General features: G+C 62.0%; 49 protein-coding genes and 2 tRNA genes (2 of these 51 cut by a window edge). 30 read left to right on the forward strand and 21 right to left on the reverse strand.

Annotated features, from left to right (window positions below):
- The 8 genes from HS122_11775 to HS122_11810 all read left to right on the forward strand — a co-directional run.
- Positions 1-683 carry the 3' portion of an amidohydrolase family protein gene (locus tag HS122_11775; GenBank protein MBE7539080.1) on the forward strand. It extends 553 nt beyond the left edge of the window, so the window shows 683 of its 1,236 coding nt (coding positions 554-1,236); the start codon falls outside the window, past its left edge; it ends in the stop codon at positions 681-683.
- Between the two features lie 25 nt (positions 684-708).
- Positions 709-1,941 (forward strand): SAM-dependent methyltransferase, encoded by a 1,233-nt coding sequence (locus HS122_11780; GenBank protein MBE7539081.1) that lies wholly within the window; start codon positions 709-711, stop codon positions 1,939-1,941.
- On the forward strand, positions 1,938-2,930 hold the full coding sequence (locus tag HS122_11785; GenBank protein ID MBE7539082.1) for a hypothetical protein: 993 nt from the start codon (positions 1,938-1,940) through the stop codon (positions 2,928-2,930). Before HS122_11780 ends, HS122_11785 begins: the two co-directional genes overlap by 4 nt.
- A gap of 151 nt (positions 2,931-3,081) precedes the next feature.
- Positions 3,082-3,312, forward strand: coding sequence for a hypothetical protein (locus tag HS122_11790; protein MBE7539083.1), 231 nt, complete (start codon positions 3,082-3,084; stop codon positions 3,310-3,312).
- 323 nt (positions 3,313-3,635) lie between these two features.
- Positions 3,636-4,484 (forward strand): amidohydrolase, encoded by an 849-nt coding sequence (locus tag HS122_11795; GenBank protein MBE7539084.1) that lies wholly within the window; start codon positions 3,636-3,638, stop codon positions 4,482-4,484.
- A gap of 152 nt (positions 4,485-4,636) precedes the next feature.
- Complete coding sequence (gene pyrR / locus HS122_11800) at positions 4,637-5,173, forward strand: bifunctional pyr operon transcriptional regulator/uracil phosphoribosyltransferase PyrR (GenBank protein MBE7539085.1); 537 nt, start codon at positions 4,637-4,639, stop codon at positions 5,171-5,173.
- Between the two features lie 12 nt (positions 5,174-5,185).
- On the forward strand, positions 5,186-6,130 hold the full coding sequence (locus HS122_11805; protein MBE7539086.1) for an aspartate carbamoyltransferase catalytic subunit: 945 nt from the start codon (positions 5,186-5,188) through the stop codon (positions 6,128-6,130).
- Between the two features lie 14 nt (positions 6,131-6,144).
- A complete protein-coding gene (locus HS122_11810; GenBank protein MBE7539087.1) occupies positions 6,145-7,422 on the forward strand; it encodes a dihydroorotase in 1,278 nt (425 codons plus the stop codon).
- Here the strand turns inward: HS122_11810 and HS122_11815 are convergent, their stop codons facing one another.
- Both HS122_11815 and HS122_11820 read right to left on the reverse strand, forming a co-directional pair.
- Positions 7,423-7,977: a gluconate 2-dehydrogenase subunit 3 family protein gene (locus HS122_11815; protein MBE7539088.1), complete on the reverse strand. Its 555-nt coding sequence runs from the start codon at positions 7,975-7,977 to the stop codon at positions 7,423-7,425. It abuts the gene before it with no gap.
- Complete coding sequence (locus HS122_11820) at positions 7,974-9,689, reverse strand: GMC family oxidoreductase (protein MBE7539089.1); 1,716 nt, start codon at positions 9,687-9,689, stop codon at positions 7,974-7,976. The genes HS122_11815 and HS122_11820 overlap by 4 nt, the downstream gene beginning before the upstream one ends.
- 163 nt (positions 9,690-9,852) lie before the next feature.
- Here HS122_11820 and HS122_11825 point away from each other — a divergent pair, with 163 nt between their 5' ends.
- Together HS122_11825 and HS122_11830 are read left to right on the forward strand one after the other, a co-directional pair.
- Positions 9,853-11,139 carry a glutamate-5-semialdehyde dehydrogenase gene (locus HS122_11825; GenBank protein MBE7539090.1) on the forward strand — a complete coding sequence of 429 codons (1,287 nt, stop codon included), beginning with the start codon at positions 9,853-9,855 and terminating at the stop codon, positions 11,137-11,139.
- Between the two features lie 81 nt (positions 11,140-11,220).
- Positions 11,221-11,829, forward strand: a complete 609-nt coding sequence (locus HS122_11830) for a hypothetical protein (protein MBE7539091.1) — start codon at positions 11,221-11,223, stop codon at positions 11,827-11,829.
- Positions 11,830-11,865: 36 nt separating this feature from the next.
- On the opposite strand, the gene HS122_11835 is transcribed toward HS122_11830, so the two are convergent.
- Complete coding sequence (locus HS122_11835; protein ID MBE7539092.1) at positions 11,866-13,452, reverse strand: 2,3-bisphosphoglycerate-independent phosphoglycerate mutase; 1,587 nt, start codon at positions 13,450-13,452, stop codon at positions 11,866-11,868.
- Positions 13,449-13,616 (reverse strand): hypothetical protein, encoded by a 168-nt coding sequence (locus HS122_11840; GenBank protein MBE7539093.1) that lies wholly within the window; start codon positions 13,614-13,616, stop codon positions 13,449-13,451. Before HS122_11840 ends, HS122_11835 begins: the two co-directional genes overlap by 4 nt.
- Between HS122_11840 and HS122_11845 the strand changes: the two genes are divergently transcribed.
- The 4 genes from HS122_11845 (at position 13,603) to HS122_11860 (ending at position 17,919) form a co-directional block, all read left to right on the forward strand.
- Positions 13,603-13,914 (forward strand): hypothetical protein, encoded by a 312-nt coding sequence (locus HS122_11845; protein MBE7539094.1) that lies wholly within the window; start codon positions 13,603-13,605, stop codon positions 13,912-13,914. The genes HS122_11840 and HS122_11845 overlap by 14 nt on opposite strands.
- Before the next feature lie 96 nt (positions 13,915-14,010).
- Positions 14,011-15,087: a ferrochelatase gene (hemH, locus tag HS122_11850; GenBank protein MBE7539095.1), complete on the forward strand. Its 1,077-nt coding sequence runs from the start codon at positions 14,011-14,013 to the stop codon at positions 15,085-15,087.
- A 60-nt stretch (positions 15,088-15,147) separates the two neighbouring features.
- Positions 15,148-15,972 carry a PAS domain-containing protein gene (locus tag HS122_11855; GenBank protein ID MBE7539096.1) on the forward strand — a complete coding sequence of 275 codons (825 nt, stop codon included), beginning with the start codon at positions 15,148-15,150 and terminating at the stop codon, positions 15,970-15,972.
- 27 nt (positions 15,973-15,999) lie between these two features.
- Entirely contained in the window at positions 16,000-17,919 is a 1,920-nt protein-coding gene (locus HS122_11860) for a response regulator (GenBank protein MBE7539097.1), read from the forward strand.
- A gap of 115 nt (positions 17,920-18,034) precedes the next feature.
- On the opposite strand, the gene HS122_11865 is transcribed toward HS122_11860, so the two are convergent.
- The 6 genes from HS122_11865 to HS122_11890 all read right to left on the reverse strand — a co-directional run bounded on the left by HS122_11865 (position 18,035) and on the right by HS122_11890 (position 23,739).
- Complete coding sequence (locus HS122_11865) at positions 18,035-18,829, reverse strand: tRNA threonylcarbamoyladenosine dehydratase (GenBank protein ID MBE7539098.1); 795 nt, start codon at positions 18,827-18,829, stop codon at positions 18,035-18,037.
- Positions 18,830-18,831: 2 nt separating this feature from the next.
- Positions 18,832-19,377, reverse strand: a complete 546-nt coding sequence (locus tag HS122_11870; protein MBE7539099.1) for an AAA family ATPase — start codon at positions 19,375-19,377, stop codon at positions 18,832-18,834.
- Positions 19,374-19,964 (reverse strand): nicotinamide mononucleotide transporter, encoded by a 591-nt coding sequence (locus HS122_11875; protein ID MBE7539100.1) that lies wholly within the window; start codon positions 19,962-19,964, stop codon positions 19,374-19,376. The genes HS122_11870 and HS122_11875 overlap by 4 nt, the downstream gene beginning before the upstream one ends.
- 66 nt (positions 19,965-20,030) lie before the next feature.
- Positions 20,031-20,837: an Hsp33 family molecular chaperone HslO gene (locus HS122_11880; protein MBE7539101.1), complete on the reverse strand. Its 807-nt coding sequence runs from the start codon at positions 20,835-20,837 to the stop codon at positions 20,031-20,033.
- A gap of 81 nt (positions 20,838-20,918) precedes the next feature.
- Positions 20,919-22,769 carry a mechanosensitive ion channel gene (locus tag HS122_11885; protein MBE7539102.1) on the reverse strand — a complete coding sequence of 617 codons (1,851 nt, stop codon included), beginning with the start codon at positions 22,767-22,769 and terminating at the stop codon, positions 20,919-20,921.
- An 82-nt stretch (positions 22,770-22,851) separates the two neighbouring features.
- Complete coding sequence (locus tag HS122_11890) at positions 22,852-23,739, reverse strand: polyprenyl synthetase family protein (protein MBE7539103.1); 888 nt, start codon at positions 23,737-23,739, stop codon at positions 22,852-22,854.
- Positions 23,740-23,777: 38 nt separating this feature from the next.
- On the opposite strand from HS122_11890, the gene HS122_11895 reads away from it, so the two are divergent.
- Together HS122_11895 and HS122_11900 are read left to right on the forward strand one after the other, a co-directional pair.
- A complete protein-coding gene (locus HS122_11895; GenBank protein ID MBE7539104.1) occupies positions 23,778-24,386 on the forward strand; it encodes a DUF4013 domain-containing protein in 609 nt (202 codons plus the stop codon).
- Between the two features lie 18 nt (positions 24,387-24,404).
- Positions 24,405-25,061, forward strand: coding sequence for a hypothetical protein (locus tag HS122_11900; protein ID MBE7539105.1), 657 nt, complete (start codon positions 24,405-24,407; stop codon positions 25,059-25,061).
- Between the two features lie 40 nt (positions 25,062-25,101).
- Here HS122_11900 and HS122_11905 read toward each other — a convergent pair whose 3' ends face one another.
- On the reverse strand, positions 25,102-26,331 hold the full coding sequence (locus HS122_11905; GenBank protein ID MBE7539106.1) for an AAA family ATPase: 1,230 nt from the start codon (positions 26,329-26,331) through the stop codon (positions 25,102-25,104).
- Positions 26,318-27,349: a phosphate acetyltransferase gene (locus HS122_11910; protein MBE7539107.1), complete on the reverse strand. Its 1,032-nt coding sequence runs from the start codon at positions 27,347-27,349 to the stop codon at positions 26,318-26,320. Before HS122_11910 ends, HS122_11905 begins: the two co-directional genes overlap by 14 nt.
- Positions 27,350-27,388: 39 nt before the next feature.
- Between HS122_11910 and murJ the strand changes: the two genes are divergently transcribed.
- The 3 genes from murJ (at position 27,389) to HS122_11925 (ending at position 31,214) form a co-directional block, all read left to right on the forward strand.
- Entirely contained in the window at positions 27,389-29,062 is a 1,674-nt protein-coding gene (gene murJ / locus HS122_11915; GenBank protein MBE7539108.1) for a murein biosynthesis integral membrane protein MurJ, read from the forward strand.
- A gap of 23 nt (positions 29,063-29,085) precedes the next feature.
- Entirely contained in the window at positions 29,086-30,063 is a 978-nt protein-coding gene (locus HS122_11920; protein MBE7539109.1) for a bile acid:sodium symporter, read from the forward strand.
- Positions 30,064-30,149: 86 nt separating this feature from the next.
- Positions 30,150-31,214, forward strand: a complete 1,065-nt coding sequence (locus HS122_11925; GenBank protein ID MBE7539110.1) for an alkene reductase — start codon at positions 30,150-30,152, stop codon at positions 31,212-31,214.
- 69 nt (positions 31,215-31,283) lie between these two features.
- Here HS122_11925 and HS122_11930 read toward each other — a convergent pair whose 3' ends face one another.
- Together HS122_11930 and HS122_11935 are read right to left on the reverse strand one after the other, a co-directional pair.
- On the reverse strand, positions 31,284-31,865 hold the full coding sequence (locus HS122_11930) for a pseudouridine synthase (GenBank protein ID MBE7539111.1): 582 nt from the start codon (positions 31,863-31,865) through the stop codon (positions 31,284-31,286).
- 69 nt (positions 31,866-31,934) lie between these two features.
- Positions 31,935-34,127, reverse strand: a complete 2,193-nt coding sequence (locus HS122_11935; protein ID MBE7539112.1) for a TonB-dependent receptor — start codon at positions 34,125-34,127, stop codon at positions 31,935-31,937.
- Between the two features lie 161 nt (positions 34,128-34,288).
- Between HS122_11935 and HS122_11940 the strand changes: the two genes are divergently transcribed.
- From HS122_11940 to HS122_11950, 3 genes are all read left to right on the forward strand, one after another.
- A tRNA-Phe gene (locus tag HS122_11940) sits at positions 34,289-34,364 on the forward strand.
- A 234-nt stretch (positions 34,365-34,598) separates the two neighbouring features.
- Positions 34,599-37,286 carry a response regulator gene (locus tag HS122_11945; protein MBE7539113.1) on the forward strand — a complete coding sequence of 896 codons (2,688 nt, stop codon included), beginning with the start codon at positions 34,599-34,601 and terminating at the stop codon, positions 37,284-37,286.
- 72 nt (positions 37,287-37,358) lie between these two features.
- Positions 37,359-37,445 (forward strand) — tRNA-Tyr (locus HS122_11950).
- 138 nt (positions 37,446-37,583) lie between these two features.
- Here HS122_11950 and HS122_11955 read toward each other — a convergent pair.
- The 5 genes from HS122_11955 to HS122_11975 form a co-directional block, all read right to left on the reverse strand.
- A complete protein-coding gene (locus tag HS122_11955; GenBank protein ID MBE7539114.1) occupies positions 37,584-38,186 on the reverse strand; it encodes an RES family NAD+ phosphorylase in 603 nt (200 codons plus the stop codon).
- Positions 38,176-38,772 (reverse strand): hypothetical protein, encoded by a 597-nt coding sequence (locus HS122_11960; protein MBE7539115.1) that lies wholly within the window; start codon positions 38,770-38,772, stop codon positions 38,176-38,178. The genes HS122_11955 and HS122_11960 overlap by 11 nt, the downstream gene beginning before the upstream one ends.
- Positions 38,773-38,860: 88 nt before the next feature.
- Positions 38,861-39,784: a cation transporter gene (locus HS122_11965; GenBank protein MBE7539116.1), complete on the reverse strand. Its 924-nt coding sequence runs from the start codon at positions 39,782-39,784 to the stop codon at positions 38,861-38,863.
- A 91-nt stretch (positions 39,785-39,875) separates the two neighbouring features.
- On the reverse strand, positions 39,876-41,177 hold the full coding sequence (gene eno, locus HS122_11970; GenBank protein ID MBE7539117.1) for a phosphopyruvate hydratase: 1,302 nt from the start codon (positions 41,175-41,177) through the stop codon (positions 39,876-39,878).
- The gene (locus HS122_11975; GenBank protein ID MBE7539118.1) at positions 41,174-42,172 is read right to left on the reverse strand and encodes a phosphotransferase; all 999 of its coding nucleotides are present in this window, start codon (positions 42,170-42,172) and stop codon (positions 41,174-41,176) included. Before HS122_11975 ends, eno begins: the two co-directional genes overlap by 4 nt.
- A 261-nt stretch (positions 42,173-42,433) precedes the next feature.
- Here HS122_11975 and HS122_11980 point away from each other — a divergent pair, with 261 nt between their 5' ends.
- The 4 genes from HS122_11980 (at position 42,434) to HS122_11995 (ending at position 47,929) form a co-directional block, all read left to right on the forward strand.
- Positions 42,434-44,680, forward strand: coding sequence for an acetylxylan esterase (locus tag HS122_11980; protein MBE7539119.1), 2,247 nt, complete (start codon positions 42,434-42,436; stop codon positions 44,678-44,680).
- A 10-nt stretch (positions 44,681-44,690) separates the two neighbouring features.
- Positions 44,691-46,100: a sulfatase gene (locus HS122_11985; GenBank protein ID MBE7539120.1), complete on the forward strand. Its 1,410-nt coding sequence runs from the start codon at positions 44,691-44,693 to the stop codon at positions 46,098-46,100.
- A gap of 369 nt (positions 46,101-46,469) precedes the next feature.
- Positions 46,470-46,676 (forward strand): hypothetical protein, encoded by a 207-nt coding sequence (locus tag HS122_11990; protein MBE7539121.1) that lies wholly within the window; start codon positions 46,470-46,472, stop codon positions 46,674-46,676.
- Positions 46,673-47,929 carry a PLP-dependent aminotransferase family protein gene (locus HS122_11995; protein ID MBE7539122.1) on the forward strand — a complete coding sequence of 419 codons (1,257 nt, stop codon included), beginning with the start codon at positions 46,673-46,675 and terminating at the stop codon, positions 47,927-47,929. The genes HS122_11990 and HS122_11995 overlap by 4 nt, the downstream gene beginning before the upstream one ends.
- Before the next feature lie 82 nt (positions 47,930-48,011).
- On the opposite strand, the gene HS122_12000 is transcribed toward HS122_11995, so the two are convergent.
- Entirely contained in the window at positions 48,012-49,220 is a 1,209-nt protein-coding gene (locus tag HS122_12000; GenBank protein ID MBE7539123.1) for a TIM barrel protein, read from the reverse strand.
- 384 nt (positions 49,221-49,604) lie between these two features.
- Between HS122_12000 and HS122_12005 the strand changes: the two genes are divergently transcribed.
- The 3 genes from HS122_12005 to HS122_12015 are packed head-to-tail and all read left to right on the forward strand — an operon-like array spanning position 49,605 to position 56,336.
- Entirely contained in the window at positions 49,605-52,214 is a 2,610-nt protein-coding gene (locus HS122_12005) for a c-type cytochrome (protein MBE7539124.1), read from the forward strand.
- 43 nt (positions 52,215-52,257) lie between these two features.
- Positions 52,258-54,567: a prolyl oligopeptidase family serine peptidase gene (locus HS122_12010; GenBank protein MBE7539125.1), complete on the forward strand. Its 2,310-nt coding sequence runs from the start codon at positions 52,258-52,260 to the stop codon at positions 54,565-54,567.
- A complete protein-coding gene (locus tag HS122_12015) occupies positions 54,564-56,336 on the forward strand; it encodes a hypothetical protein (protein ID MBE7539126.1) in 1,773 nt (590 codons plus the stop codon). Before HS122_12010 ends, HS122_12015 begins: the two co-directional genes overlap by 4 nt.
- Here HS122_12015 and HS122_12020 read toward each other — a convergent pair.
- Entirely contained in the window at positions 56,324-57,217 is an 894-nt protein-coding gene (locus tag HS122_12020) for an RluA family pseudouridine synthase (protein ID MBE7539127.1), read from the reverse strand. The two genes, HS122_12015 and HS122_12020, sit on opposite strands and share 13 nt — an antisense overlap.
- A gap of 337 nt (positions 57,218-57,554) precedes the next feature.
- On the opposite strand from HS122_12020, the gene raiA reads away from it, so the two are divergent.
- Positions 57,555-57,671, forward strand: partial view of a ribosome-associated translation inhibitor RaiA gene (gene raiA, locus HS122_12025; GenBank protein MBE7539128.1) — the 5' end (the start) only. It continues 252 nt past the right edge of the window; the window shows 117 of its 369 coding nt (coding positions 1-117); its start codon is at positions 57,555-57,557; its stop codon lies beyond the right edge, outside the window.

Genomic DNA, 57,671 nt, shown 5'->3' on the forward strand with positions numbered 1-57,671 from the left:
TCAGCGAAAGCACGATGAACGATCTCACTGACAGCGCCTGGACGGAGATCCGACGCGCGACGTCGGCGAAGGGAAAGTTGAGGGCGATTCATTGCCTGGAAAACGCGGGCTACCGGGAAAGGTCCATCGCCACCACGGGTCGCGGCGATCTCGTCCGTGCAATCGAAATCTTCGATCCCCACGTCATCGTCCATCTCACTGTTGCCAACGCGGAAGAGATCGCACTCCTGGTTCGTTCACGAAAAACCGCGGTGCTCAATCCTCGCGCAAATGCCAGCCTCGGGCTGCCTCTCCCGCCGGTCGCCGCGCTTCTAAAGGCCGGGGCGAATCTCCTGCTGGGCACTGACAATGGCATGCTCAACTCTCCGTCCCTGCTCGCCGAACTCGACTTCACCTGCAGGCTGGCCAAATCGCAATACGCCGACGCCATCCATCCGGATCCGGCTTCCATTCTGAAGATGGTCACCTCCAACATCCGTGCCGTTCTTGGTGGAGACCACTTCGGGTGCCTGGACAAGGGTCTCCCCGCCTCCTTTGCCGTTCTCGATTTCCGACAACCGCATCTTCGCGCAAGCCGGCACCTGCTCGCGAGCATTCTGACCCGGGTTACGCCGGAAGATGTGATTGCAACCTACCGCCACGGCCGTGCCCTGTGGAAATCCCCTGGATTTTCCCTTTCATAGGAAATTTGGAACTTTCCTCTCCCCCATGGCCCGCGAATCTCCACTGCTCCGATTTCAATCGCTCCTTTCGTCGGCGTTTGGCGACGGCACCTTGATCAAATTGACACTGGGCAAGCCCGCGCCGGGCCGCCGGGATCCTGGCTTGAGAAATCTCTATGTGCGGCCGGTGATCCTGAAATCCGGTCCACACTGCACCCTGGTCTATCGCTACGCGACGAAGGACATCACAAAAAATCTTTCGCCCGCTGCGGCTCTGGAACAGGTGCGCGCGATGCTGGGTGTTGACTTCCTCGATGCCCATCTCTTCACGCCACTGCAGTCGGCGCAGATCGAAATCGCGGCCTCCGGGGAGGCTCGGCTCCGGGAGAAGGTCGTAGCTCAGGCACCCGCATCGAGCAGCGAAAGCCACGACCGCGAAAAACGGCACACTGTTCCCTCGAACGCACGCTGGCTCCATGCACTCGGAGTGACCAATGCGGCGGGGCGGCCGCGAGAAGGCATGTCTGCAAAACTGCGCCAGATCCAGAAGTTCACGGAAATCCTGGAGGCTCTTCTGATCGAGGCCGGGCTGGTCGCTCCGCCAATGGACGGGGCGCCCGGCACCCCTCCGCCCCCGTTTACCATTGCTGACATGGGATGCGGGAAGGGTTATCTTACTTTTGCCGCAGCGAGCGTTCTGGGCTCGCGAGCGCGGGTCGTGGGCGTGGAAACGAGGGAGAATTTGGTGAAACTTTGTTCAGAAGTCGCCCGCCAGACCGGGATGGAATCGTTGAGTTTTGTACAGGGAGACATCGCCTCGGTGGAACTGCCTGGAAACACCGGCTGCGAAGTTCTGATCGCGCTCCATGCCTGTGACACCGCGACGGACGATGCGCTGGCCCGCGGCATTGCCGCCGGCGCGCGACTCCTGGTTGTCTCCCCATGCTGCCAGAAGGAGCTGCGCCCACAGATGCAGTCTCCCGCCATTCTGGCGGATGCCCTGCGGTACGGCATATTCCTCGAACGCCAGGCCGAGTTTGTGACCGACGCCCTGCGGGCCCAGCTTCTGGAGTGGGCCGGCTACCGCACCAAAGTGTTTGAATTCGTGAGCACGGAGCACACCGCGCGAAACATCATGATTGCGGCAATCAAGGATCACCCGCGAGGACAGCAGGGGCGATTGCATCGCCTGAGAAACTTCGCAGGATTCTACGGCGTGCGGTCTCAAGCGCTGGCAAGGCATCTTGGCGTGGACCTGGCAGCAGAGGAAGTGTCGTGACCTGGGATTCCCTCGACTGGAGCATTCTGGATCGCCTGCGGACACAGTTCCTGGACCGCACAGTTGCGTCAGGAGCCTACTGGCGGACGTCCGACGATCTCGCGGCCTATGACCTGACCTACGGCGAGCGCATAGGATGGAAATGGGATGCGGTTTTCGCCGAATTGCGCCTGCGCCAATGGCGTCCAGCGGGAAGGAGCGCGCTGCGAGTGATGGACTGGGGGTGCGGCTCGGGCATCGCCGGGAGGCGAGTCATTGAGTGGCTCGGACCAGCGGCGATTGCATCCCTCTCCGTATGGGACCATTCTGCCATTGCGCGCCGTTTCGCCGTCGAAAGAGCACGGGAACAATTTCATGGCATCGCTGTTCACGAATCGACTCAGCCCGGGGAATCTTGCGACATCCTTGTTGTCAGCCACGTCTTGAATGAGTTGGCGCCCGAGGCAGAGGCATCCCTGCTTCGGTGCATGGCGGAAGCCTCTGCGATTCTCTGGGTGGAGCCGGGAACCCATGCCGTCGCGCGCGCACTGCAGCGACACCGCGACAAGCTGCTGGCCGATTTTCACGTCGTGGCTCCCTGCACGCATCAGGCGGCCTGCGACCTCAACTCGACGGAGAACGAGCGGCATTGGTGCCACCACTTCGCGACACCCCCTGTCGGCATCTATTCCGACGGCAACTGGGTGCGATTCGGTCAGCGCGCGGGAATCGATCTTCGCAGCCTGCCCTATTCCTTCCTCGTCCTTGACAGAACACCGTCGGAGACACCGCCCAAAACGCCCGCCGCCCGCGTGATCGGCCGACCGGAGGCCTTCAAGCCCCATGTGCGACTGCTTGGCTGCGAGCAGGATGGCGTGCGTGAACTCAGCGTGCACAAACGCGACTGCCCCGACCTGTTCAGGCAACTGCAGAAGAACAAGGGGCCGCTGCTCTACACCTGGCGCCGCCAGGAGGACAGAATCGTTTCGGGCACGAGCTTCATCCCGTAGGGTTGTTTCCTGGGAGGAACCATCGGGCGGATGAAAACCCGCTATTGTGTTTGCGCCGCAATTGTCCAGGCTCCGCTGCAAAAGCCGGCCACAATTGCATACTGCGGTGAGAATCCAGACGCCATCCCTTCGACCGCCTTCGCCAGGACGCATGAAGGTCGTCGCCTGTCTGCTTGTTGCGATGACAACGATGGCTGCCTTTGCGACCGACACCGGCGCGGCAAGGGACGCGTCCGGGCGCACGGAACGAAAGCGCCGCGAAGAAGCCTCTGCGAAGAGCGCCGCGAAGCCCGAGACCGCGGAGAACGCACCGCGCGGTCAGTCAAAGGATCGATCAGGAGCGGACACCTCATCCTCCCGCGCCCGCGTCTGGCTCACCTGACCGGCAGACTGTCATCTCCGAATCAAACCCCAAAATCCGCCTTCCAAGGCAAAAGGGGTCAAACCTCACTTTTCGCATATTTCAGGATCAATCGATCAATGCCGGATCACAATCGCGCTCCCAAAAAGCACTGGCGCTTCCCTCCTGTCGGACAGCGAGAACTGGAAGTCAGTCTTGATGCATTCGAATTGGCTGGATGATCACTTCCTGGGGGACCTGGGCAGAGGCTCCGAACAGCGCGGGCAAGCTCGTCTCCAGCCACTCGAAATGCTGTCGCCAACTCCCTTTGGAAACCCATAGAACACCATGGACGTCCCCCCGGCATGAACATTCCCATCGTCGACACACATCAGCATCTCTGGGATCCGAATCGCTTCAGCTATTCCTGGATGCAGGCTTTGCCATCGATCCGAAAGCGCAGTATGATCCCCGAATACCGGGAAGCAACCCACGGCTTCGACATCGTGCGCACAGTCTATGTCGATACGGATGTCGACGAGCCGGATCTCGCCACTGAGGCGACCGCGATCTTTTCCCTCGCCGGAGATCCTGCGAACCGGCTCGACGGTCTTGTCATGGGCGCGCGGTTGGAGAAACCGAATCCCCTGGACCACCTTGCGCCCTGGCTGACGCACCCGAAACTCAAGGGAATTCGCCGCGTGCTGCACACGCAACCGGACGAGCTTTCGCAACAGCCCCAATTTCTCGCCAACGTGCGATCGCTCGCGGACCTGCATCTCTCCTTCGACCTGTGCGTGCTCGCCCGCCAGCTGCCCCTCGCGCTTGAGTTGGCGCGTCAATGTCCCGCCGTGAGCTTCATCCTCGACCATTGCGGTGTTCCCGACATCAGGGGCGGAGGACTCGACCCCTGGCGCACTCACCTGAATGATCTCGCGCGTGAACCCAACGTGAGCTGCAAGATAAGCGGACTCGTCGCCTATGCGGATCCGCAGTCATGGACCATCGAGGATCTTCGCCCGTACTTTGAACATGCAATCACCGCTTTCGGCTGGGATCGCGTCCTGTGGGGAGGGGACTGGCCGGTCTGCACTCTGACCTGCCCCATGGGCGACTGGATAGGCGCCGCCTTCAAGCTGACAAGCTCAGCCAGCCCCGATCAGCGCGACCGACTGTTTCGGCGCAATGCTGAACGGATATACCGTCTGAACTGAGTAGCTTGCACGGGAGCGTCTATGTCCTCCGGCCCCCAATTGTGTTTTGCATTCATCTTGATATCAATCATTTGCCGCTAAAAACTGCGAATGGGGATTTCGACCGATTTTCACCTTGTCCGTCATCGGAGTGACCGGCACAAGAAAGCCCCGTGTGCGCCGCGCAATCACTCACCGCAGCAGAAGTCCACGCCGCCGTCGACAGGCTGGTAAGGGCCATTTCCGAAAAGCACCGCGGCGAGACAGGGATCATCCTGCTCGGCATCGCCAATGGCGGCATCACCCTCGCCCGCCGACTCGGTGCCCGCCTCAACTTGAAACACGTCGGTACGCTGGACATCTCTTTCCATCGCGACGACATCGGGCGCAACCCCATACCGAAGGAATTTGCGCCGACGGTCATTCCCGCCGACGTCAATGGCGCGGTCGTCATTCTGGTCGACGACGTGCTCTTCTCCGGGCGCACCGCAAAGGCGGCGCTCGATGAACTCTTTGATCACGGGCGTCCCGCCAGGGTTGAGCTCGCAGTACTGATCGATCGCGGCTGTCACAAGCTTCCCATCACGGCGGATTTCACCGGCATGAGTCTCGAGGCCGGTGAGGACGAGAAAATCAACGTTCTGCTTGACCCCGCACGACCGGCCAGTGACACGGTTCAAATCGTCGCCGCAAAACGCAACGCCCGCTAGCCCCTCCCCTTCATGCCCTGGACCCGCCGCCACCTGATCACGCTAGAGGAGCTAAGCCTCGCCGAAATCGAGCAAATTCACAGGACCGCAACGGCGTTCAAGAAGATCCTCCTGCGCAGCGTGAAGAAAGTCCCCGCGCTGCGCGGAAAAACGATCGTCAACCTCTTCCTCGAACCCAGCACGCGCACGCGCATGGCGTTCGACATGGCCGCCAAACGGCTCAGCGCCGACGTGATCTCGCTCGACGGCGCCAGCTCCTCGACGACCAAGGGCGAAACGCTGCGCGACACCGCTCAGAACATCCAGGCGCTGAACGCCGACATGATCGTCCTGCGTCACGCCGCTTCGGGCTCCCCGCTCTACCTCTCCCGCATCCTCGACATTCCGGTCATCAATGCCGGTGACGGCGCCCACGAGCATCCCACGCAGGGACTTCTCGACACCTTCACCATGAAGGAGCACCTCGGCAGCCTGAAGGGCCGCAAGGTCGCCATCCTGGGCGACATCCTTTTCAGCCGCGTTGCGCGTTCCAACATTCACGCCCTCGCCAAAATGGGCGCGGCCGTCACGCTCTGCGGTCCCTCCACCCTCGTGCCCCACTGGTTCTCCGACCTCGGCGTGCAGGTCTCCCACGACCTCAAGTCGGCCCTCGCCGACGCCGAGGTTGTCATGCTTCTGCGGATACAGCACGAGCGCCAGTCGTCCGGCCACTTTCCCTCCATCGGCGAATACACCAGCAGCTTCGGACTCAACAAGACGCGCGCCTCCTGGCTGCACCCCAAGGCCATCATCATGCACCCGGGCCCGATCAACCGCGGCGTGGAGATCGACAGCGACCTCGCCGACGGCGAGCGCAGCGTCATTCTCCAGCAGGTGACCAACGGCATCGCGGTGCGCATGGCCGTCCTCTACCTGTGCGCCGGCGGCCAGCCCGAATCCGTGGAAACCAGCGACTAGCCATCACCCATCCCATGCCAGCCCTCTGGATCCAAAACGCCCGGGTCATTGATCCCGCCTCCAGGCGCGATGCACCCGGCGACTTGTTTGCCGAAAACGGCGTGATCGTCGAATCGCTCTCAGCCACTGCGCGCAAACGCGCCCGCAGGATCGACGCCAAAGGTCTCGTCGCCTGCCCGGGTCTCGTCGACATCCACGTTCACTTCCGCGAACCCGGCCAGACGCACAAGGAGACCATTGCGACAGGCTCGCGCGCGGCCGCCGCCGGCGGCTTCACCACCGTGGTGTGCATGCCCAACACCTCGCCGCCCGCCGACAACGCCGGCACCATCCAGTTCATCAAGGATGCGGTCGCGCGCGACGCCGTCATCAAGGTCCACCCGACCGGCTGCATCACCGCCGGCATGAAGGGCCAGGCCCTCGCCCCGATCGGTTCCCTCAAGCGCGCCGGCGTCGTCGCCATCACCGACGATGGCGACTGCGTGCAGTCCAACGAACTCATGCGCCGCGCGCTCGAGTACGCGAAGATGTTCGGCCTCCCCATCATGGACCACTGCCAGGACGCCTCCATGACGCAGGGTGCGGTCATGAACGAAGGCGTCGTCTCCACGCGGCTGGGCCTGCGCGGCTGGCCCAACGCCGCCGAGGATCTCATCGTCGCACGCAATGCCATCCTCTCGGAATACACCGGCGCCCATGTGCACATGCAGCACATCTCCTCGCGCTTCTCCGTCGACATCCTGCGCCGCGCCAAGTCCCGCGGCGTCAGGGTCACCGCGGAGGCGACGCCGCACCACTTCGCGCTCACCGACGAGGCGCTCGCCACCTACGACACCCATTTCAAGATGAACCCTCCGCTGCGCACGGAGGAGGACCGCCGTGCGCTCATCGCCGGGCTCAAGGACGGCACGCTCGACTGCATCGCCACCGACCATGCGCCGCACACCGACTACGAGAAGGACAAGGAGTTCGACTACGCGCCCAACGGCATCCTGGGGCTTGAGACCGCCCTGCCCGTCTCGCTGGAGATTCTGGTTCGCCAGAATAGATTCAAGCTGCCCTTCCTCATCGACCTGCTGACGCGCAAGCCGGCCGATATCCTCAACCTGACGGCCGGCAGTTTGAGCGAAGGAGCTCCTGCCGACATCTGCATCTTCGATCCGGAGGAGAACTGGCGCTACGACGCCAAGGCTGGCTTCAGCAAATCGAGCAACTCACCCTGGAGCGGGCAAACCCTCCGGGGCCGCGTTCGCTGGACGATTGTCAACGGCAGCGTCGTGCACGAATTGTAGTCAGATCGCCCACGCCTTTGTGGTCGGCCCTGCCGGAACACTGCCGCGATAGGAACCCGGAACTGGGTCGTAATGCAGCGCCTGCGTCGCTCCGGGTTCGGATGTGAAATATCCCAACAGGGTCAACCGCTTCACAAGCCGCCATCCGTCCGCCCAGGGCTCCGCCGAACCCGCGTCAATGATGCGAGCCTCCAGTTCATTCAGCAGCTTCTCCTGATCCGCCGGGCTGCGCTGAACAAAAGGCGGTTCATGCCCGTTTCCATCGCGCGAATCCAGCCTGTCCAGGAACGCACGCACTTGTTCCGCCGCCGCGGGCGGATGGCACTCCTCAAGCATCATCACAACAAATCGCCCGATGTGAATCGCTCCCGCTCCAGCGGAGTCCGCCGTGGAAGGAATGATTGTGTCGCCCACAATCGTGAGCAGATCCACCTCGCGTGAACTCCATCCTGCACTGCCGCCCAGCGCCGCCCAGGATGCGACCGGCAGGCTGCGCCAGATCGCGAGCGCACCGGCGGCCTGGCCGAGTTGGCGAAGGGCTTCGCGTCGATTCACAGGTTTCCCTTCTTCATTTCATCGACGGCGTGACTGGCCGCGCGCGCGGTCAGCGCCATGTAGGTCAGCGACGGATTCTGCGATCCGGTCGAAGGCATGCAGGCGCCGTCAGTCACAAAGACGTTGGGGCACGCATGAAGTTGGTTGGTTGAATTGAGCATCGACTTCCTGACATCGCGTCCCATCCGCACGCCACCCATCTCATGGATGTCGAGTCCAGGCGCCTGATGGGAGTCGCGCCTGACAATCCCCTTCACGCCCGCGGAAGCCAGCATTGCCTCGCCTTGTTCAAGGAAATCGGCGGTGAGCCGGTCGTCATTCTCCGTGTAGGCGATCGACGTCACCAACTGGGGGATTCCCCAGGCATCCCGGGCATCCGGCGAAAGTCTGACATGATTCTCAAAACGCGGCACCGTCTCCCCCTGCATCATCATGCCGATGGTCCATGGGCCGGGGCGAGTCAGCGACTGCTTGTACGCCGCGCCGACACCCGGCAGCGCCTCTCCGCGCGACCACCCCGCACGAGCCGCGTGGAAGAATGTCATGTATCCACGCTGGAATGACATCTCCTGGCGGCGCACATTCCGGAAATTCGGCATCATCACCTGCGTGGGCCGCCGCCCGGAATAGTACGAGTTCTCAAATCCCTCGATGTGTCCGCTGAGTGATCCGCGGTAGTTGTGAAAGGCCACGTGGCGCCCCAGCAGGCCATGGTCATTGCCCAGGCCCTTCGGAAAACGCTCCGACCGGGAGTTCAGCAGGATGAGATTGGTGTTCAGGCAGCCCGCATTCACGAAAACGATGCGGGCGAAAAACTCCGTCGACTGCATGGTGAGTGCGTCAATCACGCGAACCCCGCTGGCCCGCTGCGAGCGCGAATCGAACAGGATCGATTCGACCACCGAGTGCGGGCGAACCGTCAGATTCCCCGTCCGCTGCGCCCAGGGCAGCGTCGAGGAATTGGAACTGAAATAGCCGCCAAACGGACAGCCTCGCGCGCACTGGTTGCGAGCCTGGCATCGCGTGCGATTCTGCGCAATGTGCTGCGGCTCCATCGCCGTGAGGTGCGCGCACCGGCCTTGGATGACGTGGCGGTCGGAGAAGGCGGAAAGTATTCCTGAGCGCACGTGAGCCTCCACGTCATTCATCTCCCAAGCCGGGAGAAATTCGCCGTCCGGCAGCACATCGAGCCCGTCCCGGTTGCCGCTGACCCCGGCAAACCGCTCCACATGCGAATACCAGGAGGCCAGGTCTACGTAGCCGATCGGCCACTCGGCGAATCCGTCGCGCGCCGGCCCCTCGAAATCGAACCGACTCCAGCGCTGGACCTGACGGGCCCAGATCAACGACCGTCCCCCCACCTGGTAGCCGCGAATCCAGTCAAACGGCTTCTCCTGCACGTAGGGATGCTCGCCATCCTTCACGAAAAAGTGCCTTGTCGATTCCGAAAACGCGTAGCAGCGCGAAGCAATCGGATTGGCTTTCACGACCGAAAGAGGCAGCCTTCCCCGGTGCGGCAGATCCCAGGGATCCGCCAGCGCCGTCGGATAGTCCGTGATGTGCTCGACCGGCCGCCCGCGCTCGAGAACGAGCGTTTTCAGACCCTTGTCGCAAAGTTCCTTGGCCGCCCAGCCCCCGCTGATGCCGGATCCAATGACAATCGCATCATACGTCTGCGTCTGTGCGCCGAGTGTGGTTGGGTGACTGGCCATGAATTCAATCGCGCATCAGCCGCACCGCGATCCATGCAGCGAATCCCCGGCCTGCGCAACATCGGACTCGAAGCGTGTGGCCGTAGCGCATGATAGCCGGTCGCCGGAGCGCCTGGGGAAATCAGGTTGAGCTTTCGTTCGCGTTGGTTGATTGTTGGCCTTCATGTCCGCGGATCTCGTCCAGCTCGTCACTTCCATCGCCCAACGCGCCCGCACGGCGTCGCTGGTCCTTGCGACCGCCTCCACCGAGCGAAAGAACCGGGCGCTGAGCCTTCTTGCCGATCTGCTGCCCGCCGCACAGGCGGAGCTGCTTGAGGGCAACGCACGCGATCTCGCGGCTGCTGTCGAGAATGGTCTGTCAAAGCCGCAGATCGACCGGCTCACGCTCACGCCCGCGCGCCTGGCCTCGCTCGCGGAATCCGTGCGCCAGGTCGCCTCCCTGCCAGACCCGGTCGGCGAGATCCTTGAATCCTGGACTCAGCCCAACGGCCTCAGGATCCGGAAGGTGCGCGTGCCCATCGGTGTCATCGGCATCATCTACGAGGCGCGCCCGAACGTGACCATCGATTGCGCGGTCCTTTGTCTGAAATCCGGCAACGCAGCGATCCTTCGCGGTGGCAGGGAAATCTTCCACACCAACACGGCCTTCGCCGCCGTGCTCGCAAGGGCGCTCGCCGGGGCGGACCTCCCAGCCGATGCGGTCCAGCTCATTCCCACGACGGACCGCGCCGCGTTAAACACGCTGCTGAAGCTCGACGCCCACATTCACTGCATCATCCCGAGGGGCGGCGAAAGCCTCATCCGCTTTGTCGTGGAAAACAGCTCCATTCCCGTGATCAAGCACTACACGGGCGTGTGTTTCATCTACCTCGACAAGGACGCCGACCCGGCCCTTTCCGAATCCATCGTCGTCAACGCAAAGGCGTCACGCCCCGGCGTCTGCAACGCCGTTGAGCAGCTGCTTGTCCACCGTGAAGCGGCGGAGCGCCTCCTGCCGGACCTGGCGCGCGCACTCGAGAGGAAGAAGGTCCAGTTGCGCTGCGATGCGCAGGCCATGGAAATCATCCAACGCTCAGTCGGGACAGCAGGCGCCGCAATTGTGCCGGCGACACCCGCGGATTTCACGACCGAATTCCTGGATCTCATCCTTGGCGTGCGCGTTGTTGACTCGCTGGACAACGCCATCGCGCTGATCAATCGCGACGGTTCCGCCCACACGGATGTGATCGTCACACAATCGGAATCCACTGCTCGTCAATTTCAGGCCAGCGTCGACAGCGCAGTCGTGGGCTGGAATGCAAGCACCCGTTTCAATGATGGCTTCGAATTCGGGTTCGGCGCTGAAATCGGAATCAGCACCGACCGTCTCCACGCACGGGGCCCCATGGGACTGCGAGAACTTTGCAGCTACAAATACCTGATGGACGGCACCGGACAAATACGCACCTAGGCGTGGTTGCAGAAAGCGCTTCTCGCGATTAGGTTCGTGCACAGTGAACATTTGCACGCCAAATACGTCTATGTTGCAGCCATGAAACCTTTCTCCCTGCCCTTGCCCGTCGTCATTTTTCTGGCCCTTCCCCTGAGCGCCTTTGCACAGGGAGGGAAGGAAACCAGCAGCCATGACCGGCCGGTGAGCATTTCGGGTCCCACAGACAAGCTCTCGCGGACCACGACAAACGCCGTATCCGCAGGCATTCCGTACAACGTGCCCGAGCCCCCGAAGAAGGAGCAACCACCTGAGCCCGTGATCGACCCCAACGATGCCGATCAGCCGGCCAATGGGATCATTCGACTGCCCAGTTACATCGTGACCGGCCAGCGCCCGCCCGTTTTCCGAGAGCGCGACATACACACGAAGAAGGGATTGGGCGAACTTGCGGTGAACCGCTATTTTTCGGAAACCGCCAAGGCGTTGAACAAATACACGCTGCCTTTTGTTGGAATGGGTTCCGAGTCCTACGCCATGATGATGCTCGAGCAGGACGAACGCCTGAAGAACATGCAGGATGCGAAGGAGAAAATCTCCCTGCTGCGCCAGACCGATCCCGTCGCCGCCGAACAGCTCAAGCGCGAGGTCGATCAGACGTTCATCCGCCGCTCACAGTTTGCCGAGCCACCCGGCGGAGCGGCCAGGTGATCACCGCGTCGCCGAAGTCCATTCAAGGCGGCAGATTCACGAGTTGAGAATGAGTCCCGTGCCCGTCATTTCCGGCGGCTTGGGCAGACCCATCATCTGCAGCAGTGTCGGCGCGACATCCGCCAGCCTTCCCTTCTCGCGCAACCGTGTCGCTCCGAGCCTGTAGTCGCTCCCCACAATGAACGCCTCGACGAGATTGAGCGTGTGCGACGTGTGGGGGAGGTTGTGCTCGGGATCCCACATCTGCTCGCAGTTGCCGTGATCCGCGCATACGAGCGCGCGACCATTCACAGTTTCAAGCGCCGACAGAAGCTCACCCACGCCATGATCGGTCGCTTCAACCGCCTTGATCGCCGCAGGCAGTGAACCCGTGTGACCAACCATGTCGGGATTGGCGTAATTGACGACGATCAGGCCGTACTTGCCGGAAAGTATGGCCTCGCGCGCCAGACGGGTGACCTCGACGGCGGACATCTCCGGCTGCAGATCGTAGGTTGCAACCTTGGGGCTCGGAGGACACGCGCGAACCTCTCCGGGAAACGGATCCTTGCGGTAGTTGTTGAAGAAAAAAGTGACGTGTGGATTCTTCTCGGTCTCCGCACAGCGGAACTGGGCGATGCCGGCATCCGCGACAACCTGCCCGAGAATGTTCCTCAGCGGCGGCGGCTTGGGGGAAATCACGTGCACGGGCAGCCCCGCCTCGTATTCCGTCAGCGTCGCGTAATACAGATCCAGCTTCCGTCCGCGCGCAAAACCGCTGAACGAATCGAGCACGAACGCCTTGGTCAGCTCACGCGGGCGGTCCCCGCGGTAGTTGTAGAACAGGACCGCATCGCCATCCGCAATCGGTGCAACCGGCTTTCCTTCGGAATCCACGATCCATGTGGCAGGCACAAATTCGTCCCCCTTCTGGTTTTCGGCGGCCGGATTTTCGTAATAAGCGCGAACCGCCTCGACCGCGGAACGGGCCGTGCCCTGCGACGCCTGCCCCGTCAGCATGCGGTAGGCCTTTTCAACGCGGTCCCAGCGGTTGTCGCGATCCATCGCCCAGAAGCGTCCGCAGACCGACGCCACCCTGCCAACGCCGATTTCCCGGCACTTCGCCTCCACCTGCCCGACATAGCCGGCGCCGCTCGTCGGCGGCGTATCGCGTCCATCAGTGAACCCGTGAACGAACACCTGCGTCAACCCATCCGCCTTCGCCTGCCGGAGAATGCCGTACAGGTGTTCGAGCATGCCGTGCACACCCGCATCCGAAACAATGCCCATCAGATGTAGCCGCGAGTTCCGCGATTTCACGCGCTCAACCAGGCCGCGCCAGACCGCGTTCGCGGCAAGCTGCTTTTCTGAAAAGAGCTTGTTCAGGCGCACGAGTTCCTGGTCGACGATACGTCCTGCGCCGATGTTCTCGTGGCCGACCTCACTGTTGCCCATGACCCCTGCAGGCAGGCCGACATCAAGACCGGACGCGGCCAGAAGTGTGCATGGATAGCTGGCATGCAGCCTGTCGTCCGCTGCCTTCTTTGCCATATACACGGCATTGAAGGAATTCTGCTCGGGATGAGGATTTTTTCCCCAGCCATCGCGGATGATGAGAAGGACCGGCCGGCGCGTGGTGTTCATGTGTGCGAAATAGGGTTGAAGACTCTGTCGATGATGATGCGCTGGCTCCAGCAAAAGACCGCTTCCCCGCGCAATTTTTCCTTCTTGCCAGTAAAGAACACCGGGTCACGAGCCGTTGAAGGCGGAGGCTCGGTCGAAACCACAACCACGATGACGCTGATCATACGGGACATTCTGGTGAATCCTCCGACGTGGTTTCTATCCTTCAGGGACCTGACTCTCTACTGTCACGTATTCCTGAAGTCCGACATCGTCATCGAGTCCGACGATCCCGACCTCTACTATCGCTGGATCAAGCTGCGTGGTGGCATGGATTTCGTCGAGGATTTCGTCCGCCCCGGCACGGAGGACGGGCTCCGCCTGGATGTTGAGCCAAACTATCCCCGGTCCTTGATCGTCGATCGCATCTCCCCTGAAAACGTCCACGGACTGATTGCGAGAATCCGGGGATTCCACGCCTGATCCCAGTCATTGGCGTTCGCGCCGCAACCACTGCTTCTCCACGCGGGGAAGCTCGTTTGACCTCGCTCAAAAAACCTGCCCCTTTTGAAGGCACGCATGCCTTCACGCGCCGTCCTGCTCGTCAACCTCGGTTCACCCGACTCAACCTCCGTACCCGACCTTCGCCGATACCTTGGCGAATTCCTCGGCGATGAACGGGTGATCGACCGTCCGTCGCAACCCTGGCGCGCGCTGCTGCTGCACGGGGTCATTCTCCGCAGCCGGCCAAAAAAATCGGCCCATGCCTATGAGCAGATCTGGCAGCCGGACGGCTCGCCCCTGATCATCACATCGAAGAAGGTTCAAAGCGATCTCGCGTCGGCGCTGGGCCCCGGCATTCCCGTGTATCTCGCCATGCGATACGGACAGCCTTCCATCGCGTCCGTCGTGGGACAGATGGCCGACGACGGCGTAACCGATCTTCTGCTATTTCCCCAGTATCCGCACTACGCCATGTCATCCTGGGAAACCGTGGTGGTGAAGGTCCATGAGGAGCTTGCCGCCCAGGCGCCCGGCATCCGCGTGCAAACCGTCCAGCCCTTCCATTCCGACGCCGACTACATTGACGCCCTGCACGAGGTGTCGGCCCCCTATTTTTCGCGACCGCACGATCACGTGCTGTTCTCCTACCACGGCATCCCCGAGCGGCACTTGAGGAAGGCGGACTCCTCGAAGGCGCACTGCCTGACCAAATCGGACTGCTGCACCACCTGCTCCCCGGCCCACTCAACCTGCTATCGCGCCCAGTGCCTTGCCACAACCCGCGCACTGGTGCGCCGCGCGGGGCTTTCCTCGGACCGTTATTCGGTCTCCTACCAGTCGCGGCTTGTCGGCGAACCCTGGCTCACGCCCTACACGGACTTCGAATTGAGGAGGCTCGCCGCCGAGGGGAGGAAGCGCATGCTGGTCATCACGCCGGCTTTTGTGACCGACTGTCTGGAGACCCTCGAGGAGATCGCACAGCAGGGACGGGCGGATTTCCTATCCGCGGGCGGAACCAGCTTCGAGCACATCCCCTGCCTCAATGACCAGCCCCCGTACATCCGCTTCCTCGAGAATCGCGTGCGGTCATGGATTGGAGGCGAATCGCCCGGCGACACCCATGCCCGGCAGACGGCCGCGCTTGCACGCTAGGGCATCGCTCCAATCATCCCGACATGCCTGGAACCGCTCCAATCCCCGATCCCCTTCGAGATGACCAACGGTAGTTCCGGCTCCACGACGCAGGGGAATTCCGCCCGGGTCTCGACGATCGCCCTGCTCTGGCTGGATCCTGAAGGACGTATTCGATCCGTGAATACGGCTGTCCGCGCCCTCTGGCGCGCGGATGAGGCTGCACTCGTTGACAGTTTCCTTGTCGACAGGCTTGCCTGGGAGATCACATCCACAGACCCGGACTGGAAGCAGGCACAGTGGGACGCACTCCGGTCGGCTGCATGCGGGTGCGCCGTCAGGGCGCTCGTCCAGCCGGTGGGTGGCGGTGATGCCATACCGGTGAGTCTGACACTGGAACCAGCCACAGGGGGAGGCCCAGGCTTCTTCGCCGCGGTGTCCGTCGCCGATGCCCCGGAAGCGCCCGCCCCATCTGAACCCAGCCCGCCAGTCCGCGACAACCAGCCTCCTTCCGAGACCGAACCGCCGCCCGTTCTTCCCGCATTAAAATGGCTCGCCACCGAGTCTCCCGTGGGCGTCTTCGACCTCGATTTTGATCTGGGCTATGCTCACTACTCGCCCGCATGGAAGCGCATGCTGGGCTACGAGGAGGCGGATCTGCCGGACACCTTCGAGACCTGGCGGCACCTGCTTCACGAGGACGATTCCGCCGCGGCGCCCGACCGCATCGGCGTCAACCCGGGCCATGTCACCGCGCGTTCGTTCGCGCTGGACTTCCGCATGCGCCATCGGCGCGGGCACCCTGTCTGGATGCACTGCATCGGCGTGCAGCATTTCGGGCCCGGCGGCCGCCTCGCCAGGGTGCTCGGTATCCAGTTTGACATTACGGATCGCAAGGAACTTTAGGAGGAACACCTCGTCGCCGAGGAGAGGATGCGGCATCTCACGTCCCAGGGACTGGTCGGCGCATTCGATCTCGATTTCATCAAGCGGAGCCACTGGTTTTCAACCGGCTGGCGGTCGCTTTTCGCGCAGCCGGAAATGGACCCGGCCCGCCCGAACGACCCCCTCTGGCCGCTCCTCGATGTCCTTCCGGCCGAACACGCGACGGCAGGGGCGTCATGGCTTTCGGATTACCGCGCGGGGGAAAGCCCCCTGGTCGAGGCAATCACGTTGAAGCGACAGGATGGCGTGGCGATTCCCGTCCTTCTCGGGCTCACCCGCCATTTTTCCCGCAGGCAGGATCTGCAGCGAGTCGTCGGCTTCGCCATTCCCCTCGCGGCCGACGCAACATCCATGCGCATCGGCCGCACCCTGCCACCCGTGCACCTGATCGGGCCCGCACTCGATGCGCTGACCGAGGCGCTGATAGTCGCCGATGCCTCGGGGAATGTCTCCTACCTCAACGCCCGTGCCGAAAGTCTCACGAGCCGCACGGCCCGGGGTGGAGGTATGCTGACTCTCGATCAGGCTCTGCCCTTGGTGCGGCGAAGCGACCTTCAGCCGGCGCAGGATGCGATCGCGACCATGCTCGCTTCGCCGGACCCGGAGGCAGTTTGTTTGGATCACGCCCTGGGACCCTGTCCCGATCGCACTGAACCGCTCCCGGTGGTGTGGAACGCGCGAAGGATCTGGGATGCCAGGGGACGCATCGCGGGAGTCGTTGTCGTCATTCACGATCCCCGGGAAACCTCCCTGAAGCGGGATGAGGTCATTCGCACGAATCGCATGGAGACGCTGGGGCGCCTGGCCCACGGGATTGCGTCCGACTACAACAACCTGCTCACCACGATCCTGGGCGCAATTTCCCAGGCCAGGGAGAACCGCGATCTTTCGCACCTGGCCAGCGCGGAGAAGGCCTGCCTCGAGGCTTCCGGCCTTTCCCGTCAGTTGATGATGCTCGCCAGGCCTGATCCGGCTCCGGGGCGAACGGCCTGCGCCATCGCCGATGTCGCCCACGACGCGGTCCGGCTTGCATCGAGTGGATGCACGGCGCGAATCATCCTCGATTTCCCGGACAACCTCCCTCAGGTGCAGGGCGAACGCTCCGAACTGCTTCAGGCCCTGCAGAACCTTGTTCTCAACGCCATCGAGGCGCTGCCGGAGGATCCGGCGAACGGGCTCGTCCGCCTGCGCGGCAAACCCGCTCATCTTGAGAACAACGACGTGCCGCCGCTTCCCGCCGGCGACTACGTTCAGATCGAGGTTCAGGACAATGGCTCCGGGATCGCACCGGAAACTCTCGAACACATCTTCGAGCCGTTCTTCAGCAGCCGCCCGCACCACACCGGCCTCGGCCTCGCCACGGTGCAGTCCATCGTTCGCCGCCACGGCGGGCAGGTCACGGCCAGTTCGCTTCCCAATGAAGGCGCGACCTTCACCCTGTTTCTCCCGGCGAATCCTTCCTCGGCCGAAGCTCCACCGAATCCCCGGCCGGCGCTCCGGTTTGGAACCGGACGCGTGCTCTTCATGGATGACGATCCCGCGATCAGCGCGCTCTCCGCAAGCATGCTGACCAGTCTCGACTACACCTACGATCTTGCCAGAAACGGCGAGGAGGCCCTCGCACTCTACCGACGCTACCTCAACGTAGGCCGTCCGTACGATGCCGTGATCCTGGACGTCAACATCATCGGCGGCATGGGTGGCGAGGACTGTTTTGCGGAGCTCCAGCGCATGCATCCGGATGTTCGCGCCATCATCGCCTCCGGCTATGATGATCCAAACCTCCGTGAGCGGTTCGAGGCCATGGGCTTTGCGGCCTACCTGACCAAACCCTATCGTCTCGGCGATCTCGGCCGTGCAATCCAGCACGCGCTCGGCTCGCCTGAAAACCGATTCAGTCCCGGCTAGGGAACTGGACGGGGCACAGATCGGACAATCCATCATCGTTGCTCGAGACCGGTTACAACGAAGCCAGGCGTCCGGAAGATCCTGCGCCGCATACGACAGACCGTTCCCGCAAGGATCAAGCGCCGGCGGACACCAGCACCTGCTCAATTGCCTCCTGCGCGGCGACGAACCCAAAGCTGCCTGTCACCCAGACTCCCGCGCCGAAGCCCCCTGAACAATCCATGCGCAGGCTGTCTCCCCGCCGGGGCTCGAGTCCGCAGGTGCCATCCGGATTCGGGTAGACGCGCTGCTCGCTCGACCAGACGCAGCGGATTCCAAAACTCTGCCTCCCGGTCTTCTCTCCCGGCGCATACCCATGTTCCCGGCGCAGCCGCCTGCGCACCTGCCGCAGGAGTTCGTCGCCGAATGCATCCCCCAGGTCACCCCGCTGGATCAGTCGCGCATCCTTCCTGCCTCCGGCGCCCCCGATTGTGACTACCGGCAGCCCGCGCGCCCGGGCCATGGCGATGAGCAGGCACTTGTTCTCAAGGTGATCAATCGCATCGATGACACAGTTGAAACTGCCGGCGAGCAGTCTCTGCGCACTGGATGACGTGAAAAACTCGCCGATGGCGAGAACCTCGCAGGCGGGGTTGATCCGACGCACGCGTTCGGCCAGCACGTCCACCTTCGGCCGGCCAACGGTCTCTTCAAGGGCGGGCAACTGGCGATTCGTGTTCGTGATGCAGACGTCATCGAGATCGATGAGCGTCAACCTGCCGATGCCGCTTCTTGCAAGCGCCTCAACAGCCCACGAGCCCACTCCGCCGATCCCGACCACGGCGACATGCGACTGCTGCAGCCGCTGCAATGCGCGCACGCCCAGCAGGCGCGCCACTCCCCCAAACCGGTCCATATAGGCGGAATCCATTGTCACTGCTCCTCCAGAAGGGAGGCCACCGCAGCCACCGCATGCCTCAGCCGCGCCGCGCCTTCACCCGATATCTCCACGTAGCGCAGCCCGCGATCCTCCAGCGTCCGACGCCACAGCCGCATGCAGGCGGCGCGATCCTTTTCATCTGGAAACGAACGCTGGGGATCCGGCTCAAACGGCATGTCGGTCAGGCACAGCAGGTAGATCGCATAGCTGCGACACCGAAGCTCGGAAGCCTCGCGCACCCACGCCGCGCAGGCGCCAGGGAAGAGAAGGTCGGCCCAGAGCACGTTCGTGAGAAGCTCAGTGTCACAAAACACCACGCGCGAAGCCCGTGCAGCGGCTTCCTCCTCGCTCGCAATCTGTCCGCGGGCGATTTCCTCAAGATCCGCCGCCATCACGCTCCCGCCATGATGGTCCCAGAACTCGCGCACGTACTCCGCCGACCAGGGTTCGCCAAAATGCCGGGCAAGATCCTCTGCAAGCCTGGATTTCCCGGTGGACTCAGGACCAAAGATCGCCACGCGAATCGGGAGGCGCTTCATGATTTCTGCGCACGAGCGTGCCTTCCCCACGCCACATGGCCCGCGATCGCAAGTCCAAGAAAAACACCATACAGGACAGCCGTGAAATGGAGATGCTTCGCGGAATAGACCCCGATCGCCACGGCATTGACCGCAATCCAGACTGACCAGTTCTCGATCTTCTTCCGCGCCTGCATCCACTGGGCAATCATGCTGAACACCAGAATGAACGCGTCCCAATGCGGCAGCGCCGCGTCGGTGTGACGTCGCATGAATTCGCCCCACGCCAGGGATGCCGCAACCCCCAGAACCAGGCAGCCAACCCTGCCCGTCGTGGTGAGTGATGTGACCGGCAGCTCATGCCGGACCCTTCCGTCGCGAATCCCCTTCCACCACTGCCACCATCCGTAGAGGAGCAGGATGAAGAATATGATCTGGAGTATGGCATCCGAATACAGTCTCGCGGCATGAAACACCCAGCAATAGACGGCCACCTGCAGCAGTCCCACCGGCCATGCCAGCAACTGCTGCCTGATCATCAGGACTACGCCGACGACCCCCAGGATGGCACCCAAGGCCTCCCACGCGGAGAATGTCCATCCGTTCATCCGCGGATCACGGCGATCGTTCCAGCCGGCGGGGCGAACAGCCCGGTTGAACTTCGGGGAAAGTCGTCATTCCGTTGTTCCGGCGACATGCGCCTCCATTGATTCCCGCGTGATCTTGTGCCGGGCGCCACAGCGCGGACAATGCATTTCAAGCACCTCGCCTCCGGCAAACAACGCCTCGGGGTCGCTCCGGAACGCGGAATCCAGGACTTCCATCATCCGGGACTGATTGCAGCCGCAGTGCCAGCGGAAGATCCGTCGCTCGAGCAGCGAGAGCGTCTCCGATGCAGTCAGATCCCTGACCTGCTCCGTCGTGAGGGCGTCAAGCCATTCGACATCACAATCGGGATGCTCCACGACAAGGCAGAATTCCTCCTCATTGACCTGAAAAAAACGGCCGCGGCGCTGCTCGCTTTTCTCATAAAAGCGCTCCGCCGCAACCAGGGGGTCGGCGCCGGAAAAGCCGACGGCGCTTCGACGCGGCGGCTCTCCGTCACGCACGACATCGCAGTAAAAAACCGGCTCGGGCAGCTCCTTCACGTTTTCATCGAAGACACGGCCCGTGACACTGCCATCGTGGTTGTCGCCCGTGATGAAAAGATTCACCAGCGGACTCTGAAAATTGATCGTCCACGCAATGGTTTCGTTCCATGGCCGCGAGGCGGCATGAAGCACAAAACCCGCCAGCGCACGCTTGAACATGCGGTCATGCACTGGATCCACCCGGATCGACTGATCCGAAAGGTGAAGGTAGTAGTCGACGTACAACTGGCTGAAATCCGCGCGCGCCAGCAGCACGTTGCGCTTGCGCACGAAATGGGTGCGCACCTCCAATCCGGGATCCGCGGCATTGACTGGATTCGATTCAGGCATCGTCGATCAAGCAATGGAGCTCCCGGAGCTTTGTCGAATCAAAGCACCAGGATTCCCCTCCTCGATCGGTCCGCCTCAGGCTCAGGTCGGCGCCGGCGGTGGATTCACGTGCGACACCTGGATGCTGGTCACGGCGAGCTGAATCGCGGGCACCTTGGCGAGTTCCTCGATAAGACGGAGTTCTATGCGGTCGCGCAGAGTCGATGCGTTGCGGAAATGCGCCACGTAAAAGAGCGCAAATATCACATCGTTGCCGGTGATGGCCGAGGTCACGCGGGGCTCGTAGGCCGCATCAGCAACGCCATAGCGCCGGCGCATACGCTGCGACGCCGTGCGCGCCGCGGCGAATTCCGCGGCAGTCTCCTCGGCAAGCACGCGTTGAAACAGGGCTCCGGCCTTTGGCGCGCTGTCAAAGGAGACTGTGACATTGAGCCTTCCCCAGACGTAGGGATGCCCATGGCTGTAATTGAAAATCTTCGTCCTGAAGATGAAATTGTTCGGAACCAGCACCACCCGCCCGGTCGGTTCGTCGCATCCCATCCAGCCATTCACCTCGAGCAGGGTCGTCCGAAGGAGCTGGATGTCGATCACGTCGCCGCAGCAGTCATCCACCTGAAGCCGGTCGCCGATTCCAAACTTCGATCCAATCATGATGACCACCCAGCCGAAGGCCGACGCGCACGCATCCTGAAGCGAAATCACCAGCGCCGCACTCACGATCCCCATTGTCGCCGCAACCATGGACAGATCATCGAAAAGAAAGCTGGCGATAGTCCCCACCGCTATGACGACCATGACATATCGCGTCAGTCGGCGCGCAAGGAACAGGCTCTCATTCTTGTAGACGAACGGCAGGGCCAGCAGCGACACCACCAGATAGAATCCCACGAATCCCACCAGCGTGAGCACCGGCCAGCGCAGCCGCGCAAGGTAGGCCCCGGTATCGGCTTTGAACTGGTCCTCCGCGACCGCGAGATTCAGGGAGTCGAGCGTGCGCTGCCTCTCAAGCAGATCCTTGGAGTCCTTGAGCGCCTCGACCTGGGCGGTGACAAAAGTCAGTCGCTCGGCAATCGCCTTCTTCTGGTTCTTCTGGGCGGCAAGCAGCCGCTCAACCTTTGGATTGCTTGAGAAAAAGCCGGTCTGCTTGTCCAGCAGGGCAACCTCCTCGTCAAACTTGGCGAGCTTCTGCTGCCCAAGCGCCAGCGCGCTTTCGCTGAGCTGCAGATTCTGGCCCAGATTGGAAAAGAGCGGCGAAAGCCGGTCGCCGGACTTTCGCGCCTCCGTCAGATAGTTGTAGCTTTCGTACAGCGCGCGCAGAGTGGGCTTCGCGCTCCGTTCGATCGTCTTGATGCGTTCGCGCAGCTGGTCCGCCTGCCGTGCAAGATCCACTCCGAATTCGGCGGCCTCACGCTGCAGCGCAAGCGCCCGCAGTTCCTCGCCGCGCGTATAAATCTGCTCGGAAATGTCAGCTTCGCGCGCGGGATCCGGCTCGGCGCGCGACTTCATGGCGGCCAGTTGGGCTGAAAGCGCATCCCGTGCCTCGCTGACAGCCTTCCGGCGGGTGATCAGGTCGCTCACCTTCTTTTCGGCATCCTCGGCTGTCAGATCGACTCCCCTCAGCTCCTCCCGCAACGCACCCAGCGGACTTGTGTAGGTCTTCTTCCCAAGGGCCTTCTGGCGGGTCTCGATCGAAAGACGGTCCTCAAGGATCTTCAGTTCCTCGCGAAGGCGCTGCAGCTTGACCTCAAGCTTCGTCTTCTCGGATGCGTTCTTCGCGGCCTGGACCACGCCATCCATCGCCTGAACCTGCTCCTTCAATTCGGCAATGCGATCCTCATCGCGCATCTGGGCCTTGGCTGCCGAACAAATCACCAACGCAACGGCAACACCGAGAACCTGGAGATGGACCGGAAAAATGCTGGGGCGGGTCACGCTGCAGAAGCACAGCCGCAAATTCGCAAAAGGACAAGAACAGAGGCGACTCCGCACTCGGCCGCCTACACCCGTGTCCTCCTCATTTCCTTCGATTGGTCAGAAATCGCGTCAATGCGATGAGAAACTCCGTATCGCCTTCAACCCCCCGCCACGCATCCTCTGCGGCGGCGGAAGCCTCCCCCGCCAGCGCCTTCGCCCGTTCCAGCCCATAGAGTCGGACATAGGTCGCCTTGCCCGCCCGGGCATCCTTTCCGGCAGTCTTTCCAATCGTGGCCGTATCGGATGTGGCGTCCAGGACATCGTCAACAATCTGGAAAGCCAGTCCCAGGTGTCTGCCGGCCTCGCGAATCCGCTCGATCCGGGAGGGTGTCGCTCCCCCAAGGCTCGCACCCATCACGAGCGCAGCCTCGAACATTGCAGCGGTCTTGTTGAGATGAATGAACTGCAGCGCATCGCCGTCGATGCGGTCCTGATTTTCAGCCATCAAGTCCTCGATCTGGCCGCCAATCAGCCGTTCGCTGCCAGCCGCCTCCGCCAGCGTTTTGACCAAGGTCAGCGCAAGCTTGGGATCATTGCCGTACGAAGAAGCGAGCAGAAAAAATGAATGCGTCAGCAACGCATCTCCGGAGAGGAGTGCGGTCGCCTCGTCGTAGGCACGGTGAGCCGTGGGTCGTCCGCGGCGCAGATCGTCATTATCCATGCACGGAAGATCGTCGTGGATAAGGGAATAGGTGTGCACACATTCGGCCGCCACCGCCGCCGGCACCGGATCCCAGCGACCGGATGGATCGCATAGTTCGGCGGCGGCGAGAACCAGAATGGGCCTCAAGCGCTTGCCTCCGGATTCAAGGCTGTACCGCATGGCCTCGTGCAGGCGAACGGGCCGCGCCGATGCACGCGGAACGTGCAGATCAATACCCGTTTCCACCCGCGATGCCATAACGCTGAATTTGGTTGTGAAGTCCATGGACAAGAAGCCACCCTCCTGACACGTTACCCGCCGAAATGCCGACGCTAGAACTCGTTTGCAAACGCCTTTTCAGCGACAAGTCATGGTTCGCCAAATGCCTGCTTGGGGCGATCCTGATGCTAATACCCATAGCGCACTTCTTTGCATTCGGATATCTTTATGAGATGATCGCAAACGCACGCCGGGGCGAATCGTTTTCATGGCCCGCCTGGGACAACTGGCGGCGGTTGTTCTCCCAAGGCGTCGCCGCTTTCATCATATTTGCAGTACTGACAATCCTGCCGATTCTCCTCTGCTGGATCCTGACATGGCCACTGCGCTGGATGGCCTACGGTGTGATCATCTATGTGCCGATAATTCCGGCCATCATGCTCGCCGGCCCACTCACCGCCGCCGGAATCTACCGGTACCAGAAAAGGGAGGACTATCGCGATGCCTTCCGAATTTATGTGCTGGGCGCCATGCTTCGCTCGAGTCGTGCGCGATTCATCATACCGACACTGGCGTTGATCGGATTTCTGGCCGCCGGCTATCCCTTGATGACGTTCACCGTCTTCGCTGGGCTGGCTGGAAGCTTCACCTACTACGCCGCCTATTACCGCTTCGTGGAAGAATCTCGCAAATCTCAGCCCCGTTCAATGTGATCGCCGCAAGCACCCATCATGGAAATTAGAAATCAGCGAGCCATCCATGGCCCCGGCTGGACGGAGGTTATTCTGGGAATTGGCCTGAGCCTGCTCGCGGGCGTCGCCCTCGGATTCGTCTGGCTCGTTTTCAAGCCGGTGGTTGTCGCGAAGGAATTGTCTGAAACGGCTCCACCCGGCTCAGTGTTCTACTATCCGGGTGCCACAGGCTCCTCCGCATCGCGGGCGTGGATGCGCAAGCGCCAGATCCTCGTGGAGGGACAGTCCGGCAGCTTCCAGTTGACGGAGGAGGAGCTGAACGCCTGGGCAGCCGATGCCTTCAAGCCACCGTCGGACGAAAGTTCCGCTCTCATCGTCCCAGGCAAGATCAATTTCCGCGTGGCGGACGGCACCCTTCAAATCGCGGCGCCCACCACGGTGAATTTTCTCGGAGTCGCCTTGCCTGTCATCATTCAGGCGCGCGGGGTCTTCGAGCGCAGCGCGGGCACTTTCATCTACCAGCCGCACGAACTCTTCCTCGGCTCCCTCGCGACACACCGAGTCCCCGGCCTCGCCCCGCGGGTGCTGCATTACATCGCCGAATCCCATCCGCTTCCTCAGGACGTTCTTGATGGCTGGAGAAAACTTTCGGCGGCCTCCATCGAGGGAAGACAGCTTCAGCTCACTCTTCCCTGAGCTTCGGCAGCACCTCGCATCCCGCCGGACGACTGTCGCTTCAGACGCTGGCAAGCAGGCGTTCAAGGTCCACGTGATCGAGCACCATTTGCTTGATCACGGGAAACTTGTCGGTGTCTTCCGGCAGCGTCTTGACGGTCATTCCCTGAATCTTCGAGGTGATGGTGAAGCATTCCTCATTCGCCAGAATCACCGGAATCTCGGTCTGCCTGAGAAGATCCAGGAGCGTCGAATGCGGCGCGATGTCATTCGTGAGAACGAGTCCCGCGATTGCACGCCGTCCCGCGATCCTTCCGCTCAGCAGAGCGGCAAGGATGATGTCCTCCCTGTCGCCGGGGGTGATCACCAGCGTGCCCGGCTCCATGTTGTCGATGATTCCCTTGGCGGTGCCTGCGCCAATGATCACGTTCTTGATCCGATTCACCGACCTTGACGCCGGCGCATTGAGCCATTGTCCACCGATCTCCTCGGCCACCTGGGTGAGGTTCGGGGAGGTGAGCAGATTCTGCTTCGGAATGATGCCGAGCAGCGGCACTCCAAAACGCGCCAGTCCCTTGCCCGCATACTCGGCGACGAGCGGAATTTTCTCCGTCTCCACCTTGTTGAGTATCACGCCGACAACCTCCACGCCTTCGCGATCGAAAAGCGCCTTGTTGATGGCAATTTCGTCGATCGGCCGTCCGATTCCGCCAGGAGTGATCATCAGCGCCCTGGCTCGAAGCATCTTTGCCACGCGGGCGTTCGAAAGATCAAACACGCTGCCCACCCCGGCGTGTCCGGTACCCTCGATCAGCGTGAAGTCCTTTTCCCACGACACCCGGTCGAAGGCCCGGCAGATCCGGTCCTGAAGTTCGGCCAGCATTGGTTCCGGATCCTTCAGAAACCTCCGCGTAAACGTGCCGTCGACGGCGACGGGGCTCATGCTCTCGATCGGCACGTGCACGTCGTAGATCGTGTCGAGAAGCACGGAGTCCTCATCGATCTGATGCCCTTTGACCGTGACGAACCTCTGGCCGATCGGCTTGATGAATCCCACGCGGGGATAGATGCCCTGCATCGCCGCATAGAGACCCAGGCAGGTTGTTGTCTTGCCGTCATTCATCCGGGTGGCTGCGACAAACAGTCGTTTTGTCACCGTGTTGGTCGGCGCCGTCTGCAATGGCAGCGGCGGAGCCGTGAAGGGATTCCGCACTTCGGCCGCCGGGCGGGTCGCCGAATTGTCCGCCGCTGCGGGCACCGCGGGATTCGCGCGTGATTCAGGAGTTGCCATGGAGTAGGCGCCGGTCAATGGCCTGACAGCCGACAATCGCAGCCGCACCGAAAACATCATGGGCGCTGGCCCCGCGGCTGATTTCCGCGGCCGGCCGGCTCAGGCCCGTGATGATCTGACCGAATGCATTTCCGCCAGCCAGGCTCTGGACAAGCTTGAATGCAATGTTGCCGGAGTTCAGATCGGGAAAAATGAGGACATTGGCGCGTCCGGCAACGGGTCCGGTGACGCCCTTCATGGCGGCCGCTGTGCTTTCAAGCGCGGCGTCAGCCTGCAATTCCCCGTCGATCTCCATCGCAAGCGCCGCGGCCGCCGCCTTGCGTCTGGCCAGTTCAGTCGCCTCACGCATCTTCACGACTGAAGCCTGCTGCGAAGTGCCGTGGGACGCCCAGCTCAGCATGGCGACACGCGGAAGATCATTGGTGAGATGACGCGCAATCACCGCCGTCGAAATGGCTATGTCCGCCAGTTGCTCGGCGGTCGGCTCCGGAATTACCCCGCAGTCCGCAAGGAACAAGGTGCCATCGCTGCCCACCTGTTTTTCCTCGAAATCGAGTATCATGAGCGAGGACGCCGTCTGCACATGCTCGAGCCTCGGAATGATCTGAAACATCGGGCGCAGCGCGCTGGATGCGCTGACCGTGGCGCCTGAAACGAGGGCGTCCACCTGCCCGGCCACGAGCATCATCGTGCCGAAATAGCTGGTGTCGAGCATCAGTCGCTTCGCCACCTCAAGCGTCATGCCCTTCGCACGGCGCAGGTTTTCGAACTGAGCGGCAAAGGAACCGAGATCCTCGCTCCTTTCGGGGTCAATAATGCGCATGCCCTGAAGGTTCAGATCAAGGCGCGCGGCAGACTCCTTGATCGCCGTTCTCCCTCCAAGAAGAACTGGCGCACCCATCCGCCGGGTCACCCACTGACGGGCCGCTTGCAGGACCCGCGGGTCGTTGCCCTCCGTAAACACCACCCGCTTGGGATGGCGCTGGAGTCGGTCGATCAACGTGGGAAGTAGCGGCATGTCGATGCTTCACGCTGCGTGCTGGCATCTGAAGCGTCAATGTCCGAGGCGGGCCGGACGTGGTTCAACCCTCACTCCGGAATTGCTAACGCCGCTTCCCCTGCTGACAAAGGGTTGTTGTCCAAGAATCTCAAGAACATCGGGCTGGTTTCTGTCCTGACAATGGTCTCGCGCGTGCTGGGCCTGATGCGGGACTCCCTCATCGCCGCCGTTTTCGGGACATCAGCACTCGCCAGCGCGTTTACCACCGCATTCACCCTGCCCAACCTCTTCCGCCGGCTGCTCGGTGAAGGCGCGTTGACGGCCGCGTTCGTTCCAACCCTGCATGAGGAACTCGGCGAGCGCCAGCATGCCGGCGCATTTCAACTGCTCAGTCAGGTCTTCACCTGGCTGCTTGTCGCCACGACAGGCATCGTAACACTGTCGATTGTCGTCCTGCTCGCGGCAACAGAGGCCGCACAGCACAGTCATGGCTGGGGCGCCCGCCCGGAAACCGTCGCCCGCTGGCTTCTGGCCGCCGAGCTGGCCATCTGGCTCTTTCCGTACCTCATCCTCGTGTGCGCGGCCGCCGCACTGGGCGCGGCGCTCCAGACCCTGCAGCGCTTTCTCGAACCCGCCCTCTCCCCCATCTGGCTCAACCTGTCCATCCTCGCGCTGCTCGGGGCGGCCGTGACGTTTGGATGGGGCGACGGGGATCCAGGCAGGATGCGCTGGCTCTGCATGGGTGTGCTCCTCGGCGGCGCGTTCCAAATGCTTGTGCCCGGCGTCGCCCTGATGCGGCTCGGCTGGCGGCCGCGTTTTGACCTGCGGTTGAGCCCGCGCGTAAACGCAATCGCACGATTGATGGCACCCACCTTGTTTGGATCGGCCATCTATCTCGTGAACATGGCCGTCTCACGATTCATTGGACTCTCGCTCGATGATGCGTCCGCGACCGTGCTCAACCTGGCCTCCCGCCTGATGGAGCTTCCGATCGGACTCTTCGCCGTCGCGGTCACCACCGTGATCTTTCCGCTCATCTCGCGTTACGCATCGCTTGGCGACTGGACCGGCATGGCGACCGCCTATGGCAAGGGCATGCGGCTCATACTGGTGATGAACATCCCCGCAGCCGCCGGCCTGGCGCTGCTCGCCACCCCGATCGTGCGCCTGCTCTTTCAGCGCGGGGAATTCTCCGCGAGCGACACCGCGCTGACGATGCCGGTGGTCGCGGTCTATGCTCTCGGCCTCCCCTTTTTCTCCTTCGTCAATCTGCTCCTGCGCGCGTTCTACGCACAGAAGGACACGCTCACTCCGGTCAACGCAGCGTTCTTCAGCTTTCTGATCAATCTCGCGCTCAGCCTGCTGCTGATGCACCGGCTGGGGACGATCGGCCTCGCGCTGGCCGGCAATCTGGCGGTCGTGTTCCAGGCTGTCTACCTGCAGCACCGGCTTTCACGCCGCAGGCATGAGCTTCGTTTCGCCCCGATGGCCCCGGATCTCCTCAAGATTCTGGTCGCCACGGCAATCATGAGCGCCGCGGTCTACGGCGCCCACCACGTCTCGATGCGATACCTCTCAACCCGCACGCTGCACGACGTTGTTCGGATCGGGGCAATCATCGCCATCGGCGTGACCGTCTATGGATTCGCCATTGCATCAATGCGGATCGAGGGCTCGACCGGACTGCTGCGGCTCCTGGTGCGCAGGAGGGAGGCTCCGCCTTCGGCCTGAGGCGTGCCCGGAATCGTTTCGTCATGAGACTGAAGGTCGACTGGTTTCTGGGCGGCATGGCCGCCGCGGTGGCGCTGGCCTGGATTTTTCCGGATCCGGGCGCCCGTGGGGGCTGGCTGTATCCGGAAATCCTTACAAAGGCCGGCATCGCCCTGATCTTTCTGCTTCACGGGCTCACCCTGTCCTTCGCATCGCTGAAGGCGGGTACCGTCCAGTGGCGGCTGCATCTCGTTGTTCAGATCACCACATTCTTAGTCTTTCCGCTCATCGGGCTGGCAACCCTGTGGGCCGTCGGCGGACGGCTTTCGCCCGCATTGAGAACGGGCGTGTTTTTTCTGTGCGCCCTGCCCTCGACCGTGTCCTCCTCCGTCGCGATGACCGCGGTCGCAAGGGGCAATGTCGCGGGTGCCGTTTTCAATGCAACTCTCTCGAGCCTGATCGGCATTTTTGTCACTCCCCTTTGGATCGGACTCCTGCTGACGACCGGCGGGCAGCGGCTGCGGCTCGGCACCGTGATTCTCGATCTGATCATCTGGCTGCTGCTCCCCCTTGTGCTGGGCCAGTGCCTGCGGCCGTTCCTCGGCGAACTTGCCGCGCGGTACAGAAGATACATCAGCCTCGTTGATCGCCTCACCATCCTGCTTCTTGTCTACACATCCTTCTGTGATTCCATGAAGCAGGGCGTCTGGACAAATCAAGGCGCCGGCATGATCGCCGGGATTGCCCTCGGATCGTGCGCACTGTTCGCGCTCGTCATGAGTCTCGTCAACGCCGTCTCGAGAGCTCTCCATTTCTCGGAGGAAGACCGTATTGCGGCGATCTTCTGCGGATCAAAGAAGACTCTCGCATCAGGAGTGCCCATGGCGCAGTTGATCTTCGGAAGCCATCCGGGAATCGGACTGATCCTGCTGCCCATAATGGTCTATCACCAGTTGCAGCTCATAATTTGCGCTTCACTGGCGGGGAAATGGGGCGGACGCTCATCCAATTCGGGGTCCTGAGTATTTCACGGCCTCGTCGACTTCTCAGGAAATCTGAGCAGCATCGCACAAGCGCATCGCACTCTCCCGCGCCTTTCATCGCCCTCATGTCCATTCTCTTTCAACCGCTCCAACTGGGTGCCCTGAGGCTTCCCCATCGCATCATCATGTCGCCGCTCACGCGCTGCCGCGCCGCGGCGGGTCGTGTTCCGAACCGGATGAATGCGGAATATTACACGCAGCGGGCGTCGGCGGCCCTCATCATCACGGAGGCCACTTCGGTCGATCCCATGGGCGTGGGCTACCCGGACACTCCCGGCATCTGGAGCGACGAACAGGTGGAGGGCTGGCGGATCGTCACCCGTGAAGTCCATGCCGCCGGCGGCAGAATCATGCTGCAGCTCTGGCACGTGGGGCGTGTGTCCGACCCTAGCCTCATTGGCGGAGCCACGCCCGTCGCTCCGAGCGCGATTGCCGCACCGGGACAAGTCAGCCTGCTCCGGCCGCACCGGCCATACGTGACACCGCGCGCCCTGGCTCGCGACGAGATCCCTGCGATAGTCTCCGCGTACAAAAAAGGGGCGGAAAACGCCCTGCGCGCTGGATTCGACGGCGTGGAACTCCACGGTGCCAATGGCTACCTGCTCGATCAGTTTCTCCAGTCGGCTTCGAATCAAAGAACCGATGCCTACGGCGGAAGTGTCCGGAATCGCGCTCGCCTTCCGCTCGAAGTCACCGACGCCGTGCTCTCGGTCTGGCCCGCCGACCGGGTCGGCTATCATCTTGCGCCTCGTGGAAACAGTCACGGCATGGGTGATGCCAATCCTGCCGAAACATTCGGTTACCTTTCAGAAGAATTGGGAAAGCGGAAACTCGCCTTTCTCTGCGTGCGCGAAAGCCTGTCCGAACCCAGGCTCGCACCCGCGTTGAAAAAGGCGTTTGGCGGCCCGCTGATCGCGAACGACGGTTTCACCCAGGTCACAGCGACCGCCGAGATCGACGCCGGTAATGCGGACGCCGTGGCCTGGGGGCGGCTCTTCATCTCCAACCCGGATCTTCCCCGGCGCATGCAGACGGGAGCTCCCCTGACTGCACCGCATTCGGCAACCTTCTACGTTCTGGAGGGAGACCGTCGCCGTGGATACACCGACTATCCAGCACTCGCCTCGTAGCCCGTCACCGGCGTCTTTCCACACCGCGGTTCGAAATCGAGTCGCAGGTCTCGATTTGCACCCGCTTCCTCATCTGCGCCAGATCCTCGCGCTCTCCTCGTCGCCGAGTTTCCTCCACCGGCCCGGAGCCAAACCGAGCACTTGAATGTCGAGCTCTCCAATCCTGGCTCGAAACAACCGAAGTGTCGGGTGCCCCACTGCGGCGGTCATCCGCCGCACCTGCCGGTTCTTCCCCTCCGTCAGGGTCAGTGCAATCCACGCATCGGCCACATTCCGCCTGAATCGGATCGGCGGCATTCGGGGCGGCAGATTCATCTCCGCGGCATCCAGGATGCGAACAGCGCAGGGTCGCGTCAGGTGACCCCCGATTCGAATGCCACCCGAAGCGAGTTTCTTCAACGTGGCATCGGAAGGCACGCGCTCCACCTGCACCCAGTATTCCCGCGAATGTCCCTGCGCCGGTGAAAGCAGCCGCGAGTTGAGTCCGGGCTCGTCCGTCAGGAGAAGCAGCCCCTCCGAATCCGCATCCAGTCGTCCAACCGGATGGACGTTTCCAGGAAGCCTGAACCGCGCAAGCGTATCCCATCGCGAGTTCGGCTCAGGAGTGAACTGCGACAGCACACCGTAGGGTTTGTTGAACGCAATCAGCACGGATGAGCAAGCCTGTGCGTGGACCGAATGCCGACCCCGCGCCGCGGGCGCAGGCGGGAATCCAGCAGGTCAAAACGTCGCCGCATAGCTGAAGTTCAGCGTGCGTTGCTGCCCCGGTCGCGCCAGCAGAGCGACAAGGTCGCGATCAAGCAGGTTGCGCACGCTGAGGCCGACACTCTGACTGAATCTGCTTTTCGGCCTGGACCACGAATAGCCGGCATTTGCCGTGAACAGCACATAGTCGGGAAACGCGAGAAATTCGCGGTTCCTGTCCTCGTAGCTGTAGACATAACTGCCGACGTAGGTTGATGAAAGGCCCGCCGACAGCCCCTTGAATCTTCCTTGGCCAAAAACATACCGCGCACTCAGCACGGCGGTTCGCGCAGGCAGGCGGCTGAGCTGGCGTCCGACTTCCGACGGGAGGTCCGGGGACGCAGTAGTGAGCGCGCGTGTGTAGGTGACCAGCCCGGAGAGGATCCATTGGGGCGCGGGGACATAGCGCAGATTGAGCGATGCCCCGGTGAACTGCTCCTCACCGGCGGCGACAAGCTGCGGCTGGGTGTGGTTCGCATCCGCAATGGGATCGTCGAGCAGCGGATTGCGACGGGAAATATTCTTGTTGGTGTATTGAAAACCCAGAAGCGTTGCCGTGAACGTGCGGGCATGCAGCAGCGCCTTGATTCCAGCCTCCACGCCACTCGTCGTTTCGTTTCCCTGGATCCGATTGGTGCGCGCATCAACCCGCGTGGAAGGCTCGAAGGCCGTGCTCGTGTTTGCGAACACCAGGTAGCGACCGGGCACAAGCTGGTAGTTCACTCCGCCCAGCCAGGTGAGCTCCCGGGTGCCGTCCGAGATGTGGGGAAGGGAGACTCCAGGCCGCCGGTCATCCACCTTGAGATCTACGACATCATATCGAAGACCCAGCGCCAGCACCGTGCGGCCACCGTTCAAGGCCATGCGTTCGGTGAGAACCGCCGAGGTGTAGCCTGTTGTCTCCGTGCGGTCGGCAATGATGCGACGGTAGGTGTCGGGACCGAAAACAGGACGGGAATAGTCGGGATTGAACGGGTTGAACCGCCGCACCGACTCGGGAAGCGCCGCACGCTCCGCGGCATCAAGTCCGCGATGAACACGATCGTACCCGACGCGCGACGACTCCAGTGAGGCCAGAACCTTGTGGTCCGCTCCCAGCGCATACAAACGGGCAGTCGCGTCAACCTGCCCCACAAGCACATCGACCTCCTGCTCCTGCCGCTGCGCCTCCCGCGTGCCGGCAAAAACCCCCGTGTCGAGCAGATACTCGCCCTTGGTGAAACGATCGTCCTCGATTTCACGCCGGAACCACTGCGCTCCCGCGCGCAGGCTGAGAGCCTTTGTCGGCTGCCCCTCAAACTGCACGCTCGCGCTCGCAACACGCTTGTTGATGACCGCATCGGGTCCATTGACATGGAAATAGGCGAGCGGGCGGTACGGCCCGACCACCTTGCCTGTCCGCGTGAGCCGGTATTCAGGCACGCCCGAGCCGGGATTCGCCCTGACGTCAACGTAGTCCAGTTGAATCATCGTGCTCGCCGCACGGGAATGCCGCAGGGTGACCGCACCGCTCACCGAATGCGTGCGATTGTAGGAGTACGCCTCAGGGCCCATTTTTTCCCTCAGGTTCACATCCAGCCGCTGCCACGCCCTCTTCGGAATCAGCGGGGTGTTTATCTCAAATTCGGCGTACCGATCCCGCGCACTCGTGGCGAGCAGTGACAGGCGCCTGTACGCGGTGGACCGGGGGCGGGCGGTCATCGTGTTTTCAATGCCACCGGGCGCCGCCTTCCCAAGGACTGGTGTCAGAGGCCCCTGGATTCGATCGCCTCCGCGGCCGTTGACCACCTCGGGCACGCCGCTTTGCGAAAATCCATTGCGCAGCCGAGGCGTTGGAAATCCCCGCAGATTGAGGCGCGACACCCCGGCAACGAGATCCGCAGGCGACGTGGCGGCGATCAAGCCAAGCTCCATGTTGATTTCCCCCACATTCTCAGAATCCTCCGAGTTCGACATGATCATGTCGTTTGAGAAGGGCGGTTCCGTCATCTCCGCCTCCATCGAACCCATGCCCGTGGCGTCATAGTTCATGTCCTCGCTCTCGGCTCCCACCAGTAGCGGATCCAGGCGCACGGCATTCTCTTCCGACAAGGGCACCCTTCCCCACACCCGGGTATCGGCGCATTTAAGCAGACCAAGGAGAATAAGACAGCCGATCAATCGTGCCATGGATACCGAAAATGAAGAGCGGCATCCGATGCAATGCCGAGGAGTATTTTGGGGCGACTGCAAATTTGCGGCAGGCTCCTTGCGATCGGCGAATGCGTTGCACGCAAAATCCCTGTTGACGACACCGCTTCCCGCCCTTTCCTCTCCACCCTCACAGATCTGGCAAGATAGCTCAGTTGGTAGAGCAGAGGACTGAAAATCCTTGTGTCCCCGGTTCGATTCCGGGTCTTGCCACCATCCGCCGCGCAAGGTTGTGCGGTCAATCCCGATGATGTGGGCGAAAATGGATTTCATGAGCGACGTGAATATGTAGATGCTCATGCGTGCCAAATGGTTATAAGTTTATACTCCAGACGCTCCACGGGGAACCGATTTAATCCCTTGCCCATGATCTTCCAGTTCCCAGCTCCCGTGGACGATTGCACCATTCCCTGAGGGATTCGATTGAGTTTCCTGAATTCCCAGATGCCGGTGTTACCTCGCAAAAATCCATGGCTCTTCGGTCTTCTCGCCTTCGCCGGCATGGTGGGTGCCCATTTTGCCGCCAATGCAATCGGAGGACGCCTGCAAGGGGACTCCCCGGCCGTGTCAATTGTTCCCGGCGCTCTCATTTTCGGCATTCTGGCGGCGCTGGTGATCCGGCTGGCGATCGTGCCACTGCTCGATCAAAGCCGCAAATCCGAGCGGGAGGTTTCTCTCGGAAAAGAGGAGTATTCTTCGTTGATGCGCCGTTCGAACCAAATGCGTCATGCCATCGACGAGCATGCATCTGTCGCGATAACAGATCCGAACGGCGCAATCACCGACGTCAACGACGCCTTCTGCCGCGCATCCGGCTACTCTCGTGAAGAGCTCATAGGCCAGAATCATCGCCTGTTGAATTCCGGATATCACTCCACCGAATTCTTTGCGGAATTGTGGAGAACAATAGGCAGGGGCGGCACCTGGCATGGGCATATTCGCAATCGCCGGAAGGATGGATCCTTTTATTGGGACAACTCCACCGTCGTGCCCTTTTTCGACGATGACGGGAAGATTGAAACCTATATCGCCATTCGTTATGACATCACGGCACGGCTAAAGGCGCAGCATGCGGTGAAGCAGGAGCGCGCCCTGCTGTTGAAGGTCTTCGAGTCGTCCTTTGCCGGCTACTGGGACTGGAACCCCATGGCCAATACGTTCCTCTACAGCCAGAGCTACAAACGCATGCTCGGCTACGACGATCAGGAGTTCCCCAACTCTCCGGACGAATGGAGGCGTCACTTGCATCAGGAGGACATCATCACCGCCGAAAAACTGTACAGGGAGCTCGTTGAGAGTCGGGGAGCGAAACCCTATCACGCGACCTTGCGCTTCGTCCACAAGGATGGGCGCACGGTCTGGGTGCTCGCCTCCGTGCTCATCGCTGAATGGAGCGAAACCGGCATTCCTCAACGCGTGGTGGGCTGCAACATAGACATCACCGAACAACGGGAGGCCGAGGAGACCATTCGAAAACGCAACATGGAATTGAGGGCGGCCACCGCCCGTGCCGAGAAGTTCGCCCGGGATGCACACGCGGCGGCGACGGCCAAGGCGGAGTTCCTGGCCAACATGAGCCACGAAATCCGCACGCCCATGAACGCAGTCATCGGCATGAGCGACCTGCTGCTCGACACGACGCTCGATGCCACCCAGCGCGAATTCGCGGAAACCATTCGCACGAGCGGCGACGCGCTTCTCGCAATCATCAACGACATTCTCGACTACTCCAAGATCGAGTCGGGCCACCTGGAACTGGAGAGAACACCCGTAAATCTGCGCGAGTTCGTGGAGAGCGCCATCGATCTCGCCGCCGGTCCCGCCTCGGCAAAGCGGCTGGATCTGCTGTATTGGATTGAGGATGACGTCCCCCCGTGCATCGTGGGCGACCTTACACGGCTTCGCCAGATCCTGATCAACCTGATTGGCAATGCGGTGAAATTCACCGAACGGGGTGAAATCCTCGTGACTGTAAGCCAGCGCACGACGGACAATGGCCAGCCCCGGCTTAACGTTTCGGTGCGAGACACCGGGATCGGCATCCCCCCGGACCGGCTGGACAGGCTCTTCAAATCCTTCAGTCAGGTCGACGCCTCGACCACTCGCAAGTACGGTGGCACGGGACTGGGGCTCGCCATTTCGCATCGCTTGGTCGACTTGATGTGCGGACGCATCTGGGTCGATTCGGTCGTCGGTCAGGGGACCACCTTCACGTTCGAAGTGCCACTTGAAGCCGCGCCGTTCGTTCCCGGACCGCGGGACCAGAACAACAACCATGTCCTCAAGGACCGCCGGCTCCTGATAGTGGACGACAATGCCACCAACCGCCGCATCCTTTCACTTCAGTCAAAACGCTGGGGCCTGGCTCCCGAAACCGCGAGCTCGGGTCCGGAGGCAATCCAGTGGATCGACAGCGGCAAATCGTACGACCTTGCGATCATCGATGTCCAAATGCCCGGAATGGACGGCTACGAACTGGCTCGCGAGCTCCGCAGGCGACGGACCAAGGAACAGCTCCCAATTGTTGCTCTCACCTCGCTCGGCGACTCGGGAGCCGGTTTCAAGGACCAGGGAATTGCACGGGTCCTGACGAAACCTGCAAAGGCTGCGACATTGTGCGAGGCACTGGCCAGGATTCTTGACAAGAATGCCCCCACCAATGGATCGGCTGCACCGGCAGCCAGCGGCGCGCTTCTCGCCCAGGAGTTTCCACTTCGAATCCTGCTCGCTGAAGACAATGCGGTCAATCAACGCGTCGCCTCGCTCCTCCTTGGGAAATTGGGTTACAAGATCGAGCGGGTTTCCAACGGCATTGAAGTGCTCGCAGCACTCTCAAAGCAGTCATTCGATCTCATTTTTCTCGACGTGCAAATGCCGGAGATGGATGGACTGGAATGCTCGCAGCGAATCTCGGCGCTCCACCCTGTGACAAATCGTCCGTGGATCGTGGCCATGACCGCAAATGCGATGCAAGGCGATCGGGATCGTTGCATGGAGTCGGGAATGGATGACTACATCAGCAAGCCCATCCGCCCCGCTGTTGTCGCCAAGGCGCTCGTCCGCGCCCACGGGCAATTGCAACTTCGAAGAGCCTCATCCGAGCAAGCCCTGGCGTCATCCACGCTGAGCTTCAATTGAATCCTGGCGGCACGTGCCGGAAAAAAGACTTGCGCCGGTTCCGCGCAGACATGAACTAGCCGCTCCTTCATTGGTAGGATACTCAAGTGGCCAACGAGGAGAGACTGTAAATCTCTTGGGCTTTGCCCTTCCCTGGTTCGAATCCAGGTCCTACCACCATTTCCCGCAGCTGCTTCACGAGCTGCACTCGAGCGGATTAACAATCGTTACCGCAGGCGTGCGCTGTCGCGGAATGTGGCGCATCTCTGTTTCGGACTGGCGCGCTGGCAACCCGGTTTGCGCGAGTCTGGCACCGATTCACGTAAGCGCCACACAATAGCGGTTGATCAAAACTCTCGCGAGAGACGTTCGCGCAAGCGGATACGCCGGTCCTTCGATGCGTGGCGCGGCATCGCCCGGAACCTCGAAAAGGGCAACGCACATCCTGCCCGTGAATCGCGAGGCGTAGATCAGGCCATGAAATCCTGACGGATGATCCATGACCGCCCTTCCCCATTGGTGGGTGAACCTGCGCGATCGATGCATGAGCGCCGAGGCATCCACTTTGGCGGAAGCCATTCCCGCAAAGGTGAGATTCGCCACCGCAACACTGGGAAGCCTCAGCGTGGAAAACACGCGCGCCTCCCATTCGCTCCTGGCAATGGCCACGCGCGTCCTTCTGGCAAAGAAGACGTCGCCATACACCTCCATTGTCGCGGTTTCCTCGTCGGACGCGGCGTAGAGCACGGGATACCGGCCCAAGGGGTGGGAGAACCGGTGTTCTTCGTTGAGCGTGAACCGCACCGCCCTCCCTGGAAAATGCAGTCGCCACCAACCTCTTTCCGCCAGTTTGGCATCCGCCAGTTTCAGCGAGGCCAGATCCCTCGGCGGCAGCCTGAGCGGCTTCAGTTTAGCCGACATGCGCTTTGGCGAGCGCCTTCAATCGTTTCGCATCGCCGGCGATCAGAAGATCGACAGGCGCCCTGCCGCGCAGGCTTTCCCGCGGTGTGAGGAAAAAGGTGAGCACGGCCCAGTCATCGAGACCGCTGATCTCCCTGAAGGTTTGGACAACCTCAACCAAACCCTCACGCACCCGGCCCTTCTCATCGAACTGCCATGTGGGAAACCTGACCGCCCCCTGCTTTTCCAATCGCACCCCGAACAAGCCGCCCTCCTTGGCCTTTTCGAGTATTCTGGGCTTCGAGATTCCGACTATGCGGGCGGCAATCTCGGCCGACACACATGGCCCCTGCGGCGCACGCAGCATTTCAGCCCGCGCCGCTGCACCGCGAACCAGGGCCAGAGCCACGCCTTCGTGCTCCAAGGCAGGAGAAACCGCCGGCACCAGCTCCACCAAATCATCCGCGAACGCCGCCGCTCCTTCGTTCGATTCACCCTTGAATGTCGTCACATAGTCTTCCATGACCGCTCCGAGGCGGCGGCGCATTTTCCGCCGGAGTTCATCCCGGACAATGAGCTTCTCCGTATTGAGCGCGTCTGCCTCCATGAAGCCAGCATGGGTCTTTCTGTAAGTTTGTCAACTTCGTTAAATCGTCTTAAAACTTCTGCCCGGCGTGCGCAGCATCAAAGCCTGCTCACTTGCCGCGACTCGGCTCCCGGTCTGGTGCCTCATGCGGTACGGTGGGTCCGCTGAATGGCTCGACGTGGGTCACGATGTCAGTGACGGCGGGAAAAGACGCTCTGACGGCGTCCTTGACCCTATGGCCGATCGCATGCCCCTTCTCGACGGTGATGCGCCGGTCCACCTGCACATGGACATCCATGTGATAGCCGAGGCCGCTCTTCTTCATTCTCAGCTTCTCAATCCGGCGGACGCCCTCCGTGCTTTCAGCCAGGGCCAGCACCTCCCGCACCATTTCAGGAGGCGCGGCGCCGTCCATGTTCTCATGCAGGGCGAGCTTCAGGAGCGAAAATCCGTTGTATCCGATGACCAGACATCCCAGAAGCGCCGCAATGTCATCCGCCTTCTCGTACCCCGGTCCACCGGCAAGCGAGATCGTGATTCCAAGAAACGCCAGTGCCGACGTGATCGCATCCGAACGATGATGCCAGGCGTCACCCTTGAGCGCGATGCTCGTGGTTTCCGCACTCTTCTTCAGGGCGTACCGTGAAAGGATCATTTTCGTCACCACAACGAGCAAAAGAATTGGCAGGGTGAACCAGTCCGGGGAACTGTGGCGTCCGACAAGATTCCGGGAACTTTGGATGGCGATGATCGCGCCTGCGGCAAGCAGTGCCAGCGCCGAAAACAACGCCCCGAGCTGCTCAGCCTTCCCGTGTCCGAACGGATGGTCCTCGTCGGGAGGCCTGCTCGAAATCCTCAGGGAAACCAGCACCACTGACGATGTGACGACATCGGTCAGCGATTCGATCCCGTCGGCAATCAATGCATAGGAATGACCGAGCAACCCGGCGAGGATCTTGACCGCCGCAAGCACGACGTTCACGAAAATGCTCTTCAAGGTTGTTTGAAACGCCACCGCAACCGATTGCTTCATTTTGGATCCCGCCAGGATATGCATTCCAACGACGCGGGTCAACGCAGCCCCTTGTCGACCCTCGCTGTAGCGCGCCAATGCGGGAGGCGGCTCAAGCCAGGACAGGAAGCGCAATGCCAGCCGCCTCAAAAATGCCGGTGCCAAGGAAGCGTGCGCGTCCACCGAGGCTGCGTTGAATCCGGAGGACCTCGTTCCATTTCACCATCCGTTCACTGCGGCTGAATGAGCCAACCTTGAGCTGGCCCGCATTGGTCGCCACCGCGAGGTGCGCAATGAACGCGTCCTCGGTCTCCCCCGAACGCGCCGACACCACGGGCAGCCAGCCGGCGGCCTGTGTCTGGCGGATGGCTCGGATCGTCTCGGTCACGGTGCCGATCTGGTTGAGCTTGATCAGCACGGCGTTCGCGGTCCGGGCGGAGATCCCCCGCCTGATCCTTTCGGGATGCGTCGTAAAGTGATCGTCCCCGATGAGCTGGCAGCGGTGCCCGATCGCTTCGCGCACGAGTCGCCAGCCATCCCAGTCATCCTCCGCCATCGGATCCTCGATCGATACGATCGGATACTTCTCCACCCAGTCGATCATCAGGCGTGCAAACTGCGCGGATGTGAACCGCCGTTTTTCCAAACCCAGCGAGTAGCTGTCGTCCTGAAAAAGGTCGGTGGCTGCGATGTCGAGCGAGAGCCCGACATCGCGTCCCGGAGTGTAGCCGGCCGCACGAATCGCGGCGAGCAGCGCCTCAAACACGTCCTCATTGCGGTCGAAAAGCGGCCAGTAACCGCCCTCGTCCGCCACGCCGGCGAGCCGGCCTCGCGCCCGCATGACATCGGCGGCGGCGTGAAAGACATTGTGCGTGATCTCAAGCGTCTCCTCGTAGGTGCGCGCGCGAAGCGCCACGATCATGAAATCCTGGATGTCGATGCGGCCCTGCGCGTGGCGGCCCCCGCCGAAGATCTGGACCTCGGGCAGCGGCAGCAGCGTGCTCTGGCCGCCTCCAAGCGATTCAAAAAGCGGCACACCCCGCGCGCACGCCGCAGCCTGCGCCGCAGCCATCGAAACCCCCAGCAGCGCGTTGGCGCCCAGCCGCGACTTGTTCGGCGTGCCATCCAGCGCAACGAGCGCCGCATCGAGTCCCGATTGATCGAAGACATCGCGCCCCACCACCAGACGCGCGATTTCTCCTTCAACATGCGCGATGGCTTGAAACACCGACTTCCCGCGGTAGCGATGCGGATCGCCATCACGCAGTTCGTGCGCCTCATGGCTTCCGGTCGACGCCCCGGAGGGCACGAACCCGCGGCCACTCATGCCATTTTCGAGGGTGATCTCGACCTCCACTGTGGGATGGCCGCGGCTGTCGAAGATCTGCAGGGCGTGCAGGGCGGAAATTTTCATGAGGATGCCAGGGTCAGGAGCCAGTCGGCGGTGAAGGTCTTGAGGACGGGCGTGGGAGTCACCAGACAACGCACGGCAAAGGCTGTCACAATATCTCCATCCCCCGGCTTGAGATATTCAACGGGAGACTTTCCATGGACTCTCGCAAGCATGAGCGCTGCAAGCAAGAGGACGGTGCGCGACTCCAGATCCGCCGTGGCGCGACTGCCGAGAGCCGTGCCATAGGCATTCCAGAATGCGGGAACCAAGTCCAGAAGGCGCGCCGGATCCGCGCGATGAAGCAGCGTCTTGAGGTGCAGATGGCAAAGGAGAAAGGCGGTGTCGAAGGCGGGATCACCGTACCATCCGCACTCCGCATCCAGCACTACGATGCGGTCGTGCGACACCAGCAGGTTTTTGGGTGAATAGTCCCCATGCACAAGCGCCAGGTTCGTCCTGGCCAGCCGTCCGGCCTCTGCCTCAAGCACGTCACGGACGGCCGGAACCCGCGCAGCGGTCGTCAGAAGATAGGGCTCAATCCGCAGCGCATGAAAATTGGACAGCGTGGCAAATCGCGCTGCAGCGTTTGAATCTCCCCATGACGCCGCATGAAGCCGCCCCAGCACGGCACCGGCATGGACCGCGGGCCCGCGATCCGCATGGCCCGCCAGCAGCATCTGCTTCCAAGTGCGAAAACCATCGCCGAAATACTCCATCGCAAACCATCCCTCCTCCCTGTTTCCCGCGAGTATGCGCGGAACCGATTCCGGGACCACCCGTGCCGCATAGTCGAAGTAGTCCCATTCGGTTCGATTCCGACCGGTGTCGGCAAGCCACTCGGCGCTGACCTTCAGCCGGGGGAGCGCGCGCTTCACCACGAGCCTTCGATCGCCGTCCTCGACGAGGGCAATCTCGCTTGAAACTCCACCTTCGAGGCCGCGCACGCGCACCGGTCCCGCCGTCACGGTGCCGGCGGCTCGCAAGTGGGCGATCAGGCTGTCACTCGATGCGGACATGTACTCGGAGATTCAATCCGAGCGCATGTTCGAAGGTCGAGTCAAGGCATGGAAATACCCTTCATGCCCGCAGCCTTGCGACTGCGCCCTCAAATCGGGGCGAGCAGGCCGCCATCCACGTGGATGATCTGGCCATTGAGAAAATCCGATGCGCGACGCAAGAAATCGCTTTACGGATACAGCAGATGGGCCATTGAGTGGTCCGGACTTGTGTGCAGAATGGGAGGCTCATTTGCGCATCGGCTTCCATTCCCCAATGAAATGAAACCCGAAACAATCATGCCTCCCTGTGTGATACAAGTCCGTGCCCTCGCTCTTGCGCTGGGACTGTTCTCCCTCTGCCCGCATCCCGCATCAGCGCAGGCCGCCAGGGAGAGTTCACGGGTTGCCCCCCCCTCTGCGCACAGGACCGATCTCGACGTCATTGCCGGCTGGGTGCAATTTCGGGCGGCGCCCGACGCACTGTATTTCCATCTCCACAATGAGGCGCTGGCGTTGCTGGCACAACGGGATCAGCAGGCGGCTGGACTCCACTCGGCAGAGGATTGGAAACGACAGCAGGAAAAGGTGCGGCATACGCTCGCTGAGATCGTGGGACCCTTTCCGGAACGCACCCCGCTCAATGCCCGGATACTGGGCACGGTCGAAAAGGCCGACTACCGGATGGAGAACATCGTCTTCGAATCGCAGCCGGGGTTCTACGTCACATCGGCGCTTTTCCTGCCCAGACACCTGTCCGGACCGGCACCAACCGTGCTTTATGCCAGTGGTCACTCGCCAAGCGGGTATCGGACCGGGTACATGCGTACCATTCTCAATCTCGTCAAGAAGGGCTTCGTGGTCTTCGCCTGGGACCCCGTCTCCCAAGGCGAGCGCATGCAGTATCTGGACGACACCGGCAAGCCGCGGGTGGGTGACAACAATCTCGAGCACGCCTACATCACCCAGCAGGCGATGCTCACGGGTTCATCGCTCGCCCGCTACGTCATCTGGGACGGCATTCGCGCAGTCGACTATCTCCTCACGCGTCCGGAAGTCGACCCGAAGCGTCTCGGCATGGCGGGGCGGTCGGGAGGCGGCTTCCAATCGCTCTACATTCCCGCATTCGACGAGCGGATCCTCGCGGCGGCGCCGGAAAACCATGTTTGCAACAACACGCGCATTCTCCAAAAAATCGGCCCCCGCGACGGCGAACAAAACCTGTTTCACATGTTCGCCCGTGGGATCGACCACCCGGACCTGCTGACCGCACGGGCGCCCAAACCGGCCCTGATCATCGCGACAGCAAATGACCTCTTCAACATCGAGGGCACGCGCGAGACCTTTCGCGAGGTGAGCAGGGTCTATCGCGCCATGGGGGCGCCGGAGAACCTGAAACTCGTCGAGGACGACGCCGGACATGAGCCCACAACCCGGAACAGCGAGGCCATGTATGCGTTTTTCCAGGCGCAGCTCAACAATCCGGGCTCATCCAAGATCGAAGCGGTGGAACTGCCGACCCAGGACGAGCTGCGCGTGACCCCCACCGGACAAGTCCGCACTTCGTTGAAGGGTGAAACAGTTTCGAGTCTGACGCGGCGCGAGGCCGATCAACTCGTCACCCAGCGTCAGGACGGAATCTCCGCGTCAGGCTTCAAGCCGGCAAACGTGGTGGAGGCGGCCAGACAAATGAGCGGCTACCGACCGCCCAATTCCGCGGATCGGCCCGTGCTGACAGGCCGCGGCCACCGCGAGGGATGCGTGATCGAGCGCTATTTCGTCATGGGCGAGGGCGACTATCCCATTCCCTACGTTGCGATGCTGCCCGAACACCCCAATGGACGCGCGGTGCTCTACCTTCACCCGCAGGGCAAGGCGGCCGATGGCGGCAAGGGCGGGGAAATGGAGCGGCTTGTCCGACTGGGCTACAAGGTGCTTGCACCCGATCTGGTTGGAACCGGAGAGGTCGGTCCCGGGATTTCCGCCGGAGGAAGGTACCCCGGTCATCCGGCGAATTCCGGTGTCAACTACAAGACCTGGTATCTGGGAATGTTCATCGGCCGCAGCGTGCTGGCTGTTCGCGCCGCGGATGTCGTGAAGCTGGCCGCCATCCTGAAGGCCGAAGGCAGCTCAGACGTGTCAGCCGTGGCCTACGGCACGATGGGCCCGCTGCTGCTCCATGCAGCCGCGTTCAGCCCGGATATTTCCCGCGTGGCGCTGATCGATTCCCTGAGTTCCTACCATTCTGCGGCCGCCACGGAGTACTATGCGCCCCGGTTCATAGAGACCTTCGTGCCCGGCGTCCTGCGGTCCTACGATCTTCCCCTGCTCGCGGCGGCCCTCGCGCCCCGGCGAATCATTTTGCACAACACGGTGGATGGCGGCGGCAGGCTTCTGCCTGTGGAAAGCGTGAAGCGCGAGTACGCCCTGGCCTTTGCCGCCTTCGGCTCCGCGAAATCCGAAAACAACCTCGTGGTGGGCGCGGGCGAGGACTTGAAGGCACCGATGACCCGGCTGTTGAATGATTGAAGGAACCACAATGATGCAATCTCCACGTCTCTCATTTCTTGCCCTTGCCCTCAGCACGATGCTGGGCACGGCGGCGGGCGACACAAAGCCGGTCAATATTCTCTTCATCCTGGCGGATGACCTGGGCACGGCGCCGGTCAGCGCCTACGGTGGCGACTACTACCACACGCCGGCCATTGATTCACTGGCAAGCGACGGTCTGAAGTTCACCGACGCCTATGCGGCGTGTCCGGTGTGCTCGCCGACACGCGCCTCGCTGATGACCGGCCAGTATCCCGCGCGCACTCACATCACGGATTTCATTCCGGGAGGGTCGTTCCCCCTGGCGCGCCTCACGCAGCCAGACTGGCAGAAGTTTCTGCCGCTCTCCGCCACGACGATTGCCGAGGTCCTTGCGCAACGCGGCTACGTGACGGCGTTGTTCGGGAAGTGGCACCTTGCCCGCGGATATTTTCCACCTGAAAGCGTGGCCGAGGGGCCGGATCGCCAGGGTTTCGCCGAGACCTACATCACGCAGAAACCCAAGAAAGGCGACGATCCCGAGGCGGATGCGCACAAGGTCGGGTCGATCACCTCGCATGCGCTGGACTTTCTCACGCGCCACCGGGACGAGCCGTTTTTCCTGGAGCTGTCCTACAATTCCATTCACTCGCCGATCATGGCGCCGCGTGCGCTCGTCGAAAAACACCAAAAGCGTGCGGGGTCGGACCAGCCTCAGAACAATCCGGTCATCGCCGCGATGATGGAGGAACTCGACAATTCGATCGCACGGGTGCTTTCGCACCTCGATGCGCTCGGACTGCGGGATCGCACGGTTGTGATCTTCTACGGCGACAACGGCGGGCTGCTGGCCGACGCCGCGCAGACACCCTGGCGCGGTGGCAAGGCGCGGTTGTATGAAGGAGGGATTCGCGTTCCGCTGCTCGTGCGCTGGCCGGGAGTCATTGCTCCGGGCCGGATCAGCGCCACGCCGGTGACGACGGTTGATTTTTTCCCCACATTCCTCGAACTCGCCGGAGCGCCGGCGCCACGCGGCGTGCCGCTGGACGGCGTCAGCCTGGCGGGACTCTGGCGGGGGAGCCCGGCACCCGCTCGCGAGGCGATCTTCTGGCACTACCCACACTATCACGCCGCGGGATCCGGCGGCCCAGCCGGAGCAGTGCGGTCGGGCGATTGGAAATTGATTGAGTACTACGAATACACCCTGGCACACACCGGCCGGGCTCCCGAATTGTACAACCTGCGATACGACCCCGGTGAAACGCAGAATCTCGCCGCGCAGGAATCCGCCCGGGCAACCACCCTGCTCGCGCTGCTCGCGGCCCATCGCACAGCCACGGGCGCACAGATGCCAACCGTGAACCCCGCCTATGATCCGCCGAGGACCAAGGCACCAACCGCCAGGGCTGTCGAGCATTGAGACACAGGCACAAGGCAACCTGAACGGCCCCTCTAATTGATTTGTTGCCGCGGTAATCCAATCCCCTTTATCCGCCGCTCATCCGTGCCGATGACAATCGGGCAAACGCAGACTTGACAATCCACACAACCCCCGGCACCTCCTTTCGTACAACGGCAATGTCCCTCGCTCACTCGACGCACTTTACCAGCCTCCTCGCCCACGCCTCCGTGGTCGCCGTCGTGTCCGTTATTATCCGAGCACCGAGAGGGAGCTGACGTCCAACCTGACTTTCGCCCCCTTCGGTGTCTCACCGAAGGGGGCTTTTTTTTGCCCCGACGGTGAACGACGAGGGGAGCGGCAACAAAAAAACACAACCGCCTCCCAACCATGTATACGTTCCTCGGCCTTCCCAAGCCTCCCATTGATGACGACGAGACAGACGACGACAGTCGACAAATGAAGCGTCGCAGCGCCCGCCCGCTGCCATTCCTCGCCACCTGCGAAATCGCACAGAATCACGACCTGCTCGTGATGAACCTGCGCGAGGACCTCACCGACACATTCCAGGGAAACTTTGACATCGACTTCCCGTGAACACCTCCGTCACCGCCGCTCGATCCGCATCTCAATCCTCCGCATCCCCTGTCTTTCGTTATGCCACGCGGACGTCAGGCTTCAAGGCCAGTGCCATCCGGGAAATCCTGAGATACACGGAGTCGCCGGACTTCATCTCCTTCGCCGGCGGTTTGCCCGCCCCGGAGTTGTTCCCGGTGGAGGCCATCGCGCGCGCTTCCGCCACCGTGCTTGCGTCAGACGGGCCTGCGTCGCTCCAGTACGGCGCCACCGAGGGCTTCCTGCCGCTGCGCGAATGGGTCTGCCAGCACCTTTCCGCGACGGCGGAACTGCACACCTCGCCGGACCAGGTGATCATGCTGCACGGATCCCAGCAGGGCCTCGATCTCATCGCGAAGGTGCTGCTCAATCCGGGGGACACGGTTCTGACGGAGAATCCCGCCTACCTCGGCGCCCTTCAGGCCTTTCGCTCCTACGAGGCAAGGGTCGTGGGCCTCGACTCCGACCAGCATGGACTCCTGCCCGACGCGCTGGAGCATCATCTAAACGGAACAGCCGTCCTTCCAAAATTTCTGTATCTCAACCCAAATTTTCAGAATCCCACAGGCACCTCCCTCACCCAGGAGCGTCGCAGCGCCATCGCGCAGATTGCCGCGCGTCACTCGGTGGCTGTCATTGAGGACGATCCCTACGGCGAACTGCGTTTTGCAGGCACTGCAATTCCAGCGCTGAGCGCGATTGAAGCGGGTCACGCGTGGATCTACCTGGGAACCTTCAGCAAGATTCTCGCTCCCGGTCTGCGCGTGGCCTGGATGGTCGCGCGCGATCGCATTTTCATGGATCGCGTCGTGACGGCTAAGCAGGCGACCGATCTCCACACCGCGGCCTTCAACCAGCGTGTCATCTGGGAAACTGTTCGCCACGCGGGCATGCTCGACAGACACGTCGGTCAACTGCGCGAGACTTACAGCCGGCGGCGGGCAGTGATGCTCTCAGCCCTTCGCCGTCACTTCCCCACCGACTGCACCTGGACGCAGCCGGATGGAGGACTCTTCCTCTGGGTGACAACAGCGCCTGGTGTGGACACCCTCGACCTTCTCCAGCACGCACTCGCCCAGAAGGTCGCCTTTGTTCCAGGAGCACCCTTCTGGGTTGACCGCGCAGTCAAAAACACGCTGCGCCTCAACTTCAGCAACGCCAGCGAGGAACGGATCGATCAGGGAATAGCCCGCCTCGGCGCAGCCCTGGCGGCTGTTCCTGCCGCCGCAGCCTGAGCAATCAATTCCCTGGCCGGGGCATGAAGCCGGACTATTCCGGACTCATGACGCGCCAGGCAGCAAACCTGTTGTTTCCGCGTCAGGCGAAGCCGCCCCCCGAAACCAGTCCGAGTTCGCGACGCCGCTTGGCGCGGTCCCGTCCGGCCTTGATTGCATAGCCGGATCTCCGGTGCTCGGCTATAGGATCGTTCGGCAGCCCCTTCTGTCTGCGCCAGACTTTCAAAGCAGGCGCGACATCGGTGAAAAACGCCCTTTTCAGCTCCAGCTCCGCAGCCACCACATCATGCGCCTCCTGCGCCTTGCGCAGCGCCTCGTGGTCAACGAGCGCGGCCTTCGCAAAAAGCTCCTGCGCCATCATCACGGTCTGCAGTGTGGCCTCGATCTTCGGCTTCTCGTTGTGACACTGGTCGATCATGTAGGCGATCTTCGGCGCCTTGCCACGCTCAACCGAGAAGCTGTGAATCTCGTGAAAGATGCGGAAAACCTGGTACGGATCGATCGATCCAAGCGTCAGATCATCGTCCGCGTAACGCCGGTCATTGAAGTGAAAGCCTCCAAGCATGTCTTCATCGAGCAGGAAGGCGACGATCTGCTCGATGTTCTGGCCGGAGTAATGGTGGCCGGTGTCCACGAGGACCTTCGCTCGCCGGCCGGCCTTTTTGGAGAGCACGTACGACATTCCCCAGTCAGCGATGTCGGTGGCGTAGAAGGCCGGCTCGAACGGCTTGTACTCAACCAGCATTGTCTGATTCGGCGCGAGCTTGCGATGCAGCGCCTTCAGCGCCGCCTCAAAGCGATGCTTGCGGTCGCGAATGCTCTCCTGCCCCGGATAGTTCGTGCCATCCGCAAACCACAGGGACAGGTACTCGCTGCCGACCGCCTTCCCGATCGCAATCGAGTCATAACAATGCTGGAGCGCGCGTTCGCGCACCGCCGCATCCGAGTTTCCAAACGACCCCCACTTGTATTCCTGGTCCTGGAAGAGATTCGGATTGATCGCTCCAATCCTCACGCCATGCCGCTCGGCCAGTTTTGCCACCGCCTTCGGATCCTCGCCGGGTTTGAAGTCCCACAGCACGTGCACGGCCACCGTGGGGCAGCATCCCGTTAGCGCATGGACGTGACCGCTGTCGGCCAGCTTGTCCGCCAGGTCGATCGCCGCGGCATCCTGAAGGAATTTTCCAAAACGCGTTCCGGTGTCAGCGAAGCCCCAGGAAGGCACCTCGACATTGAAGTTGTTGAGTATTGGCAGGAGGCGGGAGACGAGTGCGGAATTGGCTGCAGCCATGGCGTTGTCAGGAAAAGAAAAGAAGCATTTTTTGATGTCTCCGCACCTGCGGGACATCGAATTTCAAGTATTCGCCGCGCCATCCAAAATGGCAAGGCCTTCAGTAACCTCGCCCGTTCCAAAATCGTCTTTCATGCGTCGAACAAAAAATTTTCAAAGCGCGATGCGTTCGCCTGTTCGCATGCGTCGCGCTCTCGCAGATTTGCAAACCCTCAGCTTGTAAGCAACGGTGCACCTTTTCGCTTTGGAAGGCGTTCCCACTTCCGTCACGCTTCAATCTTCTGCCCCGTCGCGGTACTCCGCCAGGTGCGGACCTGCCCAACAAGATCTGCCGCAACCACCTTGAACCCGCACCCTCCGCGCCCATACCGCCTCGCACTTGCACTGCTCGCATCCTGCGCAGCCACACTCGCCGCCCCAGCCGCCAAATCCGTCGATCCGGCGCCCGCCGCACAGACAAAGCCGGATTCCCCAAAGTCGCGCACGGGTTTGGTCGTCGGCGAAAACAAGGCCACTCCGGTCAGCCGCATCAAGGCGGCGAACGGCTTTCAGGTCGAGCTTCTCTACTCCGTTCCGGGAGACGAGCAGGGGTCGTGGATCAATCTTTGCCTTGATCCCAAGGGAAGAATCTACGCCGCGGACCAGTACGGCGGGCTCTATCGCTTCACACCTCCGCCGCCCGGCAAGGTCCTCAGTCATTCGCAAATCGAGCGGGTCCCAGCAAATATTCGCGCCGTCAACGGCATGGTCTGGGCCTTTGGAGCACTCTACGTGGGCGTCAACGACTACGAACAGAAAATTCCCAGCGGCCTGTATCGCCTGACCGACTCCGATGGCGACGACCAGCTGGACAAGGTGGAGTTGCTGCGCGAGATGACCAGCAAGGGAGATCACGGCGTGCACGCCGTGCTGCTCACAGAGGACGGGAAGGGACTTTACCTCGTGTGCGGCAATGGTGCCAAGCTGACTGAGATCTCCCCTGACTCACCCGTTCCGCAGATCTGGGGCGAGGACCAGCTCCTGCCGCGCATTCCGGACGGCCGCGGATTCATGGTCAATGTCCTCGGGCCGGGCGGCGTCATCTATCGGGTGACACCCGACGGCCGGCGCTTCGAGGCCGTTGCCAGCGGTTTCCGCAATGTCTTCGACGCCGCCCTGAATCGCGACGGCGAACTGTTCACGTTCGACGCCGACATGGAGTACGACTTCAACACCTCCTGGTACCGCCCCACGCGCATCAACCACGTGGTCAGCGGCGCCGAGTTCGGCTGGAGAAACGGCGCGGGGAAACGCCCCGACTTCTATGAGGACAACCTGCCCGCAGTCATCAACATCGGACCGGGTTCGCCAGCAGGCACGGTGTTTGGCTACGGGGCGAAATTTCCCGCCCGGTATCAAAATGCGTTCTTCGGACTTGATTGGAGCTGGGGCAGACTCTACGCGGTTTTTCTCGAGCCTGACGGAGCGACCTACAGGGCGACAAAGGAGGAATTCCTCTCCGGCACCCCGCTTCCATTGACCGACGCCGTCATTCACCCCGGGGATGGCGCGATGTATTTCACCATCGGCGGCCGCCGCGTCCAGAGCGGCGTCTATCGCGTCACCTACCACGGATCGGAGTCGACGGCCCCCGTGGCGCAGCGATCGCATGAAACTCCCCTTGCAATCCTGCGACACCGCCTCGAAAAACTTCACCACAGCTCCAGCCCCGAGGGCATTGCCATTGCCTGGCCCAGCCTGGGCCACGAGGATCGATTCATCCGCTGGGCGGCGCGCACCGCCATCGAGCACATTCCCGTCGCCGCATGGAGGGATCGCGCGCTCGGGGAACCCGATCCCTCCAGCCGCGTGGAGGCGCTGCTCGCGCTTGCCCGCGCCGGAGGCATCAGTCCGCCCCATCGCGACGACAACAGCCCGCCGGTCGATCATGCGCTCGGGCGACGGCTGCTCGACTCCCTGGTCGAAGTTGACCTCAGCCGCCTCGATCCGCAGCGCAAACTGGCGCTGGTGCGCACAGCGCAGATCATCCTGCACCGCTTCGACATCTTCCCTTCCGCGCTGACCAAGCCGCTCAAGGCGAAGCTGGATCCGCTGTTTCCCGCCGAAACTCCGGAAATGAACTGGCTGCTCTGCGAGACGCTTGTCTATCTGCAGTCGGACTCCGTCGCGCAAAAAGCCATGAAGCTGATCGCCGACGCACCCACGCAGGAGGAGCAGATCGAATACGCCCGCTCGCTTCGCATGCTCAGGCACGGATGGACGCTGCAGACCCGCAAGGCTTACCTGGAGTGGTTCAATCGAGCCGCAAACTTTCGTGGCGGGGCCAGTTTCAAGCAATTCATCGCCTTCATCCGCACCGATGCGCTCGCAACATTCTCCGAGGGCGAAAAGGAGGCGCTCGAGGATTTGATCAACAAGGCGCCAGAGGTGCGGAGCGTCATCGAGACCTTTGGCGACGTCTTTGTCGGACGCACGCCCCGCGATTGGAAACTGCAGGAGCTTGCACCCGCTGTTGAATCAGGGATGAAGAACCGGAATTTCGAAAACGGCCGCAGGATGTTCGGCGCCGCAGCCTGCGCAGCCTGCCATCGCTTCAACAACCAGGGCGGAATGACCGGCCCGGATCTCACCGGCGCAGGCGGACGCTACAGTCCGGCCGATTTGCTCGACCAGATCCTGAATCCGAGCAAGGAGATCAACGAGCAGTTCGTTCCGACCATCCTCACCAGGGAAAATGGTGAAACAGTCGTCGGCACGGTGGTCAATCTGAAGGGTGACAATGTCATCATCAACACCGACCCATCGAATCCGAACGCCATCGTCTCGGTTGATCGCAAGCAGGTGAAGAGCATAGAACCGTCAAAGGTGTCACCCATGCCGCCGATGCTGCTGTCATCAATGACCGAGCCGGAGATCCTCGATCTGCTCGCGTACGTCCTCAGCGCGGGGGATCGAAACAACGGGATGTTCAGAGCAGGCGGAAGGAGCGACTGACTGCCGGCTTCCCTGTCGCAGCTCACCAAGGAAACGGCCGTTCGTGTTGTCACGTCCCAGCAAACACCTTCTGGCTCTCGCAGGTCTGCTTGCGGCCTCGGTCGGCTGGGGAGCCCCATCGAAGCCGACGCTCTCCGGCCGCAAGGTGGACACACTTTTCCGCTCCTACAACGGGGATCCCGCTGCGCTCTCGCGCGACGGAGGCATGCTCGCCTACGTCGTGCGTGACGAGCGGCAGCTTGCCGTCGCCGTGGTGGACCTGGACCAACGGGAGAAACCGCGTGGCAGGATTCTCCTGAACGAAAGATCGGATGCGGCGGTGACTCACCTCGAATGGGCTTCCCCGCATCTGCTCGTGCTCGTCTCTGCAACTCCCGCCATCTTCAGCCTGGACGTCTCCACGCTGAAGAGTCAGCGGGTGCTGGACTCCACAACGTTCAACGATCCGGACAGCACAACCTCGCGCCCGCCGCGATTTGTCGGACTTGTTCCCAACGAGCCGGGCATGGCCTGGGTCGAGGGCATCTCGCAGGTTCCGGGCCTGTCGCAGCTCGACATGGACATGGCCGCAGGCGGCGATTTATCGACCGATCAGTCCGGTCAAACCTTCGACGATGGCAACTCCCAGACAACGGCCGACCCGCAGTTGGACACCTACAACATGGAGATCGATGACGTGCAGGCGTCCCAAAGCTCCGTAAGGTGGGTGGAACTGGTGAAGCTCGACCTGTCCACCGGCAAGACCAAGAGCCTTTCAAACCTCAGTGTCAGCCTCGACGGCACCCTCCTCTATGATCGACAGGGCAAACCACGGATCATGCAGGAGCAGACGGCGCAGACGCAGCATTTTCTAACCCTCAATCCAAAGAGGAGCCTGTTCAGCAAGTGGCTGGATATCGACCGGCTTCTCGGGAAAGGTCATGCGCTCGAGTTCAAAGTCACACCCGAGAACTTCCTGGCCCATCGATCATTCCCTCTCGCATTCGACACGAACCCCGACCTTTTCTACTATGCGTCCAATGTCGGACGCGACACCTATGCGATCTTTCAGCTCAACCTGAAGGATGGGTCCACAAGGGAAATTACAGCGTCTCCGGACGGTTTGGATCTCGCGGATCCGGCCCAGCCGATGTCGGAGTGGAACATGGTCTTCGATCGGAAGACCGGCGCGCTGCTCGGCGTCCGCGCCGCTTCGCCGCATGCATCCACGATCTGGACGGATTCCGATTTCTCCGCGATCCAGGAGGCGGTGCGTCGGAAATTTCCTGGCCGGGCCGTTGAACTTGTCGATGGGGATGATGCCCGGGCGAGGTTTCTCGTGCTCGTCTCCAGTCTGAATGATCCCGGTCGCTATTTTGTCTACTTCAAGGCCACGGGAGAATGCCTCGAATGCGTGCGGCGCGCTCCCTGGCTGAAGCGGGAGGAGGCGAACACCACGCGCGCCTTTCGCTTCACATCGAAAGCAGGAAATGAGGTTTCCGGTCGCCTGACCCTGCCGCGCGCGACGCTGCTCAACGTGGCTCCGCTGGTCGTCTGGTGCGGCCTCGGACCAGGCGCACTCGATTCCGACGAGTTCAGCCGGCAGGCGCAGGTATTCGCCGACCTCGGGTGCATGGTGCTCGAGGTCGACTACCGCGGTTCGGGCGGGCGCGGCGTGGCCCATCGGCAGGCGATCACCGCAGCCTTCGATCGGATTCCCCTCGAGGACATCCTCGCCGCCATGGATTGGCTGCCGTCCGTGCGAACCTATGACGCCCGCCGCGTTGCCATCGGCGGTTCGGGCTTCGGCGGATTTCTCGCACTGCGCGCCCTCGCGCTCCACCAGGGAAAGTTCCGCTGCGCCGTCGCCGTGAACGCACCGACGCGCCTGGATCAACTGGCTGAGGAACCGGCAGGCGAACGCATGGAGGACATGCGCCGGTTCAGCGATCAGACCCAGTCCTACATGAAAGCCCTGTCCAATTGGAAACCCGGCCAGGGGCGCATGCCAACCATGCCCATGATGGAGCCGCGTCCGATCAACTTCGGGCTCGAATTGAATCGCTGGCTCTACAGCCACGGAGCGACAAGCGTGAAGGACATGTCCGTGATCGCCGACGCAAGGCTGATCAATCGTCCCATTCTCCTGCTGCACGATCCAGACAGCCCCTCCGTCTCCTTCGAATATCCCAAGGCACTCAAACGCGCGCTCGGGCGCCAGGGTGTCGACTGTGTGTTGAAGGAGATTTCCGGGGGCTTTGCCGCGGGCAATCCCGCATCCCTCGGCACAGCCTTCGACGCCATCGGCGAATTCATAGCCGACCAGTTCTATAAATTCGACGTGGAGGTCGGTGAGGCCCGGGAGCAGAAATGAATCCTTCGCGGCGATCCTTCCGTCCGGTCCTGCTCCTCATCGCATTCGCTGCGAACTGCCTGGCGGCGTCCCCAGCCTCCGCCCAGACCGACGCCACGAGTGAGCGCGTGATCGAGCTCCCTCCCCTGCTGGTCGAGGAGCCCGCCAAGCCTCTCCGCTGGCGGTACGTGGAATTCCCCGGAATCGAGGTGCTCTCCGTCGTGTCGGACGGCGACACAAAGACCTTCCTTAAAAGGTACCACAACCAGTCTCAAATTCTGCAGTGGATCCTGCCGTCGCGGCTTCAGGGACGGTCCTCCGTGCCCGACGAATACATCCTGTTCAACGACAACCTGACCCGCGCCCACTCGCAGGAGGTCATGAAGACAATGATGTCGAGCCAGCGGGAGGCCGCGCGACGCAAGCTGTCGCAGGAAGGAAAGGAAGCTGGGGAGCCGGACTTCGGACGCAACCGCTCCCGCGCACCCCGGATCAAGTTTCTTCCCAACATGCGGCTGATCGATGTCGACACGACCGCGGTCTTCGTCGTCGTGAAGGATTCCGACAACCTCGCCTCCGATTTCACCTTCTCCCTCGATCGCATCGTCCACCTGCTTGCCTCGCGCGTGCCCGTGCTTCCGTCCTGGTTTTCGGTGGGCATGGTCGGACTCTATCAGCGCGCAGATTTCGGCGATGATCGCGTCACCTTCCGACCCGCGACCTGGACAACACCCGCGGCCGTCACCGCACTGCAGGACAACCCGGAGCCGCTTCGCACGCTCCTTCCCATGTCGGAGCTTTTTTCCGGACGGCCGCGCCCGGGATCGCCCGAGGCGGGCTTCGACAAGCTTTGGCGCGCGCAATGCGCGCTGTTTCTCCGCTGGGCGATCGCCGATGACAACGGCTCCCGGCGTGAAGCGCTCTGGGGGTTCATCGACCGCCTTGAAAGGGAGCCGCCTTCGGAGGCGCTCTTCGAGAAGTATTTCAATGTTGGTTACTCCGACATGCGCGACATCCTCAGCGACTACCTCGTGTCGTCCGTCGACCAGAAGGTGACGCTCCGAGGCGGCAGGGTCGCCAAACCACCGGCGATCGAACTGCGCGACGCATCGCCCCTCGACATCGCGCGAATCCGCGGCGACTGGGAGAGGATACAAATCAACTTCGTGCGCAGGGCGTTTCCGGACGTGGTCGACAAGTACATAGAGCAGGCGCGGCGGACGCTGCGCAAACCCTATGACCAGGGAGAGCGGGATCCGCGTCTGCTTGCCCTCCTGGGCCTGCTGGAATGCGACGCAGGCGACCGCGCCGCCGGGCTTCCGTTCCTCGCGGCCGCCTTCCGGGGGAGGGTTGAACGGCCGCGCGTATACTACGAACTCGCCCTGAGCCGGTATCTGGCCGCGGCCGGAAGCATGAATGGAGCAGGATTGAGCGCCGGACAGATCGGAGAGATCTCCGCTCCGATCGAGGCGTCCTGGGATATGCAGCCTCCCATCCCGGCCTCGTATGCCATACTTGCCGACGCGTGGTTCCGCACTCGCGAAACTCCGCCCGACGCCGTGTGCGATCACCTCAATCGCGCTGCGACACTCTTCCCCCAGGTCGAGGGGCTCGTCCTCAGGGTCGCGCGCCTAAATGTGAAACGGGGGGACCTCGAGCGCGCGGAATCGCAGCTCCGCCAGTCCCTGAGCAATGCAAGCGATCCGAATCTTCAGAAGGCAATCGCCAGCGAGCTCGAACGCGTCACGGGTGAGCGGGCGAAAACCGCCTCGGCCACCTATCCGCATTGATTGCGCGGCGGCAGCATCCCGCGGCTGTGACAGAAGCCTCGCAGGTCATCAGGGAGCTGCGATTCGAATCGATGCGGAAATCCAGCGGCATGAAGGTCGATTGCGCTGCAATGCAGCGCCTGCCGCGACAACAGGAGTCGCTCCTGCAATGCGGCTGTCCACCCGTGTTCGATGAATTCCAGGAAAAGCCGGGGATCCGGCCCGTAGATCTTGTCGCCCACCAGTGAATGCCCGAGCCACTGGGCGTGCGCGCGAATCTGATGTTTGCGTCCGGTTTCGGTCCGCACCCGCGCCAGCGTGAATCCACCTCCCTCCGCCGATCCGGACAGGGGCTCAAAATGGCTGACGGCCCGCTGGCCGGTTCCATCGGTTTTCACACAGCTCTTCACCGTCACCGGACATCCGACGTCGGGCCCGAGCGGTTGATCGACACACACCGCGCGATCCAGGATCCCGTGCAGAACGACGAGGTATTCCTTTGAATAGCGCCTTTCCTGGACCGCCATTTGAAGCTGGCGCGCAACCAGTGCGTCCTTGGCGAAAACGACGAGACCGCTGGTCTCCCGATCGAGCCTGAAGATCAGATGGGATGCGATGTCTCCTCCCCGATGCTGCCGGACCGCCCCGGCGAGGCTCGACCATGGCCCCTCCTTCGACGGATGGCAGACAACATCACCGGGCTTCTCGATCACAAGCAGACGCTCGTCCTCAAACCGAATCCAGGAAACCAGTTCCGCCGGAGCGATCTGCCGGATGACACCCTGTCGAAGCTTCCTCTCCCAAGGGCCGATCGGCTTGGAATACGCATGAGGGTTTGGAACTGCCGTCGCGGAACGTTCCGCACCAGGGACATGATCAAAACCGCATGCATGGGAAGGCATTGGGAGCATTCTTTCACCGACCTCACCCCAAGGCAACCCGTCTGCGGTCAAACGCTGCGCATAGTCATAAATCCCCATGCGATATTTCCGGGTCTGGCCCGCATTAAGCTAGGCCACCAATCGGTGCGTTTTGTGTCGTAGTTGGTTGCAATGCCACTCAACAGGCAGCATCCTCTGCGCGTCTGATCATGAAGAACGATTTTCCGAAGGCAGGAAGATCCGCCGGTCCCAACGACGGCGCTGTCATTCAGGTTCTCGTCAGGCAGGGGTTAATGTCCGGAGATGGACCCCGGACATCGGCCATATCGGCCAACCCTCCGAAAGGAACCCAAAAAACATGAATAGCAATATCAACGCCCCCGAACTGATCGTATCCGGCATCCATCTCACCCTTACGCCTTCCCTGAAGACGTTCGTGCGCGAGAAATCCGAGCGATTGTTTCGCCACCAGGAG

This window comes from Opitutaceae bacterium (assembly GCA_015075305.1).
Taxonomy (GTDB): domain Bacteria; phylum Verrucomicrobiota; class Verrucomicrobiia; order Opitutales; family Opitutaceae; genus UBA6669.

What these genes read in the sequence shown, in the direction of transcription:
- HS122_11920 (MBE7539109.1), top strand. Translation starts at nt 29,086, where the DNA reads ATGAGACTGAAGGTCGACTGGTTTCTGGGCGGCATGGCCGCCGCGGTG.
- HS122_11985 (MBE7539120.1), top strand. Translation starts at nt 44,691, where the DNA reads ATGATGCAATCTCCACGTCTCTCATTTCTTGCCCTTGCCCTCAGCACG.
- HS122_11795 (MBE7539084.1), top strand. Translation starts at nt 3,636, where the DNA reads ATGAACATTCCCATCGTCGACACACATCAGCATCTCTGGGATCCGAAT.
- HS122_11870 (MBE7539099.1), bottom strand. Translation starts at nt 19,377, where the DNA reads ATGAAGCGCCTCCCGATTCGCGTGGCGATCTTTGGTCCTGAGTCCACC.
- HS122_11935 (MBE7539112.1), bottom strand. Translation starts at nt 34,127, where the DNA reads ATGGCACGATTGATCGGCTGTCTTATTCTCCTTGGTCTGCTTAAATGC.
- HS122_11975 (MBE7539118.1), bottom strand. Translation starts at nt 42,172, where the DNA reads ATGTCCGCATCGAGTGACAGCCTGATCGCCCACTTGCGAGCCGCCGGC.
- hemH (MBE7539095.1), top strand. Translation starts at nt 14,011, where the DNA reads ATGCCTTCACGCGCCGTCCTGCTCGTCAACCTCGGTTCACCCGACTCA.
- HS122_11790 (MBE7539083.1), top strand. Translation starts at nt 3,082, where the DNA reads ATGAAGGTCGTCGCCTGTCTGCTTGTTGCGATGACAACGATGGCTGCC.
- murJ (MBE7539108.1), top strand. Translation starts at nt 27,389, where the DNA reads ATGTCCGAGGCGGGCCGGACGTGGTTCAACCCTCACTCCGGAATTGCT.
- HS122_11840 (MBE7539093.1), bottom strand. Translation starts at nt 13,616, where the DNA reads ATGATCAGCGTCATCGTGGTTGTGGTTTCGACCGAGCCTCCGCCTTCA.
- HS122_11855 (MBE7539096.1), top strand. Translation starts at nt 15,148, where the DNA reads ATGACCAACGGTAGTTCCGGCTCCACGACGCAGGGGAATTCCGCCCGG.
- HS122_12015 (MBE7539126.1), top strand. Translation starts at nt 54,564, where the DNA reads ATGAATCCTTCGCGGCGATCCTTCCGTCCGGTCCTGCTCCTCATCGCA.
- HS122_11905 (MBE7539106.1), bottom strand. Translation starts at nt 26,331, where the DNA reads ATGGCAACTCCTGAATCACGCGCGAATCCCGCGGTGCCCGCAGCGGCG.
- HS122_11810 (MBE7539087.1), top strand. Translation starts at nt 6,145, where the DNA reads ATGCCAGCCCTCTGGATCCAAAACGCCCGGGTCATTGATCCCGCCTCC.
- HS122_11805 (MBE7539086.1), top strand. Translation starts at nt 5,186, where the DNA reads ATGCCCTGGACCCGCCGCCACCTGATCACGCTAGAGGAGCTAAGCCTC.
- HS122_12020 (MBE7539127.1), bottom strand. Translation starts at nt 57,217, where the DNA reads ATGCCTTCCCATGCATGCGGTTTTGATCATGTCCCTGGTGCGGAACGT.
- HS122_11780 (MBE7539081.1), top strand. Translation starts at nt 709, where the DNA reads ATGGCCCGCGAATCTCCACTGCTCCGATTTCAATCGCTCCTTTCGTCG.
- HS122_11865 (MBE7539098.1), bottom strand. Translation starts at nt 18,829, where the DNA reads ATGGATTCCGCCTATATGGACCGGTTTGGGGGAGTGGCGCGCCTGCTG.
- eno (MBE7539117.1), bottom strand. Translation starts at nt 41,177, where the DNA reads ATGAAAATTTCCGCCCTGCACGCCCTGCAGATCTTCGACAGCCGCGGC.
- HS122_11895 (MBE7539104.1), top strand. Translation starts at nt 23,778, where the DNA reads ATGCCGACGCTAGAACTCGTTTGCAAACGCCTTTTCAGCGACAAGTCA.
- HS122_11845 (MBE7539094.1), top strand. Translation starts at nt 13,603, where the DNA reads ATGACGCTGATCATACGGGACATTCTGGTGAATCCTCCGACGTGGTTT.
- HS122_11830 (MBE7539091.1), top strand. Translation starts at nt 11,221, where the DNA reads ATGAAACCTTTCTCCCTGCCCTTGCCCGTCGTCATTTTTCTGGCCCTT.
- HS122_11890 (MBE7539103.1), bottom strand. Translation starts at nt 23,739, where the DNA reads ATGGACTTCACAACCAAATTCAGCGTTATGGCATCGCGGGTGGAAACG.
- HS122_11825 (MBE7539090.1), top strand. Translation starts at nt 9,853, where the DNA reads ATGTCCGCGGATCTCGTCCAGCTCGTCACTTCCATCGCCCAACGCGCC.
- HS122_11980 (MBE7539119.1), top strand. Translation starts at nt 42,434, where the DNA reads ATGAAACCCGAAACAATCATGCCTCCCTGTGTGATACAAGTCCGTGCC.
- HS122_11835 (MBE7539092.1), bottom strand. Translation starts at nt 13,452, where the DNA reads ATGAACACCACGCGCCGGCCGGTCCTTCTCATCATCCGCGATGGCTGG.
- HS122_12000 (MBE7539123.1), bottom strand. Translation starts at nt 49,220, where the DNA reads ATGGCTGCAGCCAATTCCGCACTCGTCTCCCGCCTCCTGCCAATACTC.
- HS122_11880 (MBE7539101.1), bottom strand. Translation starts at nt 20,837, where the DNA reads ATGCCTGAATCGAATCCAGTCAATGCCGCGGATCCCGGATTGGAGGTG.
- HS122_11860 (MBE7539097.1), top strand. Translation starts at nt 16,000, where the DNA reads ATGCGGCATCTCACGTCCCAGGGACTGGTCGGCGCATTCGATCTCGAT.
- HS122_11910 (MBE7539107.1), bottom strand. Translation starts at nt 27,349, where the DNA reads ATGCCGCTACTTCCCACGTTGATCGACCGACTCCAGCGCCATCCCAAG.
- HS122_11820 (MBE7539089.1), bottom strand. Translation starts at nt 9,689, where the DNA reads ATGGCCAGTCACCCAACCACACTCGGCGCACAGACGCAGACGTATGAT.
- HS122_11965 (MBE7539116.1), bottom strand. Translation starts at nt 39,784, where the DNA reads ATGAAGCAATCGGTTGCGGTGGCGTTTCAAACAACCTTGAAGAGCATT.
- HS122_11900 (MBE7539105.1), top strand. Translation starts at nt 24,405, where the DNA reads ATGGAAATTAGAAATCAGCGAGCCATCCATGGCCCCGGCTGGACGGAG.
- HS122_11990 (MBE7539121.1), top strand. Translation starts at nt 46,470, where the DNA reads ATGTATACGTTCCTCGGCCTTCCCAAGCCTCCCATTGATGACGACGAG.
- HS122_11925 (MBE7539110.1), top strand. Translation starts at nt 30,150, where the DNA reads ATGTCCATTCTCTTTCAACCGCTCCAACTGGGTGCCCTGAGGCTTCCC.
- HS122_11875 (MBE7539100.1), bottom strand. Translation starts at nt 19,964, where the DNA reads ATGAACGGATGGACATTCTCCGCGTGGGAGGCCTTGGGTGCCATCCTG.
- HS122_11960 (MBE7539115.1), bottom strand. Translation starts at nt 38,772, where the DNA reads ATGGAGGCAGACGCGCTCAATACGGAGAAGCTCATTGTCCGGGATGAA.
- HS122_11955 (MBE7539114.1), bottom strand. Translation starts at nt 38,186, where the DNA reads ATGTCGGCTAAACTGAAGCCGCTCAGGCTGCCGCCGAGGGATCTGGCC.